The 57,158-nt window shown below is 73.1% G+C and carries 48 protein-coding genes and 1 tRNA gene (2 of these 49 cut by a window edge); 28 read left to right on the top strand and 21 right to left on the bottom strand.

The features are described from left to right. Both FHR36_RS28725 and FHR36_RS28730 read left to right on the top strand, forming a co-directional pair. Positions 1-1,231, top strand: partial view of an APC family permease gene (locus FHR36_RS28725; protein ID WP_253801748.1) — the 3' portion only. 233 nt of this gene lie to the left of the window's left edge; the window shows 1,231 of its 1,464 coding nt (coding positions 234-1,464); the start codon falls outside the window, past its left edge; the stop codon is at positions 1,229-1,231. After that, positions 1,228-2,862, top strand: coding sequence for an amidohydrolase (locus tag FHR36_RS28730; protein WP_253801749.1), 1,635 nt, complete (start codon positions 1,228-1,230; stop codon positions 2,860-2,862). Before FHR36_RS28725 ends, FHR36_RS28730 begins: the two co-directional genes overlap by 4 nt. A 46-nt stretch (positions 2,863-2,908) precedes the next feature. On the opposite strand, the gene FHR36_RS28735 is transcribed toward FHR36_RS28730, so the two are convergent. The 4 genes from FHR36_RS28735 to FHR36_RS28750 form a co-directional block, all read right to left on the bottom strand. After that, on the bottom strand, positions 2,909-3,703 hold the full coding sequence (locus FHR36_RS28735; RefSeq protein ID WP_253801750.1) for an 8-oxoguanine DNA glycosylase OGG fold protein: 795 nt from the start codon (positions 3,701-3,703) through the stop codon (positions 2,909-2,911). A 73-nt stretch (positions 3,704-3,776) separates the two neighbouring features. Further along, positions 3,777-4,475, bottom strand: a complete 699-nt coding sequence (locus FHR36_RS28740; protein ID WP_253801752.1) for an exonuclease domain-containing protein — start codon at positions 4,473-4,475, stop codon at positions 3,777-3,779. Positions 4,476-4,565: 90 nt separating this feature from the next. Beyond that, a complete protein-coding gene (locus tag FHR36_RS28745; protein WP_253801754.1) occupies positions 4,566-5,834 on the bottom strand; it encodes a Dyp-type peroxidase in 1,269 nt (422 codons plus the stop codon). Between the two features lie 301 nt (positions 5,835-6,135). Beyond that, a complete protein-coding gene (locus FHR36_RS28750) occupies positions 6,136-7,479 on the bottom strand; it encodes a DUF5919 domain-containing protein (protein WP_253801756.1) in 1,344 nt (447 codons plus the stop codon). 424 nt (positions 7,480-7,903) lie between these two features. Here FHR36_RS28750 and glgX point away from each other — a divergent pair, with 424 nt between their 5' ends. From glgX to FHR36_RS28770, 4 genes are all read left to right on the top strand, one after another. Next, positions 7,904-10,021 (top strand): glycogen debranching protein GlgX, encoded by a 2,118-nt coding sequence (gene glgX, locus FHR36_RS28755; RefSeq protein ID WP_253801757.1) that lies wholly within the window; start codon positions 7,904-7,906, stop codon positions 10,019-10,021. Positions 10,022-10,100: 79 nt separating this feature from the next. Then, entirely contained in the window at positions 10,101-12,476 is a 2,376-nt protein-coding gene (gene treY / locus FHR36_RS28760) for a malto-oligosyltrehalose synthase (protein WP_253801758.1), read from the top strand. Next, on the top strand, positions 12,473-14,212 hold the full coding sequence (gene treZ / locus FHR36_RS28765) for a malto-oligosyltrehalose trehalohydrolase (RefSeq protein WP_308199665.1): 1,740 nt from the start codon (positions 12,473-12,475) through the stop codon (positions 14,210-14,212). The genes treY and treZ overlap by 4 nt, the downstream gene beginning before the upstream one ends. Before the next feature lie 179 nt (positions 14,213-14,391). Beyond that, positions 14,392-14,664, top strand: a complete 273-nt coding sequence (locus tag FHR36_RS28770; protein ID WP_253801759.1) for a hypothetical protein — start codon at positions 14,392-14,394, stop codon at positions 14,662-14,664. 113 nt (positions 14,665-14,777) lie between these two features. On the opposite strand, the gene FHR36_RS28775 is transcribed toward FHR36_RS28770, so the two are convergent. Both FHR36_RS28775 and FHR36_RS28780 read right to left on the bottom strand, forming a co-directional pair. Then, the gene (locus FHR36_RS28775) at positions 14,778-15,671 is read right to left on the bottom strand and encodes a transketolase family protein (protein WP_253801760.1); all 894 of its coding nucleotides are present in this window, start codon (positions 15,669-15,671) and stop codon (positions 14,778-14,780) included. A 40-nt stretch (positions 15,672-15,711) separates the two neighbouring features. Continuing rightward, positions 15,712-16,419, bottom strand: coding sequence for a thiamine pyrophosphate-binding protein (locus tag FHR36_RS28780; protein WP_253801761.1), 708 nt, complete (start codon positions 16,417-16,419; stop codon positions 15,712-15,714). 56 nt (positions 16,420-16,475) lie between these two features. On the opposite strand from FHR36_RS28780, the gene soxR reads away from it, so the two are divergent. The 3 genes from soxR (at position 16,476) to FHR36_RS28795 (ending at position 18,330) form a co-directional block, all read left to right on the top strand. Beyond that, the gene (soxR, locus tag FHR36_RS28785; protein ID WP_253801762.1) at positions 16,476-16,964 is read left to right on the top strand and encodes a redox-sensitive transcriptional activator SoxR; all 489 of its coding nucleotides are present in this window, start codon (positions 16,476-16,478) and stop codon (positions 16,962-16,964) included. Positions 16,965-17,027: 63 nt separating this feature from the next. After that, complete coding sequence (locus tag FHR36_RS28790; RefSeq protein WP_253801763.1) at positions 17,028-17,876, top strand: SAM-dependent methyltransferase; 849 nt, start codon at positions 17,028-17,030, stop codon at positions 17,874-17,876. 64 nt (positions 17,877-17,940) lie between these two features. After that, positions 17,941-18,330, top strand: a complete 390-nt coding sequence (locus tag FHR36_RS28795) for a VOC family protein (protein WP_253801765.1) — start codon at positions 17,941-17,943, stop codon at positions 18,328-18,330. Here FHR36_RS28795 and FHR36_RS28800 read toward each other — a convergent pair. Further along, positions 18,311-19,261 carry a LysR family transcriptional regulator gene (locus FHR36_RS28800; RefSeq protein ID WP_253801767.1) on the bottom strand — a complete coding sequence of 317 codons (951 nt, stop codon included), beginning with the start codon at positions 19,259-19,261 and terminating at the stop codon, positions 18,311-18,313. The two genes, FHR36_RS28795 and FHR36_RS28800, sit on opposite strands and share 20 nt — an antisense overlap. Positions 19,262-19,348: 87 nt before the next feature. Here FHR36_RS28800 and FHR36_RS28805 point away from each other — a divergent pair, with 87 nt between their 5' ends. Then, entirely contained in the window at positions 19,349-20,068 is a 720-nt protein-coding gene (locus FHR36_RS28805; protein ID WP_253801769.1) for a CTP synthase C-terminal region-related (seleno)protein, read from the top strand. A gap of 35 nt (positions 20,069-20,103) precedes the next feature. Here FHR36_RS28805 and coaE read toward each other — a convergent pair whose 3' ends face one another. Further along, positions 20,104-20,703, bottom strand: coding sequence for a dephospho-CoA kinase (coaE, locus tag FHR36_RS28810; protein WP_253801771.1), 600 nt, complete (start codon positions 20,701-20,703; stop codon positions 20,104-20,106). Positions 20,704-20,971: 268 nt separating this feature from the next. Here coaE and FHR36_RS28815 point away from each other — a divergent pair, with 268 nt between their 5' ends. Continuing rightward, positions 20,972-21,862 carry an alkaline phosphatase family protein gene (locus FHR36_RS28815; protein WP_308199666.1) on the top strand — a complete coding sequence of 297 codons (891 nt, stop codon included), beginning with the start codon at positions 20,972-20,974 and terminating at the stop codon, positions 21,860-21,862. Positions 21,863-21,914: 52 nt separating this feature from the next. Here FHR36_RS28815 and FHR36_RS28820 read toward each other — a convergent pair whose 3' ends face one another. After that, positions 21,915-22,556, bottom strand: a complete 642-nt coding sequence (locus FHR36_RS28820) for an MBL fold metallo-hydrolase (RefSeq protein ID WP_253801773.1) — start codon at positions 22,554-22,556, stop codon at positions 21,915-21,917. A gap of 61 nt (positions 22,557-22,617) precedes the next feature. On the opposite strand from FHR36_RS28820, the gene FHR36_RS28825 reads away from it, so the two are divergent. Further along, the gene (locus tag FHR36_RS28825; protein ID WP_253801775.1) at positions 22,618-23,046 is read left to right on the top strand and encodes a MarR family winged helix-turn-helix transcriptional regulator; all 429 of its coding nucleotides are present in this window, start codon (positions 22,618-22,620) and stop codon (positions 23,044-23,046) included. A gap of 111 nt (positions 23,047-23,157) precedes the next feature. Here the strand turns inward: FHR36_RS28825 and FHR36_RS28830 are convergent, their stop codons facing one another. After that, positions 23,158-25,368 (bottom strand): MMPL family transporter, encoded by a 2,211-nt coding sequence (locus FHR36_RS28830; protein WP_253801777.1) that lies wholly within the window; start codon positions 25,366-25,368, stop codon positions 23,158-23,160. A 190-nt stretch (positions 25,369-25,558) separates the two neighbouring features. Further along, entirely contained in the window at positions 25,559-27,049 is a 1,491-nt protein-coding gene (gene rpsA / locus FHR36_RS28835; protein ID WP_253801779.1) for a 30S ribosomal protein S1, read from the bottom strand. Positions 27,050-27,392: 343 nt separating this feature from the next. Here rpsA and FHR36_RS28840 point away from each other — a divergent pair, with 343 nt between their 5' ends. The 3 genes from FHR36_RS28840 to FHR36_RS28850 all read left to right on the top strand — a co-directional run bounded on the left by FHR36_RS28840 (position 27,393) and on the right by FHR36_RS28850 (position 32,300). Beyond that, the gene (locus FHR36_RS28840) at positions 27,393-28,310 is read left to right on the top strand and encodes a class I SAM-dependent methyltransferase (protein WP_253801781.1); all 918 of its coding nucleotides are present in this window, start codon (positions 27,393-27,395) and stop codon (positions 28,308-28,310) included. A gap of 6 nt (positions 28,311-28,316) precedes the next feature. Next, on the top strand, positions 28,317-30,854 hold the full coding sequence (gene hrpB / locus FHR36_RS28845) for an ATP-dependent helicase HrpB (RefSeq protein ID WP_253801783.1): 2,538 nt from the start codon (positions 28,317-28,319) through the stop codon (positions 30,852-30,854). Between the two features lie 195 nt (positions 30,855-31,049). Further along, positions 31,050-32,300 carry an MFS transporter gene (locus FHR36_RS28850; RefSeq protein WP_253801785.1) on the top strand — a complete coding sequence of 417 codons (1,251 nt, stop codon included), beginning with the start codon at positions 31,050-31,052 and terminating at the stop codon, positions 32,298-32,300. A gap of 38 nt (positions 32,301-32,338) precedes the next feature. Here the strand turns inward: FHR36_RS28850 and FHR36_RS28855 are convergent, their stop codons facing one another. Beyond that, positions 32,339-32,533, bottom strand: a complete 195-nt coding sequence (locus FHR36_RS28855; RefSeq protein WP_253801788.1) for a hypothetical protein — start codon at positions 32,531-32,533, stop codon at positions 32,339-32,341. 171 nt (positions 32,534-32,704) lie between these two features. Further along, positions 32,705-35,383, bottom strand: a complete 2,679-nt coding sequence (polA, locus tag FHR36_RS28860; protein ID WP_253802007.1) for a DNA polymerase I — start codon at positions 35,381-35,383, stop codon at positions 32,705-32,707. 205 nt (positions 35,384-35,588) lie between these two features. On the opposite strand from polA, the gene FHR36_RS28865 reads away from it, so the two are divergent. The 7 genes from FHR36_RS28865 (at position 35,589) to FHR36_RS28895 (ending at position 42,829) form a co-directional block, all read left to right on the top strand. After that, positions 35,589-36,041 (top strand): PaaI family thioesterase, encoded by a 453-nt coding sequence (locus FHR36_RS28865; protein WP_253801790.1) that lies wholly within the window; start codon positions 35,589-35,591, stop codon positions 36,039-36,041. 75 nt (positions 36,042-36,116) lie between these two features. Continuing rightward, complete coding sequence (locus FHR36_RS28870; protein ID WP_253801792.1) at positions 36,117-36,719, top strand: hypothetical protein; 603 nt, start codon at positions 36,117-36,119, stop codon at positions 36,717-36,719. Between the two features lie 366 nt (positions 36,720-37,085). Then, the gene (locus FHR36_RS28875) at positions 37,086-38,291 is read left to right on the top strand and encodes a branched-chain amino acid ABC transporter substrate-binding protein (protein ID WP_380230703.1); all 1,206 of its coding nucleotides are present in this window, start codon (positions 37,086-37,088) and stop codon (positions 38,289-38,291) included. Positions 38,292-38,383: 92 nt separating this feature from the next. Then, positions 38,384-39,313, top strand: a complete 930-nt coding sequence (locus FHR36_RS28880; RefSeq protein ID WP_253801796.1) for a branched-chain amino acid ABC transporter permease — start codon at positions 38,384-38,386, stop codon at positions 39,311-39,313. 5 nt (positions 39,314-39,318) lie between these two features. After that, positions 39,319-41,265 carry a branched-chain amino acid ABC transporter permease gene (locus FHR36_RS28885; protein ID WP_253801797.1) on the top strand — a complete coding sequence of 649 codons (1,947 nt, stop codon included), beginning with the start codon at positions 39,319-39,321 and terminating at the stop codon, positions 41,263-41,265. Positions 41,266-41,273: 8 nt separating this feature from the next. Then, positions 41,274-42,116 (top strand): ABC transporter ATP-binding protein, encoded by an 843-nt coding sequence (locus FHR36_RS28890; protein WP_253802009.1) that lies wholly within the window; start codon positions 41,274-41,276, stop codon positions 42,114-42,116. Continuing rightward, positions 42,113-42,829 carry an ABC transporter ATP-binding protein gene (locus FHR36_RS28895; protein ID WP_253801798.1) on the top strand — a complete coding sequence of 239 codons (717 nt, stop codon included), beginning with the start codon at positions 42,113-42,115 and terminating at the stop codon, positions 42,827-42,829. The genes FHR36_RS28890 and FHR36_RS28895 overlap by 4 nt, the downstream gene beginning before the upstream one ends. Before the next feature lie 98 nt (positions 42,830-42,927). Here FHR36_RS28895 and FHR36_RS28900 read toward each other — a convergent pair whose 3' ends face one another. Together FHR36_RS28900 and FHR36_RS28905 are read right to left on the bottom strand one after the other, a co-directional pair. Then, positions 42,928-43,968: a hypothetical protein gene (locus FHR36_RS28900; protein WP_253801799.1), complete on the bottom strand. Its 1,041-nt coding sequence runs from the start codon at positions 43,966-43,968 to the stop codon at positions 42,928-42,930. Positions 43,969-44,091: 123 nt separating this feature from the next. Then, the gene (locus FHR36_RS28905) at positions 44,092-44,772 is read right to left on the bottom strand and encodes an ANTAR domain-containing response regulator (protein WP_301330744.1); all 681 of its coding nucleotides are present in this window, start codon (positions 44,770-44,772) and stop codon (positions 44,092-44,094) included. A 62-nt stretch (positions 44,773-44,834) separates the two neighbouring features. Here FHR36_RS28905 and FHR36_RS28910 point away from each other — a divergent pair. Then, positions 44,835-44,917: transfer RNA gene (locus FHR36_RS28910), tRNA-Leu, on the top strand. Between the two features lie 113 nt (positions 44,918-45,030). Continuing rightward, positions 45,031-45,810: a helix-turn-helix domain-containing protein gene (locus FHR36_RS28915; protein ID WP_253801801.1), complete on the top strand. Its 780-nt coding sequence runs from the start codon at positions 45,031-45,033 to the stop codon at positions 45,808-45,810. A 9-nt stretch (positions 45,811-45,819) separates the two neighbouring features. Here the strand turns inward: FHR36_RS28915 and FHR36_RS28920 are convergent, their stop codons facing one another. Both FHR36_RS28920 and pyk read right to left on the bottom strand, forming a co-directional pair. Beyond that, positions 45,820-46,815: a hypothetical protein gene (locus FHR36_RS28920; RefSeq protein WP_253801802.1), complete on the bottom strand. Its 996-nt coding sequence runs from the start codon at positions 46,813-46,815 to the stop codon at positions 45,820-45,822. Between the two features lie 169 nt (positions 46,816-46,984). Continuing rightward, positions 46,985-48,412 (bottom strand): pyruvate kinase, encoded by a 1,428-nt coding sequence (pyk, locus tag FHR36_RS28925; RefSeq protein WP_253801804.1) that lies wholly within the window; start codon positions 48,410-48,412, stop codon positions 46,985-46,987. A gap of 405 nt (positions 48,413-48,817) precedes the next feature. Between pyk and FHR36_RS28930 the strand changes: the two genes are divergently transcribed. Continuing rightward, on the top strand, positions 48,818-50,653 hold the full coding sequence (locus FHR36_RS28930) for a bifunctional metallophosphatase/5'-nucleotidase (RefSeq protein ID WP_253801806.1): 1,836 nt from the start codon (positions 48,818-48,820) through the stop codon (positions 50,651-50,653). A gap of 54 nt (positions 50,654-50,707) precedes the next feature. On the opposite strand, the gene FHR36_RS28935 is transcribed toward FHR36_RS28930, so the two are convergent. Together FHR36_RS28935 and FHR36_RS28940 are read right to left on the bottom strand one after the other, a co-directional pair. After that, on the bottom strand, positions 50,708-52,702 hold the full coding sequence (locus tag FHR36_RS28935) for a hypothetical protein (protein ID WP_253801808.1): 1,995 nt from the start codon (positions 52,700-52,702) through the stop codon (positions 50,708-50,710). 187 nt (positions 52,703-52,889) lie between these two features. Next, entirely contained in the window at positions 52,890-53,258 is a 369-nt protein-coding gene (locus FHR36_RS28940) for a DoxX family protein (protein ID WP_253801810.1), read from the bottom strand. 110 nt (positions 53,259-53,368) lie between these two features. Here FHR36_RS28940 and FHR36_RS28945 point away from each other — a divergent pair, with 110 nt between their 5' ends. Continuing rightward, positions 53,369-53,734, top strand: a complete 366-nt coding sequence (locus tag FHR36_RS28945; protein WP_253801811.1) for a winged helix-turn-helix transcriptional regulator — start codon at positions 53,369-53,371, stop codon at positions 53,732-53,734. 14 nt (positions 53,735-53,748) lie between these two features. Next, positions 53,749-54,273 (top strand): GNAT family N-acetyltransferase, encoded by a 525-nt coding sequence (locus tag FHR36_RS28950; RefSeq protein ID WP_253801812.1) that lies wholly within the window; start codon positions 53,749-53,751, stop codon positions 54,271-54,273. Positions 54,274-54,337: 64 nt separating this feature from the next. On the opposite strand, the gene FHR36_RS28955 is transcribed toward FHR36_RS28950, so the two are convergent. Next, positions 54,338-55,561 carry an MFS transporter gene (locus tag FHR36_RS28955; protein WP_253801814.1) on the bottom strand — a complete coding sequence of 408 codons (1,224 nt, stop codon included), beginning with the start codon at positions 55,559-55,561 and terminating at the stop codon, positions 54,338-54,340. Positions 55,562-55,661: 100 nt separating this feature from the next. Here FHR36_RS28955 and FHR36_RS28960 point away from each other — a divergent pair, with 100 nt between their 5' ends. Beyond that, a complete protein-coding gene (locus FHR36_RS28960) occupies positions 55,662-56,651 on the top strand; it encodes an ArsR/SmtB family transcription factor (protein ID WP_253801816.1) in 990 nt (329 codons plus the stop codon). Positions 56,652-56,735: 84 nt separating this feature from the next. Here FHR36_RS28960 and FHR36_RS28965 read toward each other — a convergent pair whose 3' ends face one another. Next, positions 56,736-57,158 carry the final stretch of a helix-turn-helix domain-containing protein gene (locus tag FHR36_RS28965; protein ID WP_253801818.1) on the bottom strand. Its footprint extends 447 nt past the window's final position, so only the last 423 of its 870 coding nucleotides appear in the window; its start codon lies beyond the right edge, outside the window — the gene reads right to left on this strand; it ends in the stop codon at positions 56,736-56,738.

Consider the following 57,158-nt stretch of genomic DNA (forward strand, 5'->3'; position numbering starts at 1 on the left):
CAATCCCTGGCTGGGCTTCCTGACCGGCTGGGTGAACACCGTCGGCACGATCGTCTTCATGGCGTACACCACCGCGGTGACCGGTTCGGCGCTGCTCCAACTGGTCGGCCAGACCGGCCTGCACAGCCTCGCCGGGCTCACCCTGGACCCGGACTCGACCGTCCAGTCCACCGCGATCGGCCTGGTGGTGCTGGTGGCGGCCGCGCTGGTCGCGGTCCGCGGCCTGGACCTGGCGGCCCGGCTGCAGAAGTACCTGCTGGTGTTCGAGTACGTGGTGCTGCTGGGCTTCTGCGGCTACGGCCTGTTCGCCGGCGACCAGCCGTTCTCGCTGGACTGGTTCGACCCGTTCGCGATCCCGTCCCCGCAGGCGCTCGCCGAGGGCATGGTGCAGGCGGTGTTCTGCTACTGGGGCTTCGAGTCGGTGTTCAGCATCGGCGAGGAGGTCCGCGACCCGCGCGACGCCTCGCGCAGCGGCTTCGTCGCTCTGACCGTGATGCTGCTGATCTTCTTGCTGGCCGGCACCGCCTTCCAGCGGGTCCTGCCGCTGGACGACCTGGCCGACAACGGCGCCCAGGGGCTCGCCTTCTTCGGTGAGCGCCTGGCCCACCAGCCGCTGGCCGCCCTCCCGTTGGTGGCTCTGTTGTTCTCCGCCGCCGCCTCGTTGCAGGCCTCGGTCATCCCGACCGCGCGCGGCATGTACGCCATGGGCCGCGACCGCACCCTCGGCCCGATCTGGACCCGCCTGCACCCGCGGCACGCCACCCCGGCGGTCGGCACCCTGCTGGTCACCGCGATCGCCGGCGTCCCGGCGCTGCTGTCGGTGGCCATCCCCACGGTGAGCGACCTGATCCTCGCCGCCGTCGACGCGATCGGCATCGTGGTCGCCCTCTACTACGCGCTGACCGCCTTCGCCGCGGCGGTGAGCTTCCGGCACCTGCTGCGCACCGCACCGCTGGAGGGTCTGCGCGCGGTGGTCGCGCCGGTACTCGGCGCGCTGGTCCTGCTGACGGTCGGCGGCTACCTCGCCTGGACCTTCTACGACTCCGCCGACCACTTCGAACTCTCCGCCGACAACGGCTGGTTCGATCTGCTGGTGCCGGCCCTGATGATCGGTTCGGGCCTGCCGGCCGCCGCCTGGGCCCGCTGGGTCCGCAAGTCCCCCTACTTCCTCCCCGAACGCGGCGACGCGCCCGTCGCCGGCAGCACCAACGCCCTGGAGCCCCAGCCATGACCCACGCCGACCTGGTGTTCACCAACGGCCCCGTCCACACCGGCGACCCCGCCCGCACCCGGGCGAGCAGCCTGGCCGTCACCGGTGAGCGGATCACCGCCGTCGGCCACGACGAGGTCCGCGAGCTGATCGGACCGCGCACCGAGGTGGTCGACCTCGCCGGGCGCCTGCTGCTGGCCGGGTTCCAGGACGCGCACGTCCACGCGGTGTACGGCGGCATGGAGCTCGCCGAGTGCGACCTCACCGGCACCGTGGGCGTGGACGACTACCTCGCCCGGATCCGCGACTTCGCCGCCGCCCACCCCGGGCGGACCTGGATCACCGGCAGCGGCTGGTCCCTGGAGAGCTTCGAAGGCGGCCTGCCCACCCGGCAGTTGCTCGACACGGTGGTCCCCGACCGGCCGGTCTACCTGGTCAACCGGGACCACCACGGCGCCTGGGCCAACACCCGGGCGCTGGAACTGGCCGGCCTCAACCGCACCACCCCCGACCCCGCCGACGGCCGGATCGAACGCGAAGGCGACGGCACCCCCAGCGGCGTCCTCCAGGAGGGCGCCACCGCCCTGGTCGCCCGCCTGGTCCCGGAGAGCACCGCCGCCGACCGGCTGGCCGGCCTGCTGCGCGCGCAGACGCTGCTGCACTCGCTCGGCATCACCGGCTGGCAGGACGCCCTGCTCGGCGTCTTCAACGGCCAGCCGGACCCCTCGGACGCCTACCGGGCCGCCGCCCTCGACGGCACCCTGACCGCCCGGGTCACCGGCGCCCTCTGGTGGGACCGCGACCGCGGCGCCGACCAGATCCCCGAACTGGTCAGCCGACGGGCCGAGTTGAGCCACGGCCGGTTCCGGGCCGGCTCGGTCAAGATCATGCAGGACGGTATCGCCGAGAACTTCACCGCCGCCCTGACCAGCCCCTACCTGGACGGCTGCGGCTGCGCCACCGGCAACACCGGCCTCAGCTTCGTCGACCCGGTCGCCCTGCGCGAGCACGTCACCGCGCTGGACGCGCTCGACTTCCAGGTCCACTTCCACGCCCTCGGCGACCGCGCCGTCCGCGAGGCCCTGGACGCGATCGAGGCCGCCCGCACCGCCAACGGCCGCCGCGCCACCCGGCACCACCTCGCCCACCTGCAGATCGTCCACCCCGACGACATCACCCGGTTCGCCCGGCTCGGCGCCATCGCCAACATCCAGCCGCTCTGGGCCGCCCACGAACCGCAGATGGACGAACTCACCATCCCCTTCCTCGGCCCCGAACGGGCCGCCTGGCAGTACCCCTTCGGCTCCCTGCTGCGGGCCGGCGCCACCCTCGCCGCCGGCAGCGACTGGCCGGTCAGCAGCCCCGACCCGCTCGCCGGCATCCACGTCGCCGTCAACCGCGCCGAACCCGGCGCGACCGACGGCCGGATCTTCCTGCCCGAACAGCGCCTCGACCCCGCCACCGCGATCGCCGCCTACACGGCCGGATCCGCCCACGTCAACGGCCACGACGACGCCGGCGTCCTGCGCCCCGGAGCCCTCGCCGACCTGGTGGTCCTCGACCGCGACATCCTCACCGCCCCCGCCGAGGCCATCGCCGACACCGGCGTCGAAGGCACCTGGGTCGGAGGCCGCCTGGTCCACCACCGCTGACCCCCGGCGCCCCCTCGGGCCGACCGGCGCACGCCCTCCCCGCCGATCAGCCCGCCGGGTCCCACCCGCCCTGGAACAGCGCCAGCTCCCACAGGTCCGGCTCCCCCGCCGGCCACCCCGGAACGGCGCGGGCCAATTGCTCGGCCGCGGCGTGCATCCACCGCAGGTAGACCTCGTACCGGTGCGCCGTCCACCCGGTGTCGGACCACGTCCAGCGCGCGACCTCGCCGGCCGACGGCAGCGCGGCCTCGGTACCGACCCGGGTGGCCCGGGCCCGCAGCACCCGGGCCACCCGCTGATCGAGAATCAGCGCCGAGAACCCGGGAGCCGGCCCGAGCGCCCGGTCGACGAAGTACAGGTACTTGGTGAAGAACGCCGGACCGAGCCCCTTCACCGCCCGGTCCACCTCCCGGTACGCCGCCACCGCCCCGCGGTCGAGCAGCGTCCCGGCGGCCCGGGCCAGCCGGTCCTCCGTCCGCGGTTCGGCGAGGATCCGCCCGAGCCGGTGCGGGCCGTACCCCGTCCGCCCCTGCCCCCACACGTACGACGCCACCAGCGCCTCGGCCCACGCGCCGCGGCCCGCCGCCGCCCCGACGGCCGCCACCACCTGCGCCCGGCTCACCACGGCCGTCCCGCTCCCGGTCCGCGCCGCGAAGCCGCCCGGCCACGGGCCGATCGCCGCCCACCGCGCGGGCAGGTACCGCACCCCGTGCCCGTCGGCGCCGCCGGTCCCCGCGCCGGACCGGGCCAGCCAGTCCGCGGCGGCCTGCACGGCCTGCGGCGGCAGCATCCGGCGCGCCATCTCCGCGTCCAGCGCGTCCGCGACGTCCTGTCTCCCCATCAGCGGCCCCTCCCCGCCGAAGCATCCCACCGCACCGCCGCCACCGTCCCCGGAACCACCCGCAAACGCGCGGCTACCGCAGGGGCCAGCGCGGGTCGATGGTGGCGGCCGGGTCCTTGCGGCGGAGCCACGCCTGGAGGCTCTCGGCCCAGTCGCGGTGCCAGCCGACCTGCCGGTCGTGCAGGTCGTCGGGGCCGAGGTTGCCCGCCTGGTGCGGGTAGCGCTCGCCGAGGGCGACGGCGACCCGGACGGCGGCGAGGGCGTCACTGCCGGCGTGGTGGGCGTCGGTGAGTTCGACGCCGTACACCTCGCAGACCCGCTGCAGGGTGCGCGAGCCCTTGCGGTACTTGTCGACGGCGCGGTCGATGACCATCGCGTCGAGGACCGGCCCGACCCGCCCGCCGAGCCGATCGGCGAGGGTCGGACGGCCGTGACGGCGGAGTTCGGCGTCGAGCAGCGACAGGTCGAACGCCGCGTTGAAGGCGACCACCGGTCGGCCGAGGGCGAGCTGCCCGCACAGCGTCCGGGCTATCTCCTCCACCGCCTCGGCGGCCGGCCGGCCGCGCTCACGGGCGTAGGCGTCGCCGATGCCGTGGATGGCGGTGGCCTCCGCGGGTATCGGCACGCCGGGGTCGAGCAGCCAGTTGGCGGTGGACTCGAGCCGGCCGCCGACGGTCTCCACCAGGGCGGCGGTGACGATCCGGGACTCCTCCGGGTCGGTGCCGGTGGTCTCCAGGTCGAATCCGACCAGTGGCCCCTTCCACCAGGTCATTGGGCGTGTCCTTCCGTCAGTCCGCCGCGATGGGGACCATCATCGCGTGCGGCAGTGACAACCCCGACGGCGGGCGTTCCGGCTGCGGGCTCAGCCGCCGGTCCCGCCGGCGGCGAGCAGCGTCCGGCCGTACCAGTCGGCGGCGTCGGCGATGCCCGGCAGGACGAAGAAGTAGCCGCCGCCGGTGACGGTCAGGTAGTCGGCCAGCGGCTCGCCGACCAGCCGCCGCTGCATGGTCTCGAACTGCCGGGCGAGGTCCTGGTTGTAGCAGCAGAACAGCAGGCCCATGTCGAGGGTCCCGTCACGGTCGACGCCCCGGTCGTAGTTGTACGCGCGGCGCAGCAGCAGGGAGTCGTCGGTGTCGGCGGTGCGCGGGTTGGCCAGCCGGATGTGGGCCCGGCGCGGGGTGACCAGGCCGTCCGGGTCCTTGGTGTAGTCGGGCAGGTCGGTTTCGAGCAGGCCGTCGAGGGGCGCGCCGGTGTCGCGGCGGCGGCCGATGATCCGTTCCTGGGTCTCGACCGGGAGGTTCTCCCACGCCTCCACCCGCATCCGGATGGTCCGCAGCACCTGGTACGTCCCGCCGCCCGCCCACGCGGGCTCGCCGCCGCCGTCGGCGACCCACACCACCCGGTCCATCCGGCGCTCGTCGGCGGTGTCGGGGTTGACGATCCCGTCCTTGAAGCCCATCAGGTTGCGCTGGGCGCCGTCCGGGCGGGCCTCGTTGCGGAAGCCGTCCAGCCGCCAGCGGGGGCGCAGCGCCCCGTTCGCCGCCCGGACGACGTCGAGCAGGGCATGCAGCACGGTGTCGCGGCTGTCGGCGCAGATCTGCAGCGAGAGGTCGCCGCCGGTCTCGGCCGGGCGCAGCCGGTCGCCGCGGAACGCTGGCATCGGGCCCAGCCGGACGGGCTTCGCCGCGCCGAGGCCGTACCGGTCGTCGAACAGGGACGCGCCGACCCCGACCGTGAGGGTGAGGTTGTCGGCGGGCACGCTCGGCCCGACCACGCCGTTGTCGGCGGGTCCGTCGGCGGGCGGGGTGCCGCCCGCGGTGAGGAAGCGGGCGCGGTCGGTGACAGTGCGCAGCAGCGTCTCCAACCCGGCCCGGCCCCTGGCCCGGACGTCGAACGCGGCGAACGCGGCGAACCCGGCGGCGGGGGTGGTGATACCCGCCTGCCGCGCGCCGTGGAAGGGGACGGTACGGCGGGGCCCGGGGTGCTCGGCCGTTGCCGCGACCGCGACCGCGACCGCCGGTGTCGCGGCGCCGACCGTCAGGGCCGCGCCCGCGCCGACCGCCGCTCTGACGAATCCGCGCCGCCCGAAGGCGAACGGGCAGGAGCCGGCAGCGGCGGTCTGTGCAGTCATCGGGCGGCCTTCCGGTTCGGGAGCGGTACGACGATCACATCCGCTTCCTACCAGCCGCCCCGCCACCGCGCCGCGCGCCACATCCCTCCGCACACGACCAACCGCCCGGTATGCCTAACCGCCGGGCCACCGCTTGTCTTCAGGGGCGCGGGGAACTGCGCGACAAACCACCCACCACCCGCAGTCGCCTTGCGTCCCGAGCCCACTCCCAGGGTCGGCGCACCAACGCCAGGCACCCATTCCCGTGGTCGGCCTCGCTGTTCCCCGAGCCCCTGGTGGTGCGCCGACGTCGCAGAGTGGCCTAGGACACCGCGCGGGAGTCCGCCCAGACGCCCTCGAACTCCTCGCGGTAGACCTCCAGGAGTCCCGGTTCCTGGTCGGTGGAGGCGCCGCGCAGGACGAGGGCCGGGGATTCGATGCCGCGGGCGCGGCGGAGGTAGGGCTGGACGACGCCGAGGTCCGAGGAGCGGCGGCGGCCGCCGCCGGGGCCGGCGACGCGGGGGCCCTCGACCAGGTAGGCGGTGAAGCGGGGCATCTCGTCGAAGACCCGGATCTCGAAGCCGCCGGGGTCGCGGAGCCGGGCCCGCACCCGCCGGACGTGCATGATGTTCATCTCGATCGAGCGGCCCAGTTCGCCGCGCCCGAGGCCGAGTTCGCGTTCGCGCCGGCGCACCGCGCTGCTCGCCGGGTTGAGGAAGAGCAGCCGGACCCGGCACCCTTCGCTGGCGAGCCGGACGAGTCGCTTGCCGGTGTAGTTCTGGCACAGCATGCCGAGTCCGATCCCGACGGCGTCGAGTCGGCGGGCGCCGTCGAGCAGGTCCTCGACGGGCAGGTCGCGCTGGAGGCGGACCCGGTCGGCGTGGACGGCGACGACGTCGGCGTAGCGTCCGGCGACGAGTTCCTCGACGACGTCGGCGGGCAGGCCGCCGTGGCTGCCGTCGAGCAGGGCGAGGAGTCGGGCGGCGGCCCGCTCGGTCTGGTCGAGGACGGTCTGGGAGAGGCTGCGGTTGCGGGAGACGACGTGGCGGGCGACCTCGAGTTCGTCGAGGGCCATCTCGACCTCGCGGCGGTCGACCAGGTAGGGCTCGAAGCAGGGCCAGTGCTGGACCATGAGTTCGCGCAGCTGGGGCAGGGTGAGGAAGACGAGCGGGTCGTCGTCGGCGGGGTCGAGGAGGTAGCCCTTGCGGCGGCTGACCTCGCGGACGGCGCCGGCCCGGTGGACCCATTCCTCGCCGGCGGGGCCGGCGGCGGCGATGACCCAGTCCTCGCCGTGGGCGGGGGCGTAGACGGGGCGGAGGATCTCGTCGACGAGGGCGCGCAGGCGCTGTTCGACCAGGTTGAGCCAGACGTAGGCGCGGCCGGCGAGGCGGACCCGGCGGTAGGCGCCTTCCCACTCGCCGGGGGCCCAGGCGAGGGCGGGTCCGTCGACCGGGCCGCCCTGGCCGGGCAGCGGGCCGCGGCCGGGGCTGCCAGGCCGGATCACCAGGGTGGGCGCCTCGCTGCGCGGGCCGAGGGGACCGTGGGGACCGAGCACGCCGTGCGGGCCGAGCGGACCGTGGGGGCCCTGCGGGCCGATCGGGCCGAGGGGACCGAGCGGATCGGGGCCGTCGGGACCGCCGCCCCTGCCGCCGGCGGGGAACCCCATGCGCTACCTCACCTCTCGCCCGCCCGCCCCCGTCGGGGGTGACGGCACGTCCACTGACACAGTCTCAACCATGGCGGGCCTGGCAGAGCCTGTATCCGCATGGGCTCCGGGTACGGCGCCCCGGACGATCAAGGGTATCGCCCGGCGCGCGCGGGCGGCAGTCGTTGGCGGCAGCGACCCGGCGCGGTTCGACCGGTGCGCCCCCGGCCCGTCGACACGCCGTCACCGGGCGGTCACCGGGACGCCACGGACACCCGTTCGGGCGAACAAGTGGCAAATGGGCGCAGTCTTCGGCCGGGCGCCGGGGAGTATGCGACATGTGCCGTACGTCACGCCGCGCACGGGGCGCACATGTTCGGGCGCTGCGCCGGGAAGTCCCGGGTGGAGTGCCGGTTCCCGTCTGCCACAGGGAAGTTGAGGTCACATGCAGGTCTGGCCAGGGCAGCCGTACCCGCTCGGTGCCACGTACGACGGGGCCGGTACCAACTTCGCCGTGTTCTCCGAGAGCGCGGACCGGATCGAGCTCTGCCTGATCGGCGAGGACGGTTCGGAGACCGCCGTCGAGCTGCGGGAGACCGACGCCTTCGTCCGGCACGCCTACCTGCCGGGGGTGCAGCCGGGCCAGCGGTACGGATTCCGGGTGCACGGACCGTTCAACCCCGGCCTGGGGCAGCGGCACAACAGCGCCAAGCTGCTGCTGGACCCGTACGCGAAGGCGATGAGCGGCCACATCGACTGGGACGAGTCGGTGTACGGCTACCACTTCGGCGCGCCGGAGCGCCGCAACGACCTGGACTCGGCGCCGCACACCATGCACTCGGTGGTGATCAACCCGTACTTCGACTGGGGCACCGACCGGCCGCCGCGCACCGACTACCACCGCACGGTGCTGTACGAGGCCCATGTGAAGGGCCTGACCCGGCTGCACCCGGGCATCCCGGAGGAGATCCGGGGCACCTACGCGGGTCTGGCGCACCCGGCGGTGATCGAGCACCTGGCCAAGCTGGGGGTGACCGCGATCGAGCTGATGCCGGTGCACCAGTTCGTCCGCGACCACCGGCTGCGGGACCTGGGCCTGTCCAACTACTGGGGCTACAACACCATCGGCTTCTTCGCCCCGCACTCCTCGTACTCCTCCCACGGCGACCGCGGCCAGCAGGTGCAGGAGTTCAAGTCGATGGTGAAGGCGCTGCACGCGGCCGGGATCGAGGTGATCCTGGACGTGGTCTACAACCACACCGCCGAGGGCAACCACCTGGGCCCGACGCTCTCCTTCCGCGGTCTGGACAACGTCTCGTACTACCGGCTGGCCAAGGACCAGCGGTTCTACGAGGACACCACCGGCACCGGCAACAGCCTGCTGATGCGCAGCCCGCACGTGCTTCAGATGATCATGGATTCGCTGCGCTACTGGGTCACCGAGATGCATGTGGACGGCTTCCGCTTCGACCTGGCGGCCACCCTGGCCCGGCAGTTCCACGAGGTGGACCGGCTGTCCTCGTTCTTCGACCTGGTGCAGCAGGACCCGGTGGTCTCCCAGGCCAAGCTGATCGCCGAGCCGTGGGACCTCGGCGAGGGCGGCTACCAGGTCGGCAACTTCCCACCGCTGTGGACCGAGTGGAACGGCATGTACCGGGACACCGTCCGCGACCTGTGGCGGGGCGAGACCGCGATGCTGGCCGAGTTCGGCTCGCGCCTGACCGGCTCCTCCGACCTCTACCAGGACGACGGCCGCCGCCCGATCGCCTCGATCAACTTCGTCACCTGCCACGACGGCTTCACCCTGCGCGACCTGGTCTCCTACAACGAGAAGCACAACGAGGCCAACCGCGAGGACAGCCGGGACGGCGAGTCCTTCAACCGGTCCTGGAACTGCGGGGCGGAGGGCGAGACCGACGACCCCGGGGTCACCGAGCTGCGCGCCCGCCAGCAGCGCAACTTCATCGCCACCCTGATGCTCTCCCAGGGCGTGCCGATGCTCTCCCACGGCGACGAGCTGAGCCGCACCCAGCAGGGCAACAACAACGCCTACTGCCAGGACGGCGAGCTGACCTGGGTGCACTGGCCCGAGGGCCCGGGGCCGGAGGCCGAGCTGCTGGAGTTCACCCAGGGGATGATCTGGCTGCGCCGCGACCACCCGGTGTTCCGGCGCCGGCGCTTCTTCCACGGCCGCCCGGTGTCCGGGACGCACGACGACCTCACCGACATCGCCTGGTTCACCCCGTCCGGCGAGGAGATGACCAAGCAGGACTGGCTCACCAGCTACGCCAAGTCGCTGACCGTCTTCCTCAACGGCAACGCCATCTCCGAGCCGGACCGGCGCGGCGGGAAGATCGTCGACGACTCCTTCCTGCTGATGTTCAACGCCCACTCCGAGCCGCTGGAGTTCACCGTCCCGGCCGGCCACGGCGAGGCCTGGGTGGTGGTGGTCGACACCACGCTGGCGACGCTGCCCGCACCGGGCACCGGCAGCCGGGTGAAGGCGGGCGACAGCCTGTGGCTCCCGGACCGCTCGCTGATGGTGCTCCAACGTCCCGCCTGACCGGGCCGAGCCCGGGTGCTCCTCCGATCGGCCCAGTCCAAGGCCATACCGGACGGGTCCGCCGGGTAGGCATGAGGGCATGACCCCCGCCGCCGCCCGACCTCCGACGGCCAGCTACCGGCTGCAGCTCCAGCCGGGCTTCAGCCTGCACGACGCCGAGCGCGCGGTGCCCTACCTGGCCGCCCTCGGCGTCTCCCACCTGCACCTGTCCCCGCTGCTGGAGGCCGCGCCCGGCTCCACCCACGGGTACGACACCGTCGACCACACCCGGATCAGCGAGCAGCTCGGCGGCGAGGCGGCCCTGCGCTCGCTGGCCGCCGAGGCGCACCGGCACGAGCTGCGCCTGATCGCCGACGTGGTGCCCAACCACATGGCGCTGCCCGTCCCCGAGCGGCTGAACCAGCCGCTCTGGCAGGTGCTGAAGGACGGCCCCGACTCGCCCTACGCCGCCTGGTTCGACATCGACTGGACGGCGCAGCCCGGCCCGGTCGACGCCCCCGAGCGCGGCCGGCTGCTGCTGCCGCTGCTCGGCGACCGGCTCGGCGCCGTGCTCGACCAGCTCACCGTGGAGGGCGACACCCTCCGCTACCACGAGCACGCCTTCCCGCTGCGGCCCGGCACCGAGGCCTTCCCGCTGCCCGAGCTGCTGGAGCGGCAGTGGTACCGGCTGTCCTGGTGGAAGCTGGCCGACGGGGAGCTGAACTACCGGCGCTTCTTCACCGTCAACGAGCTGATCGCGGTCCGGATGGAGGTGCCGGAGGTCTTCGAGGCCACCCACGCCGTCCTGCTGCGGCTGCACGCCGACGGCGTGCTGGACGGCTTCCGGATCGACCACCCGGACGGCCTCGCCGACCCGCGCGGCTACCTGCGCCGGCTCGCCGAGGCCACCGGCGGCGCGTACACGGTGGTGGAGAAGATCCTCACCGGCGAGGAGCGACTGCCCGCCGACTGGCCGTGCGCGGGCACCACCGGCTACGACGCGCTGCGCCGGATCGACGGGGTGCTGACCGACCACGCCGGCGCCGAGCGGCTGGTCGCCGCCTACCAGCGCGACGTCGCCGACCGGACCGACGCCGCCGGGGCCGCCCGCCAGGGCCGGGCCGAGCTGACCGCGCCCGGCGGGGAACTGGCCGCCGAGACCGACCGGCTGGTCCGGCTCGCCACCCGGATCTGCGCCGCCGAACCCGCGCTGGCCGACCACCCGGCGCTGGACCTGCGCCGGGCGCTGACCGAGCTGCTCACCGACCACCCGGTGTACCGGCCGTACGTGGTGCCCGGCGAGAGCGCCCCGGCGGAGGCCGTCGCCCACCTGGGCGAGGCCGCGCCCGGGGACGCCACCGGGCGGCTGCTGCGCGACCTGGCGCTCGGGCGCCTCGGCCGCGGCGACGCCAAGGACGAGTTCTGCGTCCGCTTCGCCCAGACCGCGTCGGCGGTGGCCGCCAAGGGCGTCGAGGACACCGCCTTCTACCGCTGGAACGCCCTGCTCAGCCTGAACGAGGTCGGCGGGCAGCCCGGCCACCCCGGGGTGACCCCGGCCGACTTCCACCGCTGGTGCGCCGAGCGCGAGGAGCACTGGCCGGGCGCGATGACCGCACTGTCCACCCACGACACCAAGCGCAGCGCCGACGCCCGGGCCCGGCTCGCCGTCCTCGCCGAGTTGCCCGAGGCGTGGGCGGCCGAGTGCGCCGCCTGGACGACTGCCGCCGGACCCTGCCCGGACCGGCCGACCGCCTGGCTGCTGTGGCAGACCATGGTCGCCTCGTGGCCGGCCTCGGCCGAGCGGCTGGTCGGGGTGGCCCTCAAGTCGGCCCGCGAGGCCAAGCGCCGCACCTCCTGGGCCGAACCCGACGAGCGCTACGAGCACTGGCTGACCGAGTACGTCCGCGGCGCCCTGGCCAACCCCGGGCTCTCCCCGCGGATCGCCGGATTCGTCCAGCTGCTGGCGCCGTTCGCCCGCAGCAACACCCTGGCCGCGGCCCTGCTCCAGCTCACCGTGCCCGGCGTGCCCGACCTCTACCAGGGCAGCGAGGAGCCGCTGTACACCCTGGTCGACCCCGACAACCGGGCTCCGGTCGACCTCGGCGCGCTCGCCGTCCGGCTCACCGACTCCCCCGCCGACCGCTCGGACGACCTGGCCCGGGAGAAGCTCCACCTGACCACCACCGCCCTGCACCTGCGCCGCACCCACCCGTTCGGTCCGTACCGGCCGATCACCGCGACCGGGCCCTCGGCCGACCACCTGCTCGCCCTCGGCCGCGGCGAGAAGCTGATCGCCGCCGCCACCCGGCTCCCGTACGGGCTGCACCGGGCCGGCGGCTGGCGCGACACGGTGCTGGAACTGCCGCCCGGCCGCTGGACCGACCAGCTCACCGAACGCCACTTCCTGGCCGGCCCGGTGGAGGTCTCGTACCTGCTCGGCCGCTACCCGGTCGCCCTGCTGACGGAGGTCTCGTGACGAGCTACCAGGTCTGGGCCCCGGACGCGGTGGTGGTGGAGGTGGAGGTCGGCGCCATTCCCTACCCAATGGCCCGGGTGCCGGACCGGCCCGGCTGGTGGCAGGGCGAGGCCCCCGACGGCGACTACGGCTTCCGCCTCGGCGGCGGCCGCGCCCTGCCCGACCCGCGCTCCGCCCACCAGCCCGACGGCCCCGACGGGCTGAGCCGACCGGTCGACCACGCCGCCTTCCGCTGGTCCGACACCCCCTGGCACGGCCGTCCGCTGCCCGGCGCCGTCGTGTACGAGCTGCACATCGGCACCTTCACCCCCGACGGCACCTTCGACGGCGCCGCCGACCGCCTCGACCACCTGGTCGACCTCGGCGTCGACTTCGTCGAGCTGATGCCGGTCTGCCCCTTCCCCGGCCGCTACGGCTGGGGCTACGACGGCGTCTCGCTCTGGGCCGTCCACGAGCCGTACGGCGGGCCGGACGGCCTCAAGCGCTTCGTCGACGCCTGCCACCGCCGGGGCCTCGGCGTGATCCTCGACGTCGTCCACAACCACCTCGGCCCCTCCGGCAACTACCTCCCCGCCTTCGGCCCGTACTTCACCGACCGGCACCACACCCCCTGGGGCTCCGCCGTCAACCTCGACGCCCCCGGTTCCGACGAGGTCCGCGCCTACCTGATCGGCAGCGCCCTCGCCTGGCTGCGCGACTACCGGATCGACGGCCTGCGGCTCGACGCCGTGCACGCCCTGGTCGACCACCGGGCGCTGCCCTTCCTCGAGGAACTCGCCACCGCCGTCGACGACCTGGCCGCCGCCACCGGCCGCCCGCTGTTCCTGATCGCCGAGTCCGACCTCAACGACCCGCGCACCACCACCCCCCGCCAGGCCGGCGGCACCGGCCTGACCGCCCAGTGGAGCGACGACTTCCACCACGCCCTGCACGCCCTGCTCACCGGCGAATCCCAGGGCTACTACGGCGACTTCGCCACCGACCCGTACGCCGCCGTCGCCCGCACCCTGACCCGCGGCTTCTTCCACGACGGCACCCGGTCCTCCTTCCGCGACCGCCACCACGGCCGACCCTTCCCCCCGGCGTACGGGCACCGGCTGCTCGGCTACGCCCAGACCCACGACCAGGTCGGCAACCGGGCCACCGGCGACCGCCTCTCCGCCACCCTCTCCCCCGGCCGGCTCGCCGCCGCCGCGGCCCTGGTGCTCACCTCGCCCTTCACGCCGATGCTGTTCATGGGCGAGGAATGGGGCGCCACCACCCCCTGGCAGTACTTCACCGACCACACCGACCCCCGGCTCGCCGACGCCGTCCGCCAGGGCCGGCGGCGGGAGTTCGCCGAGCACGGCTGGCGCGCGGAGGACGTCCCCGACCCGCAGGCCAGGGCCACCGTCCTCGGCTCCGTCCTCGACTGGACCGAACCCGCCCGCGAGCCCCACGCCGCACTCCTCGACTGGTACCGGCGCTTGATCCGCCTCCGCCGCGACCACCCCGAACTGATGGCCGGCGACCTCGGCTCGGTGACGGTCGACCACGACGCGGAGCACGGCCGCCTCACCGTCCACCGCGGCCCCTACCGCCTCATCGTCCGCCTCGGCGGCACCGAACCCCTCGCCGTCCCCCTCGACGCCACCTACACCGGCACAATGGCCCTCTTCGGCGACTGCTGGCCCGGCACCGACGACACCCTCTACCTCGCCCCCGACTCCACCGCCCTGATCCGCGTGGACCGTTAGCCGTATCAGAGAACCTTTGCCCCGTTGATGGGTGGACTGCCGAGGTGAGCGCGCGTCCGCCGGCCAGGACGACATCGTGACCTGGCCGCTTCCTCGGGATCGATCTCAGGGGGCGCCGAAGGCGCGCTCCAGGGCCGTCCGGCGCCGATGCCGCGGAAGTCACCGGTGTGAGGCGCCGCTTGCGCGAACTCGCCACCGTCGAGCAGCAGGCCGAACGTCTGACACTCGCTTCGGCCGCCTTCCTCACGCCACCCGGAATCCCCGCGGCCGCTCCGACTCCAGGACAGCCGCTCGGCGGCGATTCACCCACCGCGGCGAGTGTCGCCGAAGCCCTCGTAGACCTCGCTGAGGCCGGGCTCACGGTCTCCACCGTGTGGATGCCCGTTGCAGCCGAACACTTGGAGAAGGCGATGGATTGGATCGCGTCCGAGGTCATGCCACGGCTCGCCTGATACAGGGTCTCGCCCGGTTCGATCAGACTGCCGCGCCGAGAGGACGTCCCCCGGCGGATGCCGCTGGGCGTGACCGGAACGAGTCGAGTGCGAGTCCCGAGCCCCCGAAAGCATCACCACACGTACTCGGAAATCCGCGCCCGGAGGGCGGTTGCGTCGAGCCCGTACGCCGCGAGGTGCTCCGGGATGGAGCCGAAGTGGCGGTGCTCCTCCTTGGGGACGCCGAGTGCGAGCACGCGGTGCGGCAGGTCGGCGAGCGCGTCGTGGGCGGCGGTGGCGGAGGTGCCGGCGAGGTACGGCTCGACCAGGACGACGTCGGCGCGCTCGCCGATCGCGGCGCGCAGCCCGGCGGCGTCGAACGGTCGCACGGTGGCGGCGTACAGCACCGTCACGTCCATGGTCTCGGTCGCGGCGAGGACGGCGTCCAGCATCGGCCCCACCGCGAGCACCACGCCGCGGCTGCCTTCCCGCACTCGGGTGAAGCGGCCGGGGACGACCGGTACGGGGTGCTCGTTGCGGTGGGCGGAGAGTCGCACGTAGGCGAGGCTGTCGCCGTCGGCGGCGGCGTGCCGCAGCAGGGTTTCGGCCTCGTCGGGGTGGCCGGGGACGTGGACGGTCCAGCCGGGCAGGGTGTCGAGCAGGGCGACGTCGCCGGGCGCCATGTGGGTGCGGCCGCCGGCGGGCCAGTCGTAGGAGCCCGCGGCGCTCACCAGGACCGCGCCGACGCCCTGGTGGACCAGGTCCAACTTGACCTGTTCCCAGGGGCGTTCGATGAGGAAGCTGGCGAAGGTGTGGGCGATCGGGCGCATGCCGGTGAGGGCGAGTCCGCCGGCGGTGCCGATCAGCAGCTGTTCGCGGATGCCGACATTGACGACCCGGTCGGGGTGGCGGGCGGCGGCGGGGGCGAAGGCGTCCACCCCGATGTCGGCGAGGACGAGCGCGAGGCGGGGGTCGTGGTCGAGCAGGTCGGTGGTGACGGCGGCGAAGCGCTCGCGCATGGTGTCCATCAGGCGTTCCTCATCCAGAAGTCAGAAGGGGCGAGCGGGTTCAGGCAGCGGTCTTGGGTTCGACCCGCGCGACCACGGCGTGCGGGCGGCCCGGGTGGGGTGCGGTGAAGGCGCGGTGGAGGGCGTCGTGGTCGCGGCCGTCGACCGTCTCGGTGGACCAGCCCTCGGCGGCGAAGCGGGCGGCCATGCCGCCGCGCCAGCCGTGCGTGGCGGAGGAGTTGTCGATGGCGACCACGTGCAGCCGGTCGAGGCCGTAGGCGCCGGCGAAGGCGACGGCCTCGTGGTTGCTGCCCTCGTCGAACTCGGCGTCGCCGATGAGCACCCACACAGCGGGGTCGGTGAGCCCCTGGGCGCGCAGGCCGAGCGCCGTGCCGACGGCGAGTGGCAGGCCGTGGCCGAGGGAGCCGGAGGAGATCTCGGCGCCGGGCACCAGCAGCCGGTCCGGGTGGTGGCCGAGCGGGGAGTCGTAGGAGCCGAAACTGGGGAGCAGTTCGGCCGGGAGGAAGCCCTTGGCGGCGAGGACGGCGTAGTAGGCCATCGGGCCGTGGCCCTTGGAGAGCAGGAAGCGGTCGCGGTCCTGCCGGTCGGCGGTCTCGGGGGTGACCCGCAGCACCCGGTCGTAGAGCACCCACAGGGCGTCGAGGGTGGAGGTGGCGGCCGGTCCGTGCTTCTCGTCGCCGGTCATCAGCGCCATCAGTCGGGGCAGGTCCAAGAAGCCGTACGGGACGGCCGGGGTCTCGGTGGTCATGTCCAAGAGCGTGCAACTTGAAGTCGACTTCAAGTCAAGCGCTATCCTGGCGTGCCATGGGAATCGGCCGGCACGACCTGCTCACCATCGGACAGCTCGCGGAGCGCAGCGGACTGGCCACCTCGGCGCTGCGCTACTACGAGAAGCTGGGGCTGATCCACGCCGACCGCACCACCGGCAACCAGCGCCGGTTCGCCCGCTCGACGCTGCGCCGGGTCGCGTTCGTCCGGGCCGCGCAGCAGGTCGGGCTGTCCCTGGAGGAGGTCCGCACCGCGCTGGACCGACTGCCGCACGACCGGGCGCCGAGCCACCAGGAGTGGAACGCGGTGGCCATCGCGTGGCAGCGCAGGATCGACCGTCAGATCGCCGAACTGGAACTGATGAAGCGGAAGTTGACGGGTTGCATCGGCTGCGGCTGCCTGTCGCTGACCCGCTGTGCGCTGTACAACGCCGAGGACCGGGCGGCCCAGGCCGGTCCGGGCGCCCGGTACCTGCTGACCCGCGATCCGGCGAGCGGTCCGGAGCCCCTGCCGTCCGCAGAGTGACCTCGCACACCTCCCCTCCCGTCTATGCTGCCCGGAGAGCGTCCGCGGCCCACGGGGGATCAGATGACCGACCATCAGAATGTCTCGCTCGACTGGATGACGGCGGAGGGGGAGCCGCAGCCGTCCGCCGACCTGAAGCCGGAGATACCCCACCCCGCCCGGATGTACGACTACTACCTGGGCGGCAAGGACAACTTCCCCGCCGACCGGGAGGCGGCCGAGCAGGTCATGGCGCTCAGCCCGCTGGTGCGGATCAGCGCCCTGGCCAACCGCTCGTTCCTGCAGCGGGCGGTCCGGCACCTCGCCGAGGCGGGCGTGCGGCAGTTCCTGGACGTCGGCACCGGCATCCCGACCGCGGGCAACACCCACGAGATCGCCCGGCAGGTGGCGCCCGGCGCCCGGGTCGCCTATCTGGACAACGACCCGATCGTGCTGGTCCACGGCCGCGCCCTGCTGGCCGGTGCGGGCGAAGGCGGGGTGTCGGTGATCCACGCCGACCTGCGCGAGCCCAAGGCGATCCTCGCCACCCCCGAGGTGCGCGAACTCATCGAGCTGGACCAGCCGGTGGCGCTGCTGCTGTTCGCCATCCTGCACTTCATCGACGAGGCCGACGACCCGTACGAGATCGTCCGCACCCTGGTCGACGCGCTGCCCTCGGGCAGCTACCTGGCCCTGTCGCACGGCACCGCCGACTTCTCCACGCCGGAGCAGGCGGCCAAGGGCCCGGCCATCTACCGCAACGCGACCGCGCAGCTCACCATGCGCACCCGCGAGCAGGTGCTGCGCTTCTTCGAGGGCCTGGAGCTGGTGGAGCCCGGTCTGGTCACCGCCCCGCTCTGGCGGCCCGACGAGGCGCCGCAGGACAGCGACGCCCAGGTCGGCATCTGGGCGGGCATCGGCCGCAAGCCCTGACCGGGCCCGCTCCGACCCGGCCCGCCACGCTCTGCGGCCCGCACCCGGCTGCGATCATGGCGGCATGGCACACATCTCGCTGACCGCCCTGCTCGTCGCCGACTACGACGAGGCGATCGCCTTCTACGTGGACGCGCTCGGCTTCGAACTGCGCGAGGACTCCCCGCGTCCCGGCGGCGGACGCTGGGTGGTGGTCGCCCCGCGCGGCTCCACCGAGACGGGTCTGCTGCTGGCCCGTCCGTCCCAGCCCGAGCAGGTGGCCAGGATCGGCGACCAGACCGGCGGCCGGGTCGGCCTGTTCCTCACCACCGAGGACTTCGCCGCCGACCACCGCCGGATGGTCGCGGCCGGGGTGGAGTTCGCGGAGGAGCCGCGGCACGAGCCGTACGGCACGGTCGCGGTCTTCGCCGACCTGTACGGCAACCGCTGGGACCTCATCCAGCCAGCGGGCTGAACCCGGCGGACCGGCCCGCGGACGGACCTACGGACAAGCCATCCGGCCGGCCGCCGTCCAGGAGTCGCACCAGCAGGGCGGCCGGCCCGTCCGGCAGGCTGCCGTGGACCAGTTCGGTCCGGTGCACCAGCCGCGGGCTGCGCAGCGGTACGGCGGCGACGTCCGCGGCGCCGGCGGCGGCCGTGGCGGGCAGCAGGGCGAGGCCGTGGCCGGCCGCCACCAGAGCCAGCAGGCCGCGCACCTCGCCGCCCCGGTAGCGGGCGGCGGCCCGGAAGCCGTCTGTGCCGGCCACCGTCCGCAGCCGGTCCAGGTCCATGGCGACGTCCGGCGCGTCCAGCCAGCGCGCGTCCGCCAGGTCGGCGAGGGCGAGTCCGGGGCGACGGGCCAGCGGGTGGGCGGCCGGGAGGGCGACGGCGAGCGGCTCCTCGGCGACCGCGACGGTGACCAGCGGTCCGGCGTCCGGCAGGGCCAGCGGGTCGCTCGGCGCGGCCACGCCGTCCACCAGGCCGAGATCCAGCGCGCCGGTGGCGACCTGCGCTGTGATGTCGGCCCGCGCCACCTGGTCGATCGTCAGGTCGAGCCGCGGGTAGGCGGATCGGACCTCGGCCAGGGCGTGGGCCAGCCGAGGCGTGACGGAGGCTCCGGCCGCGCCGATCAGCAGCCGGGCGGTGGGCGCTGCGGCCAGCCGCCGGACGTCCGCCCGGGCCGCGTCGAGGCGCAGCAGCAGCGGCCCGGCGTGCTCCAGCAGGCGCTCCCCCGCCTCGGTGGTCCGCACCGGCCGCCGCTCCAGCAGGACGGTGCCGAGGTCGGCCTCCAGTGCGGCGACCTGCTGCGAGACCGCGGACTGGGTGTAGCCGAGTTCGCGGGCCGCCTCGGAGAACGAGCCGAGCCGGACGACGGCGGTGAGGGTGCGCAGCTGCTGGGGGTCCATGTCTCCAGCATGGCGATCAGCAGTGCTGATGGACAAGTCAGAAATCATCGTTGGACCTGATTCGGGGATGCGGGCCAGGATGGCGGCATGACCTCCTTCACCGCACGGCTCGCCCTGGTCGGCGACCGCTCCCCGAGCGTCCGCTCGCACGCCCGCATCCCCGGCCTGCTCGACGCGCTGGCCCGCCGCGACCAGCTGGTCCTGGACGCGTACTGGATCCCCACCGAGGACGCCGCCGAGCCCGGCGCGCTGGCGGGCTTCGACGCGGTCTGGCTGCTGCCCGGCAGCCCGTACCGCAGCGAGGCGGGGGCCCTGGCCGCCATCCGCACCGCCCGCGAGCAGGGCGTCCCGTTCCTCGGCACCTGTGCAGGCTTCCAGCACGCGCTGCTGGAGTACGCCCGGGCGGTCTGCGGGCTGGCCGCCGCGAGCCATGCCGAGAACGACCCCGCGGGCGCCGACCCGCTGATCGTGCCGCTGGCCTGCTCGCTGGTCGGGCACGAGGGCGCGGTGCTGGTCGATCCGGGTTCGCTGGCCGCCGAGGTGCTCGGCGCCGAGCGGACCGTCGAGCGCTACCACTGCTCGTACGGGCTGGGCGACGCGCACCTGGAGGTGCTGCGGGCGCACGGGGTCCGGTTCAGCGGCGCCGACGAGAGCGGCGCGATCCGGATCGCCGAGCTGCCGGGGCACCCGTTCTTCCTGGCCACCCTCTTCCAGCCGGAGCTGGCCGGCGACGGCAGCCGCCCGCACCCGATCGTCCGGGCCCTGGCGGCCGCGGCCGTCCGGCACGCGAGCCTCGCCACGGCCTGACCTGCGCCGGCACAGGCCGGTACCTCCCGAGCGGGTCAGCCCGCCAGGTGCTCGGTGAGCTTCGCCCAGACCTGGCGGACCCGCGGGGCGAGTTCGTCGAGCGTGCCGCCGTTGTCGATGACGAGGTCGGCGACGGCGAGCCGGTCCTCGCGGGTGGCCTGGGCGGCCATCCGGGCGCGGGCCTCCTCCGCGGCCATGCCGCGCAGCCGGACCAGGCGTTCGAGGCGCACCTCGTCCGGCGCGTCCACCACGATCACCAGCTCGTACAGCGGTGCGAGCCCGTTCTCGGCGAGCAGCGGCACGTCGTGCACGACGATCGCGTCCGGCCCGGCGGAGGACTCGAGTTCGGCGGAGCGGGCCCGGACCAGCGGGTGGACGATGGCGTTGAGGGCGGCCAGCCGCTGCTGGTCGCCGAAGACGATCCGGCCGAGCGCCGGGCGGTCGAGCGCGCCGTCCGCCTGCAGCACCCCGGGGCCGAACTCGGCGACCACGGCCTTCAGCCCCGCGGTCCCGGGGGCCACCACCTCACGGGCGATCAGGTCGGAGTCGACGATCACCGCGCCCAGCTCGGCGAGCTGCCGCGACACCTCGCTCTTGCCCGCGCCGATCCCGCCCGTCAGTCCGATCCTCAGCATGCGGCACAGGCTACCGGTCGGCCCGCGCCGCCCGGCGCCCAGGCCCGGAAGGCCAACGCCGTCCGAACATCGGACGAACTCTCGGCCCACCGCGCCAACTCCCGCCTGCCCGCGTCGCACCTCCGCCCTCGTCGGGCGCGGGCGCGGCGGCTAGGGTCTGTCTGACCGTCCGGCCGACCGGCGGGAACGGTCACGCAGACCCGCGGGTCCGGATCACGGTCCACCACCCGATCGGGTCGGCCCCCGCACCCCGCAGAACAGGAGTCCCATGTCCAGCCTCTGGCCCGCCGGCTCGCGCCGCGTCCTGGTCGTCGGCATCGACGGCGTCCGCCTCGACCTGCTGGACGAGCTGCACACCCCGCACCTGGACTCGGTCGCGGCGGCCGGCTTCCTGGCCCGGGTCGAGGTGGACGACGCCACCCCCACCATGTCCGGCCCCTGCTGGGCGACGATCGTCACCGGCGTCGGCGTGGCCAAGCACGGCGTGTTCGGCAACCACCTCGGCGGCAACCGTCTCGACGTCTTCCCGGACTTCACCACCCGGCTGGCCGCGGTCCACCGCCGCCGTACCTTCGCGGCGGGCGGCTGGGAGCCGCTGTTCCTCGCCCGCAGCGGCGGGCCGCTGTTCGCCGCCCCCGGCCGGCTGTCCTACATCGCGCCGCTGGAGGACACTCCGGAGGCGTGGGAGGTCTGCGACGAGCGGGTCACCGCGGAGGCTGCGTTCGTGCTCGGCCGCAGCGACGACGACCCGCAGGCGTCCTTCGTCTACCTCGGCGCGGTCGACGAGACCGCGCACTTCCTCGGCTGCGGCGAGGAGTACCGGCGCTCGATCGAGGCCGCCGACGTCCGGCTCGGCCGCCTGCTGGACGCCGTCCGGAGCAGGCCCTCGTACGCCGACGAGGAGTGGACGGTCATCGTGGTCACCGACCACGGCCACGTCGACGCGGGCGGTCACGGCGGGCGCTCCGACCTGGAGCGGACCGCGTGGATCGCCGCCCAGGGCCCCGGCATCCTCCCCGGCGCCCCGGTCCTCCCGCTGCACCACACCGATGTCGCCGCCCATGTGTACGCGGCGCTGGAGATCGCCCCCGACCCGCACTGGACGCTCGACGGCCGTCCGTTCACCCCCGCCGCCGACCCGGCTCTGCTGCCGGTCTGAGCACCGCGGGTCCGCCCGGCCCCGGCCGGCCGGGCGGACCCGGGGCTCCCGCTCAGCCGAGCTCGATCGACTCCCCGGCGGCCAGCTGCGAGAACGGCGCCCCGGTGCCGGGGCCGCCCTCGCCGAGCAGCCTCCCGTGCACCATCTGCCCGGCCTCGCTCAGCACCGCCTCGTGGATCGCCACCGCCCGGCCAGGACCGGCCTCCCGGGTGTAGTCGATCAGCTCGGCCACCTTGGTCCAGGGCGCGCCGATCGGCAGCAGCAGGGTCTCCACGGCGTGCGGCGGGAGGGTGAGCGCGTCGCCGGGGTGGAAGAGCGAACCGTCCAGCAGGAAGCCGATGTTCTTCACCCGGGGGATGTCCGGGTGGATCACCGCGTGCCACTCGCCGTGCACGCTGACGCCGAGGCCGTCGATGTCGAAGGCGTCCCCCTCCCCCACCACGGTGACCCGGGCGCCGATGCCGTCCAGCTGGGCGGCGACCGCGCTGTTGGTCCAGATCCGCAGGCCCGGGTTGGCCTCGACGGCGGCCCGCAGGTTGGCCTCGGTGAAGTGGTCCATGTGCTCGTGGGTGATCAGCACGGCATCGGCGCCCTGCACGGCCTCGGCCCCGGTGAACATTCCCGGGTCGATCACCACGACCGTGTCGTCCCGCTCGATCCGTACGCACGCATGTCCGAATTTGGTGAGTCGCATGGGAAAAACATACAGCAAGACTGTGCAGTTCTGCTGCACAACTCGGCGCTAGACTTCTCCCATGGACACCGACCCGCCGCCGCACGACGCCCTGGAACTGGCCGCCGACCTGCGGCTCGCGCTCGGGACACTGGTCCGCGCCCTGCGCGCCGACGACGAACTGCCGCAGAACCAGGCGGCCGTCCTCGGCTGGCTGATCCGCGAGGGCCCGCGCACCACCAGCGAACTCGCCGACCTCCAGCGGGTCCGCCACCAGTCGATGGCCCGCACCGTCTCCCTGCTCGCCGACGCCGGCCTGGCCACCCAGCAGCCGCACCCGTCCGACGGCCGCAAGCTCCTGGTCGCCGCCACCCCCGCCGGCACCGCCGCGCTGCACGCCCAGCGCGCCCGCCGCGAGGCCGCCATCGCCACCGCCCTCACCGAACGCCTCACCCCCGCCGAACAGCACCGGCTCCGCGACGCCATCCCGCTGCTGCGCCGCCTGAGCTGATCAACGCCCTGTGCCGCTGCCCCCCCACCTCGGAGGTGGGGAGCAGCGGCACAGGGCGCTGTGATGCGATCTTCTCCGCTGCGCCGACGCGCGGCAGGGCGTGGAGCGGGGCTACGCGCCGCCGACCGGGACCAGCTCCCGCTCGTCGGCGGGCCGCTGGGCCGGCAGGACGGCCGGGGCGAGCGGCGGCAGGTTGACGTGCTCACTGAGGCCGATGATCCGGTGCAGGCGGCGCAGCGGGGCCGGCGCCCACCAGTTGAGCTTGCCGAACAGCGACATGGTGGCCGGGACCAGCAGACAGCGGACCAGGGTGGCGTCGACCGCGACGGCGACCGCGAGGGCGATGCCCATCTGCTTGACCATGAGCATCTGCCCGGCCGCGAACCCGGCGAAGACGATCACCATCAGCAGGCCGGCCGAGGTGATGATCCGACCGCTGCGCTGCAGGCCCAGCTGGACGGCGCGCGAGCTCTCGTACCCCTGGTCGTGCAGCTCCTTGATCCGGGAGAGCAGGAAGACCTCGTAGTCCATCGACAACCCGAAGGCGAAGGCGAACACCAGCACCGGGACGAAGGTCTCCAGCCCGCCGGTCGGGGTGAAGCCGAGCAGCCCGCTGAAGTAGCCGTGCTGGAAGACCAGGGTCAGCGCACCGAGCGAGGCGGTGAGCGACAGGACGTTCATCAGCAGGGCCTTGATCGGCATCACCACCGATCCGGTCATCATGAACAGCAGTACCAGGGTGCCGACCGCGACCAGGCCGAGCGCCCACGGTCCGCGGGTGGCGATCTCGTGCTGGAAGTCCACCAGGGAGGCGGCGTCGCCGGTGACGTACGTCTTCAGGCCGTCGCGGTCGGCGCGCAGCTCCTTGACCACGGTCTTGGCCTCGGCGCCCTGCGGGTCGCCGTGGACCAGGACGTCGACGGTGGACAGCCGGTCGCCGACCGGGGTGACGGCGCGGACGCCGCTGACGCCCGGCAGCTTCGCGACCACCGAGTCGGCGTACGCCTGGGCGGCGGCCTTGTCGCCCTCGACCACCACGGTGACCGGGGCCGGGGCCTGGCCCGGGAAGCGCTGCTGGACGGTCTCGGCGACCTGGCGGGAGGCGAAGCTCTTGGGCAGCACGTCGGCGCCGGAGTTGCGGAAGTGCGAGCCGAGGAAGGGGGCGCCGGCGGCGATCAGCAGGGCGATGCAGGCGAGCATCACCGGCACGGCGCGCTTCTGCACCCGGCGTACGGTGCGGGAGAAGAAGCCCTCGTCCGGGACGGGCGAGGTGGGTGCCTTGATCCGCCGGCCGACGAAGCCGAGCAGGGCGGGCACCAGGGTCAGGGCGGCGGCGACCGCGATCACCACGACGCTGACGCCGGCCGCGGCGACGGCCCGGAAGACCGGGCTGGTGAAGACGAAGAGCCCGCTGAGGGCGACCGCGACGGTCAGGCCGGAGAAGGCGACGGTCCGGCCGGCGGTGGCGGAGGTCCGCTCGACGGCCTGGGCGATGGTGGCGCCGTGGCCGCGTTCCTCGCGGAAGCGGTTGACCATCAGCAGCGCGTAGTCGATCGACAGGCCGAGGCCGAGCACGGTGGCGATCGGCAGCACGCTGGTGTCGATGTCCATGATCTTGCTGAAGCCGAACATGGCCAGCAGCGCGCCGCCCACCGAGGCGATGGCGCCGATGCCCGGCAGGCCGGCGGCGGCCAGGCCGCCGAAGACCAGCACCATGACGATCAGGGTCAGCGGCAGGGTGACGATCTCGCCGAAGCGGGTGTCGGCCTCGGTCTGCTTCTTGACCTCGTCCTGCAGCACCAGGTCACCGCCGACGGTGACGTGGGCGTTGCCCGCGTGGATCTGCTCCAGGCGGTCGGTGACGGCGGTCAGCTGCTGGGGCGTGGAGGTGTCGCCCATCCGGACCGAGACCAGCGAGGCGTTGCCGTCGGTGGCCGTGAGCTGCCCGCCGGTGGAGTAGGTGTCCGCGACCGAGGCGACACCGGGAAGCTTCGCGAGGTCGGCGGTGGCGGCCTGGACGGCGGCCTGCACGGACCGGTCGGTGGTCGGCGCCCCGTCCACCACGGCGGTCACACTGCCCTTGACGGGGTCGGCGGCCTCGACCACCGCGGTGCCCTTGGCGGACTCCGAGCCGCCCGAGCCGGTACCGGCGACCGAACCCTCGAAGACCCGACCCCCGATCAGAACGCCTGCGGCCAGGACGACCGCCCAGAAGGCGAGGACAAGGCGGCGGTGGCGGAAACACACTCGACCGAGGGCGGCGAGCCGTCCACCGACCTGGAGATCGGCCTGGTGCTCGACGGTGGTGCGGGGGTTGCGCATACGGGAGCCTTTCGGACAACTCCATTCAATGTAGGCGGATCAGCCCGTTCGTCCTATAGAAGGACGATGAGCCCCACATCACAATTTCCTACACATAAACGACACATAAGGAATTCCGAAAAGCAAAACCCCCGCTCGGCGAACCGAGCGGGGGTTTCGTCAGCTACTGCTGGAGCTGCTCAGAGAGCGATCAGCTCTGGCCACCGGCCAGCTTCTCGCGCAGAGCGGCGAGCGCCTCGTCCGAAGCGAGAGCGCCGGAGCCCTCGTCGCTGCTGGAGGAGTACGAACCGCCACCGGAGACCGGGGCCTCCTCGCCGGCCTCGGCGGCAGCCGCGGCGTCGGCCTCACGGCTCTTGATGACCTGAGCCTGGTGCTGCTCGAAGCGGGCCTGCGCCTCGGCGTACTGGCGCTCCCACTCCTCACGCTGCTTCTCGTAGCCGGGCAGCCAGTCGTTCGCCTCGGGGTCGAAGCCCTCCGGGTAGATGTAGTTGCCCTGGTCGTCGTACGAGGCGGCCATGCCGTACAGGGTCGGGTCGAACTCGACCGACGCCGGGTCGGCACCGAGGGACTCGTTGGCCTGCTTCAGCGAGAGGCTGATGCGACGACGCTCGAGGTCGATGTCGATGACCTTGACGAAGATCTCGTCGCCGACCTGGACGACCTGCTCCGGGATCTCGACGTGGCGCTCGGCCAGCTCGGAGATGTGGACCAGGCCCTCGATGCCCTCGTCGACGCGGACGAACGCACCGAACGGAACCAGCTTGGTGACCTTGCCGGGGACGACCTGGCCGATCTGGTGGGTCCGGGCGAACTGCTGCCACGGGTCCTCCTGGGTCGCCTTCAGCGACAGGGAGACACGCTCGCGGTCCATGTCGACGTCGAGAACCTCGACGGTGACCTCCTGGCCGACCTCGACAACCTCGGACGGGTGGTCGATGTGCTTCCAGGACAGCTCGGAGACGTGCACCAGGCCGTCGACGCCACCCAGGTCCACGAAGGCACCGAAGTTGACGATCGAGGAGACGACGCCGGAGCGCACCTGGCCCTTCTGCAGGGTGGTGAGGAAGGTCTGGCGGACCTCGCTCTGGGTCTGCTCCAGCCAGGCACGGCGGGACAGGACCACGTTGTTGCGGTTCTTGTCCAGCTCGATGATCTTGGCCTCGAGCTCCTTGCCCACGTAGGGCTGCAGGTCGCGGACGCGACGCATCTCGACCAGCGAGGCCGGGAGGAAGCCGCGGAGGCCGATGTCGAGGATGAGACCACCCTTGACGACCTCGATGACGGTACCGGTGACGATGCCGTCCTCTTCCTTGATCTTCTCGATCGTGCCCCAGGCACGCTCGTACTGAGCGCGCTTCTTGGACAGGATCAGGCGACCCTCCTTGTCCTCCTTCTGGAGGACCAGGGCCTCGATGTTGTCGCCGACGGCGACAACCTCGTGGGGGTCGACGTCGTGCTTGATCGAGAGCTCGCGAGACGGGATGACACCCTCGGTCTTGTAACCGATGTCGAGGAGCACCTCGTCACGGTCGACCTTCACGATGACGCCCTCAACGATGTCGCCATCGTTGAAGTACTTGATGGTCTCGTCAATGGCGGCGAGGAACGCCTCGGCGTCGCCAATGTCGTTGACCGCAACCTGCGGGGTGGTGCTGACAGAGGTGTCGGTGGGGCTCGTCATTAGGAAAAGGGCTCCGGTACGGACATGAAGTCGTAGGTAATGCCACGCGGAGGGCCCGTATCGCTCCCACCGAAAGCCGGACAGCCCAGAACACGGCACACCGGGGATCCCGAGTTCCGGGTTCCGGTGTCCGCCTAGCGACCGTGGGGTCTTCGACAGATGCGAGCGCGACCTGCTCCGTCCGAGGCGCGCAGGCCCGCAGCGCAACTTGTAGCATACGGGGACACCCGGGCACGGTCAACGCCGAAGGCGCCGAGACCGGTAGAGGCCGGGACTTATCAGGCCATATCCTCCGAATGCGCCAGTGGCGCTTCCGCACCCCACACCCTACGCGACGGGCGTTATGATCTTGGCCACCACCCCCGACCCCGAGGACCTCGACCCGTTCCGCGAGGAGGGCGAGACCCCCTTCGAGGCCCCGGACGACTCCGTCTTCGACGCTCCCGCCGCCGACGGGGACGAGGACGACGACGAGGCCCTGCGCCGGGACGCCGGGGTCGTCGAGTCCAGCCGGGCCAGCCGGCACTGGTGGGACCGCAACGCCGACGAGTACCAGGACGAGCACGGGGAGTTCCTCGGCGACGCCCGCTTCACCTGGTGCCCCGAGGGCCTGGACGAGGCCGACGCCCGGCTGCTCGGCGAGGTGGCCGGCCGCGACGTGCTGGAGATCGGTGCCGGAGCCGCCCAGTGCTCGCGCTGGCTGGCCGCCCGCGGCGCCCGACCGGTCGCCCTCGACATCTCCCACCGCCAGCTCCAGCACTCGCTGCGGATCGACCAGGCCCGCGGCGCCGACCCGGTCGCCGTGGTCCAGGCCGACGCCGCCGTGCTGCCCTTCGCCGACGGCTCCTTCGACCTGGCCTGCTCGGCGTACGGCGCGGTGCCGTTCAGCGCCGACACCGCGGCGCTGATGCGCGAGGTGCACCGGGTGCTGCGCCCCGGCGGGCGGTGGGTCTTCTCGGTGACCCACCCGATCCGCTGGGCCTTCCCCGACGAGCCGGGCGTCGAGGGACTGACCGCCACCGCGTCGTACTTCGACCGCACCCCCTACGTCGAGCAGGACGATGAGGGGCGGGCCACCTACGTGGAGCACCACCGCACCGTGGGCGACCGGGTCCGCGAACTGGTCGGCGCCGGCTTCCGGCTGCTGGACCTGATCGAGCCCGAGTGGCCCGCCGGGCTCGACCAGGAGTGGGGCGGCTGGAGCCCGCTGCGCGGCCGGCTGTTCCCGGGGACCGCGATCTTCGTCGCCGAGCGGGGCTGACCGCCGGTGCGTCCGTCGGGCCTGGAACTGCCCGTGCGCACCGCCGTCCCGGCGCTCGCCCGGGCCCTGGACGCGGACGGCACGGCGGTGCTCTCCGCGCCGCCCGGCACCGGCAAGACCACGCTGGTGCCGCTCGCCCTCGCCGGGCTGGTCGACGGCCTGCCGGGTCCGCCGCGCCGGGTGCTGGTCGCCGAGCCGCGCCGCCTCGCCGTCCGTGCCGCGGCCCGCCGGATGGCCTGGCTGCTGGGCTCGCCGGTCGGCGCCACGGTGGGCTTCACTGTGCGCGGCGAACGCCGGGTCGGCCCGGAGACCCGGGTCGAGGTGGTCACCACCGGCGTACTGCTGCAGCGTCTGCAGCGCGACCCCGAACTGCCCGGCGTCGACGTGGTGGTGCTCGACGAGTGCCACGAGCGGCACCTGGACGCCGACACCGCGCTCGCCTTCCTGCTGGACGTCCGCGCCGCCCTGCGCCCCGAGCTGCGCCTGGTCTGCGCGTCGGCCACCTCCGACACCGCGGCCTGGGCCGAGCTGCTCGGCGGCGCCGCGGTGGTCGAGGCGCACGGCACCGCCCACCCGGTCGAGGTGGTGTGGGCGCCGCCGCCGCGCACCGTCCGCCCGCCGCAGGGCACCCGCACCGACCCCGTGCTGCTGGAGCACGTCGCCGCGACCGTCCGCCGGGCGGTCGCCGAACGCACCGGCGACGTCCTGTGCTTCCTCCCCGGCGTCGGCGAGATCGCCCGGGTCGCCGGGCAGCTCGGCCTGCCCGCCGAGGTCGAGGTGCTGCAGCTGCACGGGCAGGCGCCGGCGGCGGTGCAGGACGCGGCACTGGCCGTCGGCGAGCGGCGGCGGGTGATCCTCTCCACCTCGGTGGCGGAGTCCTCGCTGACCGTGCCCGGGGTGCGGGTGGTGGTCGACTCCGGCCTGGCCCGCGAACCGCGCACCGACCACGCCCGCGGCCTGGCCGGCCTGGTCACCGTCCGGGCCTCGCTGGCCGCCGGCCGGCAGCGCGCCGGACGGGCCGGCCGCGAGGCCCCCGGCGCCGTCTACCGCTGCTGGGCCGAGGTCGAGGACGCCCGGGCCGCCCGCTTCCCCACCCCGGAGATCGCGCTCGCCGACCTGACCTCCTTCGCCCTCCAGGCCGCTTGCTGGGGCGACCCCGACGCGGCCTCGCTCGCCCTTCCCGACCCGCCGCCCGCCGGGGCGATGGCCGCCGCCCGGGGCGTGCTCACCGCCCTCGACGCGGTCGACGCCGACGGCCGGGCCACCGACCGCGGCCACCGGATCGCCCGCACCGGCCTCCACCCCCGGCTCGCCCGTGCCCTGCTGGACGGCGCCGAGGCGGTCGGCGCCCGGCGCGCCGCCGAACTGGTCGCCCTGCTCTCCGAGGAGCCGCCCCGGGCCCTCGGCGACGACCTGCTGGAGATCTGGCGCACCGTCCGCTCCGGCGACCGGGACCCGTACGCCCGCCGCTGGCGCGAGGAGGCCCGCCGGCTGGAGCGGGCCGCCGGCCGGACCGAGGCCACGGACGTGCCCGACCCGGTCGCGGCCGGTCTGGTGGTGGCGCTCGCCCACCCCGAGCGGATCGCCCGCGCCCGGACCGCCGCCGAGCCGGGCCCCGGCGACCGGGCGCCCCGGCCGTACCTGATGGCCTCCGGCACGGCCGCCGAACTCGCCGCCGGCTCGCGGCTGCCCGCCGCGCCGTGGCTGGCGATCGCCGTCGCCGACCGGCCCGCCGGTTCGCCCTCGGCCCGGGTCCAGCGCGCCGTGGTCCTCGACGAGGCCACCGCCCGGCAGGCCGCCGCTCCCCTGACGAGCGAGCGCGACGAGGTCGAATGGTCGACGCGGCAGGGCGAGTTGACCGCCCGTCGGGTCGTCTCGCTGGGCGCGATCGAACTGGCCGCCGTCCCGCTGGACAGCCCCGACCCGCAGCTGGTCCGGGCCGGACTGCTGGCCGGGCTGGCCCGGGAGGGCGTCTCCACCCTGCTGAGCTGGCCGCCCGCCGCGGCCGGACTGCGCGAACGGCTGGCCTTCCTGCACCGCACGCTCGGCGGGCCCTGGCCCGCGGTCGACGACGAGGCGCTGCTGGCCGCCGCCGACCGGTGGCTGGAGCCGGAACTCTCCCGCGCCCGCCGCCGCGCCGACCTGCGACGGATCGACACCGGGGACGCCCTGCAGCGCCTGCTGCCCTGGGCGAGCGGCGAGGCCGGACGGCTGGACGAGCTGGCGCCCGAGCGGATCACCGTGCCCAGCGGCTCCCGGATCCGGGTCGACTACTCCGACGAGCGCCCGGTGCTGGCGGTCAAGCTGCAGGAACTGTTCGGCTGGCAGGCCGCACCGGCGCTCGCCGGCGGGCGGGTGCCGCTCACCGTCCACCTGCTCTCGCCGGCCGGCCGGCCCGCCGCCGTCACCGGCGACCTGGCCGGCTTCTGGCGCGAGGGCTACAAGGCCGTCCGCGCCGAACTGCGCGGCCGCTACCCCCGCCACCCCTGGCCGGAGAACCCCGCCACGGCCGAGCCCACCCGCCGTACCAACCCGCGCAGATGACACCCCGACAGGCCGTCTCCCCGCGTCGTCCGTACCCAGTCCAACGGCGCGCGGGGGGCGAGTCGTTCCCGTCCGGAGTGTGAGTTTTCCCCGGTCGGCCGGGCCTTCTGCGGGCCCTGATCCGGGCCCCATACTCCGAGGTCTGCGTCGGGGGGCGGTCCTTCGCGCATGCGTGGAAGGACGGCGTCCAAGACTGTGGCACCCCTGGCATCGTGGCTGGTCTCCCGTGGCATCCTGCTCGAACCCGGCCCCCGGCGGACCCTGGCCGTGGCGAGCTTCGTCAACCAACTCGGCGGCAGCGCCTTCATGCTGAGCGCCGCGCTGTTCTACACCCGGATGGTCGGGCTGTCGGTGGCCCAGGTCGGCGGCGGGATGGCGGTCTCCGCGCTGGTCGGGCTGCTCGCCGGCGTCCCGGTCGGCCGGCTCGCCGACCGGCGCGGCCCCCGCGAGGTCTACCTCGCCACGCTCGCCGTCCAGGCGGTGGCGATGGCCTCGCTGGCCCTGGTCCGCTCCTTCTGGCTGTTCGTGGCGGTGCTGTGCGTGGTCGAGCTGGCCGCCTCCGCCACCCAGGCCTCCCGCGGACCGCTGGTGCGCCGCCTCGCCGGGGAACGCCCGGTCCGGTACCGGGCCTACCTGCGGGCGGTGGCCAACCTCGCCGGCAGCCTCGGCGCGCTGCCGGTCGCGCTCGCCGTCCAGCTGGACACCCGCGGCGCCTACCTCTGCCTGGTGCTCGGCAACGCCCTCAGCTACCTGGTCACCCTCGCGGTGGTCAGCCGGATCCCCACCCTGCCCCCGCTGCGGCAGCCGGCCGGCACCGGACGCTGGACCGCCCTGCGCGACCGCCCGTACCTGGCGGTCACCGTGCTGGACGGGCTGATGTCCCTCCAGGGCGACGTGCTGACCTTCGCCCTGCCGCTGTGGATCGTCGGGCACACCGGGGCGCCGCGCTGGATGGTCGGCACCTGCGTCCTGCTCAACACCGGCCTGGTGGTGGCCCTCCAGGTCCGAGCCTCGCGCGGGGTCGACTCCTCGACCACCGCGGCCCGGGTGTGGCGCCGCTCCGGCTGGGCGTTCCTGGCCGGTACGGCCGTGATCGCGCTGACCGGCGGCGCCCTGCCCGGGTGGGCCGCGGCCCTGCTGCTCCTGCTCGCCGTCGCCGTCCACACCGTCGGCGAACTCTGGCTCGCGGCGGGCTCGTTCGAACTGCGGTTCAGCCTGGCGCCGGCCCACGCCCAGGGCCAGTACTCGGGGGTGTTCCGGCTCGGCAGCGGGCTGGTGGGGGTCGCCTCCCCCTCCGTCCTCGGCCTGCTCTGCATCGGCTGGGGCGCGCCCGGCTGGCTGCTGCTGGGCGCCGGCTTCGTCCTCGCCGCGGCGGCCATGCCCCCAACCGTCCGCTGGGCCGAACGCAGTCGGTCCGGGCGGCCGCCACTCGCCACGGCGGCCTGACGGCTTCCCGCGGCCTCGAAGCCCCTCTGCAGCGAGGTTCAGAGGTGCCCGCCCGGCGGGACCGTCCCCGGGGTGAAGCGCGACGGGGAGGCCGCCGGGTTGGGCAGCGGGCTGAGGGTGAGCACCGGGTCGCAGGTCATCAGGCGCCCCGACGGGTCGTACGCGCAGGTGGGGTTGCGGCTGAAGGTGTGGTTGTCGCAGTTGCAGTCGTGGCCGGGGCTGATCTCGGTCACCGGCTTGTGGCTCGACCGACGGCTGACGCTCGGCGTCGGCGTCGGGGAGGGCGTGTCGGCGGCCGGCTCGACGCTCGGTTCCGGTGACGGCGACAGGGCCGGGGACAGCGTCGGGGACGCGGAGGGGGCGCGACCGGTGGGGCCGACCCGGGGCCGGCCCCACCGCAAGGATCAGTGGGCGGCGGCCTCCCAGTTGGCGCCGACGCCGACGGAGACGTCGAGCGGGGCGCGCAGCGGGTAGGCGTCGGCCATCTGCTCGCGGACCAGGGTCTCGACCTGCTCCCGCTCGCCGGGGGCGAGTTCGAGCACGATTTCGTCGTGGACCTGGAGCAGCATCCGGGAGGAGAGCTTCGCCTCGGTGAGCGCCCGGTCGACCTTCAGCATCGCGATCTTGACGATGTCGGCGGCCGAGCCCTGGATGGGGGCGTTGAGGGCCATCCGCTCGGCCATCTCGCGGCGCTGGCGGTTGTCGCTGGTGAGGTCGGGCAGGTAGCGGCGGCGGCCGAGCAGGGTCTCGGTGTAGCCGACCGCGCGGGCCTCCTCGACGACGTTCTGCAGGTAGTCGCGGACGCCGCCGAAGCGCTCGAAGTAGGTGTCCATCAGGCCCTGCGCCTCGGCGGGCTTGATGCCGAGCTGCTGGGAGAGGCCGTACGCGGAGAGGCCGTACGCGAGGCCGTAGGACATCGCCTTGATCTTGCGGCGCATCTCGGCGTCGACCCGGTCGCCGGGGACCTCGAAGACCTGGGAGGCGACGGTGGTGTGCAGGTCCTCGCCGCTGGCGAAGGCCTCGATCAGGGCCGCGTCCTCGGAGAGGTGGGCCATGATGCGCAGCTCGATCTGCGAGTAGTCGGCGGTGAGCAGCGACTCGTAGCCCTCGCCGACCACGAAGGCGCGGCGGATGGCGCGGCCCTCCTCGGTGCGGACGGGGATGTTCTGCAGGTTGGGGCCTTCGGAGGAGAGCCGGCCGGTGGCGGCGACCATCTGGTTGAAGGTGGTGTGGATCCGGCCCTGCGGGGAGACGGTCTTGAGCAGGCCCTCGACGGTGGTGCGCAGCTTGGCCTGGTCGCGGTGGCGCAGCAGGATGACCGGCAGTTCGTTGGTGGTCTGGGTGGCGAGCCAGGTGAGGGCGTCGGCGTCGGTGGTGTAGCCGGTCTTGATCTTCTTGGTCTTGGGCAGGCCGAGCTCGCCGAAGAGGATCTCCTGGAGCTGCTTGGGCGAGCCGAGGTTGAAGGGGTGGCCGGCGGCGGCGTGGGCCTCCTCGACGCAGCGCTGGATCTCGGCGGCGAACTGGGCCTCCAGGCCTTCCAGCCAGGCCCGGTCGGCGGCGATGCCGAAGCGCTCCATGCGGGCGAGGAGTTCGGCGATCGGCAGTTCCATGTCGTGGAAGAGGCCGACCGCGCCGACCTCGGCGAGCCGGGTCTCGAACAGCGCGGCGAGGTCGAGGATCGCGCGAGCCTGGGTCATCAGGGACCGGGCGCCGGCGGTGGTGTCCTCCTCCTCGGCGTCGAAGGAGAGCTGGCCGGTCTCGACCTCGGCGGCGGGCGCCAGCGAGCGGGCCAGGTACTCCTCGGCGAGCACGTCGAGGGTGAAGGTGCGGCGGCCGGGCTTCTCCAGGTAGGCGGCGAGGGCGGTGTCGGCGGCGACACCGGCGATCTGCCAGCCCTGCTCGGCGAAGGCCCGCATGACGTGCTTGGCGATGTGCAGCGCCTTGGGACGGGTGGGGTCGGCGAGCCAGTCGGTGAGGGCGCGGTCGTCCGCCTCCTCCAGGCCGGCCGGGTCGAACCAGGCGGCGGTGTCGGCGGTGGCGAGCGCGATCTCCTGGACGCGGCCGGCGCCGAGCGCCCACTCGTAGACGGCGGCGACGGCGACCAGGCCCTTGCCGTGCTCGTCGAGCCAGGCGGCGAGCGCGCCGGGGACGGTGAGCAGCTCGCCGTCGACCTCCGGGCCGGGGGCGGCCGAGGTTTCGGCGGCGGTCTCGGCGCCGGCCGGGTCGATGCCGTGGACCCGCTCGCGGAAGTTGGGGTTGCGGAACTCCAGCGCCTCCATGATCCGGCCGACGGCCTCCCGGTCGAACGCGCCGCGGGCCAGCTCGGGCACGCCGAGCGGCAGTTCGACGTCGCGGACCAGTTCGGTGAGGACGCGGTTGCGCTTGACCGAGTCGAGGTGCTCGCGGAGCTTCTCGCCGATCTTGCCCTTGACCTCGTCGGCGCGGGTGACCAGTTCGTCGAAGGAGCCGAACTGGTTGACCCACTTGGCGGCGGTCTTCTCGCCGACGCCGGGGATGCCGGGCAGGTTGTCGGACGGGTCGCCGCGCAGCGCGGCCAGGTCCGGGTACTGGCGCGGGGTGACGCCGTACTTCTCCTGGACCTTCTCCGGGGTGTAGCGGGTGAGCTCGGAGACGCCCTTGGTCGGGTAGAGCACGGTGGTGTGCTCGCTGACCAGCTGGAGCGAGTCCCGGTCGCCGGTGACGATCAGGACCTCGAAGCCGGCCGCCTCGGCGGCGGTGGCCAGCGTGGCGATGATGTCGTCGGCCTCGAAGCCCTCGACGGTCAGCCGGGGGATGCTCATCGCGTCGAGCAGTTCGCCGATCAGCGGGACCTGGCTGCGGAACTCGTCCGGCGTCTTGGCGCGGTTGGCCTTGTAGTCGGGGAACTCGGCGGAGCGGAAGGTCTGCCGGGAGAGGTCGAAGGCGACCGCGAGGTGGGTGGGCCGCTCGTCCCGCACGGTGTTGGCGAGCATCGAGGCGAATCCGTAGACCGCGTTGGTCGGCTGGCCGGTGGTGGTGTTGAAGTTCTCCACGGGCAGGGCGTAGAAGGCCCGGTAGGCCATCGAATGCCCGTCGAGCAGCATCAGCCGGGGCCGGTCGCCCGTACTCTTGCCTGCACTCTGCGTAGCCACGTCCACGTCCGTCCTGCCGGTTCCACTGCCAGCCCCGATCCTAGGGCCCGGCACGGACAACGGGCGCAAGGACGCAAACCGCCCGTCCTACCGGCGGGTACCCGGCCGTACGATCAAGGGGACACGACGACGTGATCCCTCAAGCGGCAGGAGCACCATGACCGACGCGGCCCCCGTTTTCAACGTGCCCCAGGACGTCCTCGACCACTTCGCCAAGCTCGGGGTGACCGCGGAGACCTTCTCCGGCGGCCACCTCGGCGACAAGCTCGGCATCCGGATCGTCGAGGCCTCGCCGGACCGGGTGGTCGCCACCATGCCGGTCGAGGGCAACCAGCAGCCGTACGGGCTGCTGCACGGCGGCGCCTCGGCGGCGCTGGCGGAGACCATCGGGTCGATCGGGGCGATGCTGCACGCCGGCCCGGGCCGGTACGCGGTCGGGGTGGACCTGAACGCCACCCACCACCGCTCGGCGATGTCCGGCCTGGTCACGGGCGTGGCGACGGCGGTGTTCAAGGGCCGCACCGCGGCCACCTACGAGATCGCGATCACCGACGACACCGGCAAGCGGATCACCAGCTGCCGGCTCACCTGCATGCTGCGGGACCTGTAACCGAAGCGCGCTCCGCCCCCTGGTTTGGCCGGTCCCGGACAGGGGCACTCCTCGGCTGGACGAGGGGGCGGTGGCGTGTCCGGAGAGGGTGAACGGCCGAGCGGGGCCCACGGGTTCCTCGGTCCGGTGGAGGCCGGTTCGGGGTCGTCCGCCCCGCTGCCGCCGCTGCGCCCGCACCCGTCGGTGCTGACCCACCGTCAGAAGTACCTGCTGACCGCGGTGCTGATCGCCCTGGGCGCCCTGTGGGCCGCGCACCACGCGGCCGGCCACCGGCCCGACGTCGCGGCCAACTCCCCTCCGCCGTACCCCTCGCAGGCGGCCCGGTTCGGTTACGCGGGCCCGGCTCCGCGCGGCGACGAGGCGTTCGCGCTGCGGCTGGAGGCGTACAACCTGTCGAAGGCGCCGCTGGAGGTGCTGGACGTCAGCCAGGGCTACCGCGGGATCTCCGTGCTGGTCACCGGGGGCCTGCCGCGGACTGTCGCGCCGGGGCAGAGCGTCGAGCTGCTGGTGGCCCTGCACGTGACCGACTGCTCGGCCGCGCCGGCCGACGCGGAACTGCCCTTCCTGGATGTAACGCTGCGTAACACGCGCGCCATGGAGACGGTCAGCCAGATCCTCGGCGACGCCTACGCGCACGACCTCTCCGCGAGCCTGCACCAGGCCTGTCCGAATTCCTGATTTTCGGACACGCGTGACCGCTCTGACCAGGTCGAACGCTCTCGTCCGATTATCGGATATCCCTTCGATGACCAGGAGTTTGCATCAGGCACTCTTCCACGCAGCGAGACGAGAGCCGGAATCCAGGCCTCCAAAGGGCCCGGATGACCACCATGTGAGATTTCTTCCGGGGGTGCTCATAACAAGAGAATCACAGCATGTCCGGACCCACTGCCCCCGCCGCCGAAGCCGGTTTAGAGTCACGGCCAGTCACCGCGCCAACGGATTGGGCCTGGCCCCAGCGCGCGACCCGGCACCGCCTTTTCCTGGCGCGGTGTCTTCCTGATCCAGAAGGGGACCCTCGTGCGTAAGAGTTCACTGCTTGTCGTGAGCATTGCAGTCACCGGAGCGCTCACCCTCTCCGCCTGCGGCTCGCGCGGTGAGAAGTCCGGATCCGAGAACGCCGGCGGCGGCACCAAGGTCGTCATCGGCGTCGACGCGCCGCTCACCGGCAAGCTCTCCGCCCTCGGCCTCGGCATCAAGAACTCGGTCGACCTGGCCGTGCAGAAGGCCAACAAGGAGAAGACCGTCCCCGGCGTCACCTTCGAGGTCCAGGGCCTCGACGACCAGGCCAACCCGACCTCCGGTCAGCAGAACGCCACCAAGCTGGTCGGCGACAAGACCGTCCTCGGCGTCGTCGGCCCGCTGAACTCCTCGGTGTCGCTGACCATGCAGAAGGTCTTCAACGACGCCAAGCTGGCCCAGGTCTCCCCGGCCAACACCAACCCGCAGCTGAGCCTCGGCCCGGACTGGGGCACCGGCAAGTTCGCCCGCCCGTACGCCTCGTACTTCCGCACCGCCACCACCGACGTGGTCCAGGGCAAGTTCGCCGCCCAGTACCTCTACAACGACGCCAAGAAGACCAAGGTCTTCGTCATCGACGACAAGAAGACCTACGGCGCGGGCCTCGCGAACATCTTCCAGGAGGAGTTCAAGAAGCTCGGCGGCACCGTCGTCGGCGCCGACCACATCAACCCGGACGACAAGGACTTCTCCGCCGTCGCCACCAAGGTCAAGGCCTCCGGCGCCGACTCCGTCTACTACGGCGGCGAGTACCCCGAGGGCGGCCCGCTGACCGACCAGATCAAGAAGGCCGGCGCCCAGATCCCGCTGTTCGGCGGCGACGGCCTGTACGACGACGAGTTCATCAAGCTGTCGAACAACAACAGCAACGGCGACCTCGCCACCTCCGTCGGCGCCCCGGTCGAGGAGCTCGACTCCGCCAAGGCCTTCATCGCCGACTACAAGGCGGCCGGCTACAAGGACCCGTACGCGGCCTACGGCGGCTACTCCTACGACGCCGCCTGGTCGATCATCGAGGCCGTCAAGGCCACCGTCGCCGCCAACGGCGGCAAGGTCCCGGACGACGCCCGCGCCAAGGTCATCGACGCCCTGAGCAAGGTCTCCTTCGACGGCGTGACCGGCAAGGTCTCCTTCGACCAGTACGGCGACACCAGCAACAAGCAGCTGACCGTCTACACGGTCAAGGACAACAAGTGGGTCTCCGTGAAGAGCGGCACCTACACCGGCTGACCTCGCACCGCCGGTAACCAGCGCTAGACCCGGGCGGGGGGTGCCAAGAGCGCCCCCCGCCTTTCCATTCCCCCATCCCACGGAGGCTTGCGGTGCACGAACTGCCGCAAAACCTGGCCAACGGCCTGATGCTCGGGCTGATGTACGGCCTGATCGCCGTCGGCTACACGATGGTCTACGGCATCGTCCAGCTCATCAACTTCGCCCATGGCGAGATCTTCATGATCGGCGGGTTCGGCGCCCTCACCGCCTACCTCGCCCTCCCCTCCGGCACCTCGCTGTGGCTGGCCCTGCCCGTCATGCTCGTCGGCGGCGTCATCGCCTCCGTCCTGGTCGCCACCGGAGCCGAGCGCTTCGCGTACCGCCCGCTGCGCACCGCACCGCGCCTCGCCCCGCTGATCACCGCGATCGGCCTGTCGATCGCCCTGCAGCAGGTCGTCTGGGCGTTCTACCCGGGTGCCAAGAAGGCCCGCACCTTCCCGCAGTTCCACGGCAACCCGATCGACCTCGGCGCCTTCCAGCTGCAGCGCAACGACATCTTCCTGCTGATCGCCGCGCCGCTGTGCATGCTCATCCTGGCCTCGTTCGTCCGCCTGACCCGCACCGGCCGCGCCATGCAGGCCACCGCGCAGGACCCGGACACCGCCAAGCTGATGGGCATCAACACCGACCGCATCATCGTGGTCGCGTTCGCCCTCGGCGCGGCCTTCGCCGCCGTCGCCGCCGTCGCCCACGGTCTCCGCTACGGCCAGGTCGACTTCATGATGGGCTTCATCGCGGGTCTCAAGGCCTTCACCGCCGCGGTCCTCGGCGGCATCGGCAACATCTACGGCGCCATGCTCGGCGGGCTGGTCCTCGGGATCGCCGAGTCGCTGGCCACCGCGTACATCCAGAACGTTCCCGGCATGCACCAGCTCGGCGGCGCCGGCTGGGCCAACGTCTGGGCGTTCGTCCTTCTCATCGTCGTCCTGCTCGTCAGACCACAGGGTCTGTTGGGCGAGCGCGTCGCAGACCGGGCGTGAGGCCAATGACCACCAAGACCCACGAGACCACCCCCGTCCTCCCGCTGCCCGAGGGCGTGGCCCGCGCCGTCGCGCTCGTCGGCGGTGTCATAGCGGCCGCCTCCGCCATGATGTCCTGGACCTGGACCAGCGACTTCCCCGGCGACCTCACCTACTACGGCTCCCCGGCCGGCCTGCAGTGGCTCGCCCTGGTCGGCGGCGCGCTCACCGCGCTGCTCGTCCTCGGCTCCTACGGCACCCCCGGCATCCGCTGGATCAGCCCCTCCGGCGGCAAGAACGGCATCCTGTTCGCCGCGCTCGGCACCATGGCGGTCTGCTGGTACACCGTCGCCGCCATCTCCATCCAGCTCGGCGGCCTCGCCAACCTGGAGCCCGGCGGCTGGGTCGCCGCGATCGGCTCGCTGATCGCCGTCCTCGGCGCCCTCGGCCTGCCGCTCGACCGCCGCCTCACCGTCAAGCAGCCCACCGTGCAGTGGTGGTGGTACGCCGTCGCGGCCGCCTCCGTCCTGTTCTGGTTCGGCCTCGACCAGGGCTGGGTCCTCGTCGCCATCCCCGACGGCATCGAGGACATCTTCACCACCAACACCTGGTTCTTCCTGACCCTCCCGGCCGCCATCCTGCTGTTCAAGGGCTGGCTGCTGCTGGACAAGGCGCTGCGGATCGGCCGCATCGAGCGCCCGCTCCCGGCAGTGCGCGAGCTGTCGTCCTGGATCGAGATCCTGCTGATCGCCGGGATCTTCGCGGTCGGCCTGGCCGCCGTCACCTTCGGCGTCTCCGCCGAGTACGGCGAGCTGTTCGTCGGCTACCTGCTGCTGATCGGCTTCGCCACCGCCGCGCTCAACTCCTCCGGCCTGCTGGCCCGGATCCGCGACCTGACCGCCAAGCACCGCGCGGTCACCACCGGCGGCGCGTTCGCCGCCGCGGGCGCCTTCCCCTTCACCCAGAGCAGCGACACCTACACGCTGATCGCGGTCAACATCCTGATCTTCGCCACCGTCGCCCTCGGCCTCAACGTCGTGGTCGGCCTGGCCGGTCTGCTCGACCTCGGCTACGTCGCCTTCCTCGGCGTCGGCGCCTACGCCGCCGCCCTGGTCTCCGGCTCGCCGTTCTCGGTCTTCCGCGGCGTGCACCTGCCCTTCCCGATCGCCGTCCTGATCGGCGCCCTCGCGGCCCTGGTCTTCGGCGTGGTCATCGGCGCGCCGACCCTCCGACTGCGCGGCGACTACCTCGCCATCGTCACCCTCGGCTTCGGTGAGATCTTCCGGATCACCATGAACAACATGGACGGCAACTCCGGCCCCAGCCTCACCAACGGCCCCAACGGCATCGCCGCGATCCCGGACGTCACCATGTTCGGCTTCGACTTCGGCAAGAGCCACAACATCCTCGGCATCGAGCTCGGCAAGTTCGGCAACTACCTGCTGCTGATGCTGGTCGCCACCGCCATCGTGGTCACCGTCTTCAGCCGGGTCTCCGACTCCCGGATCGGCCGCGCCTGGGTCGCCATCCGCGAGGACGAGACCGCCGCCGAGGCCATGGGCATCAACGGCTTCCGGGTCAAGCTGATCGCCTTCGCGCTCGGCGCCACCCTGGCCGGCCTCGCCGGCGCCGTCCAGGCCCACGTGGCCAGCGCCGTCTCCCCCGACCAGTACCTGTTCGCCGGCGCGGTGCCGCCCAACTCGGCCTTCCTGCTCGCCGCGGTCATCCTCGGCGGCATGGGCACCATCAGCGGCCCGCTGGTCGGCGCGGCGATGCTCTTCCTGATCCCCGCCAAGCTGCAGTTCCTGCAGTCGTACCAGCTGCTCGCCTTCGGCGTCGCGCTCATCCTGCTGATGCGCTTCCGCCCCGAGGGCCTGATCGCCAGCCGGCGGCAGAAGCTCGAGTACCACGAGGCGGACATCCCCGCCCAGGCCTCGCCGACCGACGACGCACTCTCCAAGGCAGGGGCGTGAACACCCAGATGACCACCGACACCGCCCCCACCACCACCGCCAAGCCGGTCCTCCAGGCCTCCGGCGTCGTGATGCGCTTCGGCGGCCTCACCGCCGTCAACAACGTCGACCTCACCGTCGGCGAAGGCGAGATCGTCGGCCTGATCGGCCCCAACGGCGCCGGCAAGACCACCTTCTTCAACTGCCTCACCGGCCTGTACGTCCCCACCGAGGGCACGGTGACGTACAAGGGCACGGTCCTGCCGCCCAAGCCGCACCTGGTCACCCAGGCCGGCATCGCCCGCACCTTCCAGAACATCCGGCTGTTCGCCAACATGACCGTCCTGGAGAACGTCCTGGTCGGCCGGCACACCCGGACCAACGAAGGCCTGTTCTCCGCCATCCTGCGCGGCCCCGGCTACAAGCGCGCCGAGGCCGAGAGCCGCGAGAAGGCCATGGAACTCCTGGAGTTCTGCGGACTGGCCAACAAGGCCCAGCACCTCGCCCGCAACCTCCCCTACGGCGAGCAGCGCAAGCTCGAGATCGCCCGCGCCCTCGCCAGCGAGCCCGGCGTGCTGCTGCTCGACGAGCCCACCGCCGGCATGAACCCCCAGGAGACCCGCGCCGCCGAGGAGCTGGTCTTCGCGATCCGCGACAAGGGGATCGCCATCCTGGTCATCGAGCACGACATGAAGTTCATCTTCAACCTGTGCGACCGCACCGCCGTGCTCGTCCAGGGCCAGAAGATCGTCGAGGGCGACAAGGAGACCGTCCAGAACGACGAGCGCGTCATCACCGCCTACCTCGGCGCCCCGCTCGAAGGCGCCGCCGAAGGCACCAGCACCACCGCCGGTACGGAGGACGACCAGTGACCGCTCTGCTCGAGGTCGAGGACCTCCGCGTCGCCTACGGCAAGATCGAGGCCGTCAAGGGCATCAGCTTCAAGGTCAACCAGGGCGAGGTCACCACCCTGATCGGCACCAACGGCGCCGGCAAGACCACCACCCTGCGGACCCTGTCCGGCCTGCTGAAGCCCACCTCCGGGAAGATCCTCTTCGACGGGGCGGCGCTCGACACCGTCCCCGCCCACAAGATCGTCTCCCTGGGCCTCGCCCACTCCCCCGAGGGCCGGCACATCTTCCCGCGGATGACCATCGAGGAGAACCTCCTCCTCGGCGCCTTCCTCCGCAAGGACTCCGCCGGCATCACCGAGGACATCGAGCGCGCCTACACGCTCTTCCCCATCCTCGGCGAACGCCGCAAGCAGGCCGCCGGCACCCTCTCCGGCGGCGAGCAGCAGATGCTCGCCATGGGCCGCGCCCTGATGTCCCGGCCCAAGCTGCTCATGCTGGACGAGCCCTCCATGGGCCTGTCCCCGCTGATGATGCAGAAGATCATGGCCACCATCGTCGAGCTCAAGGCCTCCGGCATGACCATCCTGCTCGTCGAGCAGAACGCCCAGGCGGCGCTCTCGCTCTCCGACCAGGGCTACGTCATGCAGACCGGCCACATCGTGCTCAACGGCACCGGTGCCGACCTGCTGCGCGACGAGTCCGTGCGCAAGTCCTACCTCGGCGAGGACTGACCGCCCGCACCCGCACACGACGGAGCCCGTCGGACCCCCCGGTCCGACGGGCTCCGCCGTTCCCCCGTCCCCGCTCCCCCGGTCTCTGTGGGCCCCCGTCAGTCGATCACGCAGTCGGCCGGCTTCGCGCCCTGCGGACACGGGAACCGCTTCACCGACTTCGCGTACGCGACCGCGTCCACCGCCGTCCGCTCCGGGATCCGCGCCTGCCACTGCGGGCTGCGCACCACCGCCTCCCACGCCGACAGGCCCAGCGGCGGCCGGTCCCGGGTCACCGTGATCGGGATCCCGCCCTTGCCCGACTCCTGGTCCAACGTCGCATTGGCCGCCGTCACCGACACATAGTCGCCGTCCGCCCGGCGAAGCTTCACCACCTGGTCGTACAGCCCGACCACGTCGGTCCCGGTGATGTAACTCATCATCAGCGAACCGTCCGGCAGCGTGGTCGTCCGGCACATCGGCTTCTCGTTGCCCGGCTTGCGCGGCCCCTCGTCCGAACCCCCCGGCCAGCCCTCGCAGCTCATCGTCCCCGCCGTACCCGGCGAACCGTGACTGAACTCCACCATCACCGTCGACAGCCCGAACCCGTCGTCGTACTGCACCTCGATGTAGTGCTCACCCCCGCGGTTGTTGTAGTTCACCGCGAACGGATCGAGATTGGTCAACCGGGCACCCGGCGGCAACTGGTCGGCGAAGATCTTCAGCATCCCCTGCCAGGTCATGTCCACCATCGGCCCGGTCGGCGACGGACTCGGCAACGGACTCAGCGACGGCGACGAACCCGCCGGCGCACCCGACGCCCCCGACGCACCCGCACTCACCACCGACGACGGCGCCCCGTCCGCCGCCTGCACATCCGCCGACCCGCCGAACCGGGGCACCAGCAGCACCCCCGCCGCCACCACCCCGCACGCCACCAGCGTCGACCCCGCCGCCTGCACGGCCCGCCGGACCCTGCGGCGGCGCTTCCCCAGCCGCACCCCCTCCGCGACCATGGCCCGGACAGGCGGCATCAGCTCCTCGACGCTCCCCTCGAGCAGCCTGGTCAGATCGTCTTCAAGCCCCATGCCGGGATCCCTCGTCGTGTCCGTCGTTTCCCCACACCGGTACACACGCGACGCCGCGCCCGAAGGTCTCACCCCAGTTCACGCGCGACCACCACCCCCGACCACCGCCCCCGACCACCGCCCCCGGACACGCCGAGGCCCCGCCGCACGACTGCACGCGACGGGGCCCGACGGATCGCACCGGTGGGAACGGGCTCAGCCCTCGGCCTCGGCCTTCTTCCGGTCCTGGGCCGCACCCTCCTCGATCACGGCCTCCGCCACCGCGGCCATCGTCATCCGGCGGTCCATCGACGTCTTCTGGATCCACCGGAACGCCGCCGGCTCGGTCAGCCCGAACTTCGTCTGCAGCACGCTCTTCGCCCGGTCCACCAGCTTGCGGGTCTCCAGCCGCTGCGAGAGATCCGCGATCTCCTGCTCCAGCGTCCGCATCTCGGTGTACCGCGACACCGCCATCTCGATCGCCGGCACCAGGTCGCTCTTGCTGAACGGCTTCACGATGTACGCCATCGCACCCGCGTCCCGGGCCCGGTCGACCAGCTCCCGCTGCGAGAACGCGGTCAGCATCAGCACCGGCGCCAGGTGCTGCTCGTGGATCCGCTCCGCCGCCGACAGTCCGTCCAGCACCGGCATCTTCACGTCGAGGATCGCCAGGTCCGGCCGCAAGTCCTCGACCAGCTTCACCGCCGTCTCGCCGTCCCCGGCCTCACCGACGACGGTGTACCCCTCCTCCTCCAGCATCTCCTTCAGGTCGAGACGGATCAGCGCCTCGTCCTCGGCAATCACAATTCGGGTGATCTGGGGCGACTCGGTCTCAAGCGGCTGGGGCTGCTCGTCGGCGGTGCTCACGGGGCTCCTCGTTCCGGCGGGGTACTGCATGCACGAGCCTACCTAGCTGCGCCTGTCCGTGCGCACAGGGTATCCTTCACGGGCACCGCCTCGCCGGGTTGGTGGAACGGCATACACGATCGCCTCAAAAGCGATTGCCTGAAAGGGCTTGCGGGTTCGAATCCCGCACCCGGCACCCTCGATTACCTTCATTTTGCAGATCTCGCGGCCATACGTGGAATTCATCACCCCGGGTGAAAACCGCAGCGAGCGTCCACCGGACGGCCCAGGCGTCCACATGCTGATCGCATGACCGACCCGTCCCTTCGCGAACAGGCCGTCCACCTGCTCCGCAGCGGCGAAGCCAACGCCGCCGTCGCCCGCCGCCTCGGCGTCCCGCCCGGCACCGTCGGGTACTGGAAACACCTGGACCGCGCCCGCCGGGGCGAGACCTCCACCCGGCAGCGGCCGCTGTGCCACCGGTGCCACGACGACCAGCTGGACCGCACCGCCTACGTCTACCTGCTCGGCCTCTACCTGGGGGACGGACACCTGCCCGACCCGCGGGGTCGCACACCGCATCTCGTCATCAGCTGCGACAACAAGTGGCCGGGCGTGATGGATTCCGTCGAACAGGCCATGCGGGCGGTCTTCCCCCGGAACCGGACGTGCCGCGTGGCGCGCGTCGGCTGCCACGACGTCAAGGTCTACTCGACCCACCTGCCCTGCCACTTCCCCCAGCACGGCCCCGGGAGGAAGCACGAGCGGACCATCGCACTGGAGGTCTGGCAGGAGGAGTTGGTGGGCGCCCACCCGTGGGACCTGATCCGGGGCCTGATCCACTCCGACGGCTGCCGGATCACCAACTGGGCCACCCGGACCGTCCGCGGCGAGGTCCGCCGGCACGAGTATCCGCGCTACTTCTTCACCAACACGTCCGGCGACATCGTGCGCCTGTTCACCACCACCCTGGACGCGGTCGGGGTGGAGTGGAAGGAGACCCGGCGGGCGTCGGGAGCCGTGAACGTCTCCGTCGCCCGGCGGGACTCCGTGGCCCTGCTGGACCACCACGTCGGCCCGAAGTGCTGAGGCGTCCGGTCAGCCGAGGGGGCCGCTGGACTTGAGGTCGGTGGCGTGGAAGGCGGCGGTGGCGGGGGCCGCGTCGGGGGCGTCGGTGACGGAGAGGGTGTAGTCGCCGTCGGTGGCGCCGTCGAAGACGAACCAGGCGGCCTCGTTCTGGAACAGCGGGTGGTCGGGGTAGATGGCCTCGATGGGGGCGCGGGTGGGGCCGACCTCCTGGCCGCCGGGGAGCCTGAGGCGGAGCATGGAGCCGTCGACGGCCATCCCGGCGGGGCCGACGTTGCCCTTCATGTCGAAGACGACGAGCAGCGAGCGCTGTCCGCGCTTGAGGGCGGTGACGCCGCCGCCGTCGCCGTAGTCGGCGCGCAGCTGGGCGTACTTGAGGGTGAGGGTGAGGCGTCCGGAGGTGAGGGCGGGGGTGGGGAGGGTGAGGTCGACGGGCTTGAGGTCGACGGCTTCGCGGCCGCCCTTGCCGAGGGGGACGACGGCTTGGGCTTCGGCGGCGTCGCCGAGGACGAGGGAGGCGCCGTCGAAGCTGAAGGGGTGGCCGGCACTGGTGTAGGCGCTGAAGGTGAGGGGCAGCGGGTTGGTGGCGCCGGGGGTGGGGGGTACGGCGGTGCCGGGGTCGCCGGTGATGGGGGTGCCGGCGATGTCGATGGCGATGTCGGGCCAGTCGCGGATGGCGCCGGTTTTGAAGGTGTTGGTGACGGCGGTGTCGATGACGAGCTTGTAGGAGCCGCTGGTGGCGTCGCCGGGGGTGTAGGTGGCGGACTTGACCTCGAACTTGAGGCCGCCCTTGTAGACGGTCCGGCCGATCTGGACGGTCTTGGCGGCGGTGGCGCCGGTGCCGGTGCCGCCGCCCGAGCCGCCCTGGCCCGCGGGGCTGACCGTGGTGGTGGCCGGCGGTGCGCCGTTGGCGGGTGCCTTGTCGCCGGAGGGGTCGCAGGCGGTGGCGAGGGCGGCGGTGAGGATGGCGGCCGCGAGGGCGGCCGCGGGTCTGGTGAGGCTGCTCATGGTGGTGGGGTCTCCCTCCCTGCGGCGCCGCCTTGTGGTGTGGTGAGGTGCGGGGCGCCGTCGGCAGGAAGGTACCCGGGCGCGGTGGGCCCGCACCGGTCCGTGACGGTACCGGGACGGACCCGCCGCGCTTTGGTGAAGACGTGTGCGAACTCGCCTTCCGGTCGGGTCAGTTGTTGAGTTCTCCGACGTGGTGGACGCGGACCAGGTTGGTGGAGCCGGCGAGGCCGGGCGGGGAGCCGGCGGTGATGACGACGATGTCGCCGCGTTGGCAGCGGCCGAGGCTGAGCAGGGCGGCGTCGACCTGGGCGACCATCTCGTCGGTGGTGGGGACGAAGGGGCCGAGGAAGGTCTCGACGCCCCAGGTGAGGGCGAGTTGGCTGCGGACGGCGGGTTCGTAGGTGAAGGCGAGGACGGGGATGGGCGAGCGGTAGCGGGTGAGGCGGCGGGCGGTGTCGCCGCTCTGGGTGAAGGCGATGAGGTACTTGGCGTCGAGGAAGTCGCCGATCTCGGCGGCGGCGCGGGCGACGGCGCCGCCCTGGGTGCGGGGCTTGTTGTTCTCGGTGAGCGGGGGGAGTCCGGCGGCGAGGATGTCCTCCTCGGCGGCTTCGATGATCCGGCTCATGGTGCGGACGGTCTCGACGGGGTACTTGCCGACGGCGGTCTCGCCGGAGAGCATCACGGCGTCGGTGCCGTCGAGGACGGCGTTGGCGACGTCGGAGGCCTCGGCGCGGGTGGGCCGGGAGGCGTGGATCATCGAGTCGAGCATCTGGGTGGCGACGATGACCGGCTTGGCGTTGCGCTTGGCCAGTTTGATGGCGCGCTTCTGGACGAGCGGCACCTGTTCCAGGGGGAGTTCGACGCCGAGGTCGCCGCGGGCGATCATGATGCCGTCGAAGGCGTCGATCACGGCTTCGAGGTTCTCGACGGCCTGCGGCTTCTCGAGTTTGGCGATGACGGGGACCCGGCGGCCTTCCTCGGCCATGATGCGGTGGACCTCGTCGGCGTCGCGTCCGCTGCGGACGAAGGAGAGGGCGACGAGGTCGGCTCCGGTCCGCAGGGCCCAGCGCAGGTCGGCGACGTCCTTGTCGCTGAGCGCGGGTACGGAGACGCGGACGCCGGGGAGGTTGAGTCCCTTGTGGTCGGAGACCAGGCCGCCTTCGAGGACGGTGCAGCGGATGCGGGGTCCGTCGATGCGGGTGACCTCGAGGGCGACCCGGCCGTCGTCGACGAGGATCCGCTCGCCCGGGCCGACGTCGTCGGCGAGGCCGGGGTAGGTGGTGCCGCACATCTCGCGGTCGCCGCGGACGTCCTCGACGGTGATGGTGAACTCGTCGCCGCGTTCAAGGAGTACGGGCCCGTCGGCGAAGGTGCCCAGTCGAATCTTCGGGCCTTGGAGATCGACGAGGACGCCGACCGAGCGGCCGGCCTCGTCGGAGGCCTTGCGGACCCGGCGGTAGCGCTCCTCGTGTTCGAGCTGGGAGCCGTGGGTGAGGTTGAGTCGGGCGATGTCCATGCCGGCGGTGACCAAGGCCTTGATCTGGTCGTACGAGTCCGCGGCGGGCCCGAGGGTACAGACGATTTTTGCTCGGCGCATGGCTCTGAGCGTAGGCATTACCGGTGCGTAACAGCGGGGTTCCGGCGGCCTCCCCCATGGCTGTTCACGAAAGATTTGATTAACAACCTGACACAACGGGCCCGGTCGGCCGCCGAGTTGTCGGGCCGTCCGAAGATGGGGGCTCGTCGTTGGTCTCGCACGCCCGCTCGGAGGGCGCGCACCACCGCTCGGGGTGGGAGCGGTGCGCACCGTTGACGGACGTGCGTACGGACGTGCGTACGCATGGGCGTCGCCAAGATCTCATCTGCCGGAAACGTCCGGGGGCTGGTCCCGGGCGCGGTTCACGGGCAGACTTCTACGCGCGTTTCTCTACGCGCGTCACCAGGCCCGCGCCGCTGTGGCGCGCCCGTCTGACGGTCCGTCCGCCCCACGTTGGAGTCGTCCATGCCCCTGAACCGCCGTGACTTCGTCACCCGCTCGGCCGCGACCGCGGCCGGTGCCGCCCTGGTCGGCGGCGCGTCGGTCGCCGCCGCGAGCCCCGCCGCGGCGGCCGACGCCGACTCCGCCGAGTCCCGCGGGCACGGCCCGGCGAAGGCGAAGCAGACCTTCACCGTGATGGGCACCACCGACCTGCACGGCCGGGTGCTCAACTGGGACTACTTCACCGACGCCGAGTACGACGACAAGGCGCACAACGACGTCGGCCTGGCCAAGATCTCCACCCTGGTCAAGCAGATCCGCGCCGAGAAGGGCTGCGAGCGCACCCTGCTGATCGACGCCGGCGACATCATCCAGGGCACCCAGCTCACCTACTACTTCGCCCGGGTCGAGCCGATCACGGCCAAGAAGAACCCGCCCCGGCACCCGATGGCCGAGGCGATGAACGCGATCGGCTACGACGCGGCCGCCCTCGGCAACCACGAGTTCAACTACGGCATCCCGGTCGTGCGGGCCTTCGAGGAGCAGTTGGACTTCCCCCTGCTGGGCGCCAACGCGCTGCACGCCAAGAACGAGAAGCCGGCCTTCCCCCCGTACGTGATCAAGGAGCTGCACCTGGGCCACGGCCGGCCGCTGCGGGTGGGCATCCTGGGTCTGACCAACCCGGGCATCGCGATCTGGGACAAGGCCAACGTGCAGGGCCAGATGGTCTTCCCGGGCATCGTGGAGATGGCGAAGAAGTACGTGCCGCGGATGAAGGCGGCCGGTGCCGACGTGGTGATCGTCTCGGCGCACTCGGGCATCGACGAGCCGTCCTCGTACGGCGACCAGCTGCCCTGGCCGGAGGACGCGTCCGGGGAGATGGCCGCCACGGTGCCGGGCATCGACGCGGTGCTGGTCGGCCACACCCACAAGGAGGTGGCGCAGCGCCTGGTCGCCAACAAGGAGACCGGGAAGAACGTCGTGCTGTCCGAGCCGCTGTGCTGGGCGCAGCGGCTGTCCTGCTTCGACTTCGAGGTGGAGTTCGCGAAGGGCCACTGGACGGTGACCTCGGTGTCCTCGCGGGTGCTGAACACCAACACGGTGCCCGAGGACCAGGCGATCGTGCGGCTGATCGCGGACCAGCACAAGAAGGTGGTGACGTACGTCAACCAGGTGATCGGCACCTGCAAGGCCGAACTGTCCATCGCCGAGGCGCGGTTCAAGGACGTGGCGATCATCGACCTGATCGGCCGGGTGCAGGCGGACGCGGTGAAGGCGGCGCTGGCCGGCGGCCAGTACGCGAACCTGCCGGTGCTGGCGCAGGCGGCGCCGTTCAACCGCACGGCGGTGATCCCGGCGGGTGAGGTGAAGCTGCGGGACGCGGCGGGCCTGTACATCTACGAGAACACGCTGGAGGCCCGGCTGCTGACGGGTGCCCAGATCAAGGACTACCTGGAGTACTCGGCGAAGTACTACGCCCAGCTGGCCCCGGGCGCCCCGATCAACCTGGACACGCTGACCAACCAGGCGGACACGCCGGACTACAACTACGACTCGGTGTACGGCGTCTCGTACGACATCGACATCTCGCAGCCGGTCGGTTCGCGGATCGTCAACCTGTCGTACGAGGGCAAGCCGGTGGACGCGGCGCAGCAGTTCGTGCTGGCGGTGAACAACTACCGGGCCAACGGCGGCGGCAACTTCCCGCACGTGGCGACGGCGACCAAGGTGTGGTCGAACTCGGACGAGATCCGCAACACGATGATCGCCTGGGTGAAGGCCAAGGGTGTCATCGACCCGGCGGACTTCGGCGGCGTGACCTGGCGGCTGGTGCGGGCGGGCGTCCCGCTGTTCCAGTAGGCACTGCGCGCCGGAGGCCGGTCCCCGCTCGGGCGGGGGCCGGCCTTCGGCGTGTCAGCGGCGGCGGAAGAGGCGCTTCAGCAGCGAGGGTCGGTCGTCGGCCCGGACGCGGTCGGCGGGCTCGACGGTCCCGGGCTCGACGGTCCCGGGAGCGTCGGCGTCCGCCACCGCCTCGGCCTCCTCGCCGGTCCCGGCGGTGTCGCCGCTCTCGGCGTCCTCGGCGGTGAGGCGGTCGAGCAGCTCGCGGGCGGCGGCGAGCCGGTCGGGTTCGGCCCACGGGCAGGCCAGCAGCAGTCGGCAGACCGAGGGCAGGATGGTGACCGCGCGCTGCCGGTGGGCGCGGCTGTCGGCGGCCAGCCGGTGGGCCAGGAGGCGGCCGACGTCGGCGCGGGTCTCCGGGTGGACCCAGGCGACGGTGACCAGGGCGAAGCCGGCGGCCTCGGCGACCCAGTCCTCGGGGCCCAGCAGCAGGTCGGCGAGGATCCGGTGCCGGTCGGCGTCGGCCCAGGGCTGGTCGGTGCGGTGGTGGGCGATGCCGAGGCAGGCGAAGGCCTGCACGGCGCGGATCCACAGTTCGGGGTGGTGGGCGCGCAGGGCGGCGCCGATCTCGTCCTCGCGGGGCGCGGGCGGGTGGGCGAGGACGCCGAGCAGGTCGGCGGGCGGGAGGCCGGCCAGCCGTACCGCGTGGTCGTAGGCGGCGGGCAGGGTGGACCAGACGACCTCGGCGGTGTCGCGGACCAGGGCGGCCGCGTGGTCGGAGGGGGCGGGGACGGCGGGTCTGGGCACGGTGCCGTCCCAGTCCCAGATCCGGGTGGTCGAGGGGCGGACGGGCGTCCGGGGGTCGGGCTCCAGGACGGCCCGGTAGGTGACCCGGGCGTCGGGGGCGGCGAGGCGGACGGCCAGCAGGCTGCTGGGGGGTTCCAGGGCGGAGACGGTGAGGTCGATCCGGGCCGGCCCGCGGGTGTCGGAGCCGGTTTCAGGGCCGGTCCCGGGGTCCGTACCGGAGGCGGTGTCGACCGCGGCGAGGAAGCGGTGCAGGGCGTTGACGGTGGCCTCGCCGGTCCCGTGGACGGCCCCGAGCCAGGGCTGCTCGCGGCTGTGGCGGGCGAGCAGCTCGGCGGCGTACTCGTGGTCGGGGTGGTCGCGCAGGTGGTCGGCGAGGGCGAGCAGGTGGACGGTGCCGCCGTCGCGCCCGTGGCGTACGCCGTGCCGGGCGGGGCCGGCCTTGGGGTGGTCGGGTTCGGTGGCGAGCACCCGGTCGAGCCAGGGCAGGCCCTCGGCGGGACGGCCGGTGGCGGCGTACAGCTCGGCGATGTCGACGGCCAGGTAGCTGTCGGGCCGGGCGGCGTGGGCGGCCTGCCAGACGGTGAGGGCCCGGTCGGGCTGTCCGTCGGCGCGCAGGGCGTTGCCCAGCAGCACGGCGGTGAGGTGCTGGGGGGCGAGGCGGTGGGCGCGTTCGGCGAGGTCGACGGCGTACGGGGTGTCGCCGAGGCGGCGGATCAGGCCGGAGGCGAAGGCGAGCAGGACGGGGTGGTCGCGGTGGTGGACGACCACCCGGCGGACCAGGTCCTCGAAGGGGCGCAGCGCGGGGCGGAGCTCCTCGGGGGCCGGGTCGGGCAGGACGCCGGCGATCCGGGCGGCGCTCTGGGCGACGCCGTCGGGGGCGAGCAGAGCGGGCAGGTCGGCGCGGGCCAGCCAGGTGGTGTCGGCCCAGGGCCGGTCGGGGGCGTGGCGGATGGCGGAGGCGAGCAGGGAGACCGCGCTGTCCCAGTCGCCGGCGGCGGCCTGGACGTGGGCGCGGCAGACCACGGTGCCGAGGTAGACCTGGCCGTCGAGCGGGAAGTGCTCGAGAGCGGCGGCGGGGCCGCCGGCGCGGGCGCAGAACTCGGCGAGGGCTTCGTGGAGTTCGGGCAGTTGCGGGTCGGCGACCATGGCGTCGGCGAGGTGCTCGGCGGCGTGCGCGAGGTTCCCGGAGTCGATGGCGAGCCGGGCGACGGCCACCTCGCCCTGGGCCTCGAGCCGCTCGTCTCCGCGGTCCGCGTGCTGCATGTGCCCCGCTCCCCTGGGTCCCGGTCCGGCGTGCCGGTTCGAACACGCCGTCGGGTCGAGCCTAGGCCGTCGGTTCGCCCACCACCCGGCCGGGGCGGGCACCCGTGCGGCAGCCGGGTGCCACCGCCCGGGCCGACGCGGGGTGCCCGCGGGCGCCGGCCGGGGTGCCCACGGGCGCCGGGGCGGGTCAGCCGCCGATGCGGCCGACCGCGACCAGGGCGGCGAGCAGGAACAGCACGGCGTTCATCGGCAGCGAGGAGGTCTCGCCGCGCTTGAGGTGGAGCCGCGCGGCGGCCAGCTGGACGACGGCCAGGCCGGCGGCGGCGAGCGGGGTGAGGACCTGGGCGATGCCGGTGGCCTGGGGCAGCACCAGGCCGAGGGCGCCGAGGATCTCGACCAGGCCGATGGCGCGCACTCCGCCGTCGGTGTAGTCGGCGGCCCAGCCCATCCGGGGGTCGGTGAGGAGCTGCTCGCGGGGCCGGCCGGCCTTGGTCAGGCCGGCGGCGAGATAGAGGGCGGCGAGCAGGCCGGCGGTGATCCAGAGTGCGATGTTCAACGGGGGCTCCTGGGCCGATGGTTACCATTGGTGCGTTACCGCATGATGGGTTACTCGGACGGGCGGTACAAAAGGCACACCGGTGTGCCTCAGGAACACGGAGGTGACCGATGGCCGGGCGCGACTGCCAGGACGGGAACGAGGGCCGGGCGGTCCGGGAGCTGCTCGACCGGATCGGCGACAAGTGGAGCCTGCTGGTGATCGGCACGCTGCGGCAGGGCCCGCTGCGCTTCGGGGAGCTGCAGCAGCAGGTCGGGGGCATCTCGCAGCGGATGCTCACCCTCACCCTTCGGCACCTGGAGCGGGACGGGCTGGCCACCCGCACGGTGTTCGCCGAGGTTCCGCCCCGGGTCGAGTACGAGCTGACCGCGCTCGGCCGTACGCTGATCCCCTTGGTGGGGGCGCTGGCCGAGTGGGCCGCGAGCAACCACCTGCTGATCGACGCCAACCGGGCCCGGTTCGACGCGGCCCGCTGACCTGGGGAGCGAGCGTGACGGGTGCCGAGGTGTTCTCCACCGAGCGGTTGACCGTCCGGCAGTGGGAGCCGGCCGACCGGGACCGGGCGTTCGACCTGTACTCCCGCTGGGAGGTGGCGCGCTGGTTGGGCCGCGAGCCGCGGGCACTGGAGTCGCCGGCCGAGGCGGACGCCCTGGTGCAGCGCTTCCGCGACCGCTCGGCGGACCCGCGGTTCGGGGTCTGGGCGGTCGAGGTGCGCGCAACCGGTACGGTCGCGGGCTCGGTGCTGCTGGTGCCGATCCCGGACGGGGACGGCGAGGTGGAGATCGGCTGGCACTTCCACCCGGACTCCTGGGGCCGGGGCTACGCCACCGAGGCCGCCCGGGCCGGGCTGGCCAAGGGCTTCGCCGACGGCCTGGCCGAGATCCACGCGGTGGTCCGCCCGGACAACGAGCCGTCCCTGGCGGTCTGCCGCCGGCTCGGGATGACGCCGCTCGGCCGGACCGACCGCTGGTACGGCACCGAGCTGGAGGCGTTCCGGATCACCCGCCCGGCCTGAGCACAGCCTGAGCACGACCTGAGCCCGGCCCGTCCACGCCCCGCCGCGGACCCGCGGGTGCGTCTCAGCGGGCGGGCGCGGACATCCGCTCCAGGTGCAGCAGCGCGGGGACGGCGGCGAGGCTGAGCGCGCCGAGGAACACCCAGGGCCAGCCCGGCCCGGCGCCCAGCAGCAGGGTGAACAGGCCGGGTGCGAGGGTCTGCCCGACCGTCCAGGAGAGCTGGTTGACCGCCAGGTAGCGGCCGCGCAGGTCGGGGTGGGCAAGGCCGACGCTCAGCTCCTCCGCGTACGGGCCGGCCACCGTCTCCGCGGTGTTGTACACCACCATCGCCACCACCACGCCGGCCGGGACGGCCCAACCGGGCGCCGCGGCGAGCCCGCCGAACAGGGCGAAGGCGACGGCGTTGAGCAGGGCGCCGGCCGCGACCACCCGGGTGGCCCGGTGGCGCCGCAGGCGCCGGGCGACGGCGGTCTGGGTCAGCACCACCTGGGCACTGTTGAGCACCAGCAGCGCGCCGGCCAGCCACGCCTGCTGGTGCAAACCCTCGGTGAGGTAGAGCGCCAGCAGCAGGCCGAGCACCAGCGAGGAGAACACGGCCGCCAGGTTGGTCACCACCAGCAGCAGGTAACGGCGGTCGCGCAGCACGGTGCGGTACGAGCCCGCCATCGCCTCCCGGACGGCCGGCGCCCCGGCCGGGCGCCAGGCCGCCAGCAGCGCGGCGGCGAGCGCGAAGCTGGCCGCGTTCAGGACGACGACCACCCGCAGACCGCCGGTGCCGCCGGCGGCCAGCAGCAGGGCGCCGAGCGCGCCGCCGACCGCCAGTCCGCCGTTGCGCAGCGACCCGATCAGCGCGAACCAGCGCGGCCGCTCCGCCGGCTCCGCCGCCAGCACCACCAGCCCGGTCGAGGCCGTCCAGTACGCGGCGGTGCCGATCTGCGCCAGCCAGACCACCGTGACGATCTGCCACACCTGTTCGGCGCCGAGGAAGCCCGCGTACGCGACGGCGGAGAGCAGGTTGGCGGCGGCGGCGACCCGGCGGGCGTCGAAGCGGTCGATCACCGGCCCGGTCAGCAGCGCGGTGGGCAGGGCGAGCAGCCGGGCGAGGCTGATCGCGGCGCCGATGGAGGTCAGCGCAAGGGTGGTGGTACGGGCGAACCAGACGACGGTGAAGGCGAGCAGCAGGCCGGTGCCGAGGCTGTCGACCAGGTGGGCGCCGATCAGCTTGCGCTGCCCCCGGGTTGACGCGGGGTCGGCGGCCTGGGCGGGAGCGGTGGTGACGGTGGTCATGGCACCGATCCTCGGAGCGCTCGGCTAGAGTGCCCATCGATTTCGTCCTGATCGAATCCTGCGGGCCCTCGATCCCGCTCGACTCCCCGGGGGCCGCCGCATGCTGACGCTGGAGTTCTCGGCCGCGGACGTGGCGCTGACCCGGTTCGCCCACTCGCCGCTGGAGGAACTCGCCAACAGCGTGCAGGTGCTCAAGGAGCCGGGCGAGCACGCCGTCCACCTGCCGTGGGTGCGGGAGGTCGCCCCGCGAATCGACTGGGCGCGCCACGGCCTGCTCTCCGCGCTGATCCGGATCCCCAACATCTACGTGCCGGACTTCCTCACCCCTATGCCGCTCGGCTCCGCGCCCACCCCGGAGGAGGAGCTGGCGCGGCTGACGGCCACCGACCCGCGCCAGGTCCGGGCCGACCTGGACCGGATCACCGGCCCGCTGCCGCCGCCGGTCGCCGAGCTGTACGCCGACCCGGCGGCCGGGCTGGCCCGCCTGGCCGACGAGCTGCGGACCTACTGGGCGCTCGCCCTGGCCCCGTACTGGGAGCGGATCCGGCGACTGGTGGACGGCGAGATCCTGCGCCGGGCGCGGCAGATGTCGACCGGCGGGCCGGCCGCGCTCTTCGCCGACCTGCACCCGAGCGTCACCTGGGAGTCCGGGACGCTACGGGTCGCGCACCGCTGGTACTCGGCGGAGCGGGGGCTGGACGGCGGGCGCGGGCTGGTGCTGGTGCCCTCGGTGTTCGCCTGGCCGGGCGTGTGGTCGCAGACCGATCCGCCGCACCAGCCGGGGCTGGTCTACCCGCCGCGCGGGGTGGCCACCCTGTGGGAGCGCCCCGCGCCCGCCCCGGACGGCCTGGCCGGCGTCCTCGGCCGCACCCGCGCCCAATTGCTCGCCGAACTCGACTCCCCCGCGTCCACCACCGAACTCGCCGCCCGCCTCGGCATCTCCGCGCCCAACGTCTCGCACCACCTGAGCGCCCTCACCGCCGCCGGCCTCCTGGCCCGCCACCGCACCGGCCGCACCGTCCTCTACCTGCGCACCCCCGTCGCAGAGGCCTGGCTGGCCCAGGAACGGACGGTGGTGAAGAACAGCTGAACAACTCCGTTGCCCGGTACGGGAAGCGGCGTCGGGTGCTCAGGTGTCGGGTGCTCAGGTCTCGGGTGCTCAGGTCTCGGGTGCTCAGGTCTCGGCGAGGATCCGGCGGACCAGGGCCAGGGCCTCGTCGCCCGCCAGGGCGGCCTCGCCGAGGCGTCGCAGTGCCTCGGTGTACTCGGCCACCTCGGCCGGCCGGTCGAGGTAGAGGGCGGTGGTGAACTGCTCCAGGTAGACCACGTCCGGCAGGTCGGCCTCCGGGAAGCCGAGCACCGTGAACGCGCCGCTGTCGGCGGCCGCCGCCCCCATGCCGAGCGGCAGCACCCGCAGGGTCAGCCACGGCGCGGCGGCCAGCTCGATCAGGCGGGCCAGCTGCTCGCGCATCACCTCGGGCCCGCCGCAGGCGCGGCGCAGGGCGGTCTCGTCGACGATGACCTCCACCCGGGCGGTGGCGTCCTCGGCCAGGAAGCGTTCCTGGCGGCGCAGTCGGACCGCCGCGCGGCGCTCGAT

This window comes from Kitasatospora cinereorecta, assembly GCF_024172095.1.
GTDB lineage: Bacteria > Actinomycetota > Actinomycetes > Streptomycetales > Streptomycetaceae > Kitasatospora > Kitasatospora cinereorecta.

Excerpts from the sequence above, each read along its gene's own strand:
- pyk (WP_253801804.1), bottom strand. The coding sequence starts at position 48,412 with ATGCGCCGAGCAAAAATCGTCTGTACCCTCGGGCCCGCCGCGGACTCG.
- FHR36_RS28820 (WP_253801773.1), bottom strand. The coding sequence starts at position 22,556 with ATGCGACTCACCAAATTCGGACATGCGTGCGTACGGATCGAGCGGGAC.
- FHR36_RS28840 (WP_253801781.1), top strand. The coding sequence starts at position 27,393 with ATGATCTTGGCCACCACCCCCGACCCCGAGGACCTCGACCCGTTCCGC.
- FHR36_RS28920 (WP_253801802.1), bottom strand. The coding sequence starts at position 46,815 with ATGAGCAGCCTCACCAGACCCGCGGCCGCCCTCGCGGCCGCCATCCTC.
- coaE (WP_253801771.1), bottom strand. The coding sequence starts at position 20,703 with ATGCTGAGGATCGGACTGACGGGCGGGATCGGCGCGGGCAAGAGCGAG.
- FHR36_RS28805 (WP_253801769.1), top strand. The coding sequence starts at position 19,349 with ATGACCTCCTTCACCGCACGGCTCGCCCTGGTCGGCGACCGCTCCCCG.
- FHR36_RS28815 (WP_308199666.1), top strand. The coding sequence starts at position 20,972 with ATGTCCAGCCTCTGGCCCGCCGGCTCGCGCCGCGTCCTGGTCGTCGGC.
- FHR36_RS28730 (WP_253801749.1), top strand. The coding sequence starts at position 1,228 with ATGACCCACGCCGACCTGGTGTTCACCAACGGCCCCGTCCACACCGGC.
- treY (WP_253801758.1), top strand. The coding sequence starts at position 10,101 with ATGACCCCCGCCGCCGCCCGACCTCCGACGGCCAGCTACCGGCTGCAG.
- FHR36_RS28905 (WP_301330744.1), bottom strand. The coding sequence starts at position 44,772 with ATGCAGTACCCCGCCGGAACGAGGAGCCCCGTGAGCACCGCCGACGAG.
- glgX (WP_253801757.1), top strand. The coding sequence starts at position 7,904 with ATGCAGGTCTGGCCAGGGCAGCCGTACCCGCTCGGTGCCACGTACGAC.
- FHR36_RS28780 (WP_253801761.1), bottom strand. The coding sequence starts at position 16,419 with ATGACCACCGAGACCCCGGCCGTCCCGTACGGCTTCTTGGACCTGCCC.
- FHR36_RS28865 (WP_253801790.1), top strand. The coding sequence starts at position 35,589 with ATGACCGACGCGGCCCCCGTTTTCAACGTGCCCCAGGACGTCCTCGAC.
- FHR36_RS28790 (WP_253801763.1), top strand. The coding sequence starts at position 17,028 with ATGACCGACCATCAGAATGTCTCGCTCGACTGGATGACGGCGGAGGGG.
- FHR36_RS28735 (WP_253801750.1), bottom strand. The coding sequence starts at position 3,703 with ATGGGGAGACAGGACGTCGCGGACGCGCTGGACGCGGAGATGGCGCGC.
- FHR36_RS28745 (WP_253801754.1), bottom strand. The coding sequence starts at position 5,834 with ATGACTGCACAGACCGCCGCTGCCGGCTCCTGCCCGTTCGCCTTCGGG.
- FHR36_RS28795 (WP_253801765.1), top strand. The coding sequence starts at position 17,941 with ATGGCACACATCTCGCTGACCGCCCTGCTCGTCGCCGACTACGACGAG.
- FHR36_RS28830 (WP_253801777.1), bottom strand. The coding sequence starts at position 25,368 with ATGCGCAACCCCCGCACCACCGTCGAGCACCAGGCCGATCTCCAGGTC.
- soxR (WP_253801762.1), top strand. The coding sequence starts at position 16,476 with ATGGGAATCGGCCGGCACGACCTGCTCACCATCGGACAGCTCGCGGAG.
- FHR36_RS28945 (WP_253801811.1), top strand. The coding sequence starts at position 53,369 with ATGGCCGGGCGCGACTGCCAGGACGGGAACGAGGGCCGGGCGGTCCGG.
- FHR36_RS28890 (WP_253802009.1), top strand. The coding sequence starts at position 41,274 with ATGACCACCGACACCGCCCCCACCACCACCGCCAAGCCGGTCCTCCAG.
- FHR36_RS28825 (WP_253801775.1), top strand. The coding sequence starts at position 22,618 with ATGGACACCGACCCGCCGCCGCACGACGCCCTGGAACTGGCCGCCGAC.
- polA (WP_253802007.1), bottom strand. The coding sequence starts at position 35,383 with ATGCTGCTCGACGGGCATTCGATGGCCTACCGGGCCTTCTACGCCCTG.
- FHR36_RS28955 (WP_253801814.1), bottom strand. The coding sequence starts at position 55,561 with ATGACCACCGTCACCACCGCTCCCGCCCAGGCCGCCGACCCCGCGTCA.
- FHR36_RS28885 (WP_253801797.1), top strand. The coding sequence starts at position 39,319 with ATGACCACCAAGACCCACGAGACCACCCCCGTCCTCCCGCTGCCCGAG.
- FHR36_RS28740 (WP_253801752.1), bottom strand. The coding sequence starts at position 4,475 with ATGACCTGGTGGAAGGGGCCACTGGTCGGATTCGACCTGGAGACCACC.
- rpsA (WP_253801779.1), bottom strand. The coding sequence starts at position 27,049 with ATGACGAGCCCCACCGACACCTCTGTCAGCACCACCCCGCAGGTTGCG.
- FHR36_RS28750 (WP_253801756.1), bottom strand. The coding sequence starts at position 7,479 with ATGGGGTTCCCCGCCGGCGGCAGGGGCGGCGGTCCCGACGGCCCCGAT.
- FHR36_RS28915 (WP_253801801.1), top strand. The coding sequence starts at position 45,031 with ATGACCGACCCGTCCCTTCGCGAACAGGCCGTCCACCTGCTCCGCAGC.
- FHR36_RS28800 (WP_253801767.1), bottom strand. The coding sequence starts at position 19,261 with ATGGACCCCCAGCAGCTGCGCACCCTCACCGCCGTCGTCCGGCTCGGC.
- FHR36_RS28935 (WP_253801808.1), bottom strand. The coding sequence starts at position 52,702 with ATGCAGCACGCGGACCGCGGAGACGAGCGGCTCGAGGCCCAGGGCGAG.
- FHR36_RS28775 (WP_253801760.1), bottom strand. The coding sequence starts at position 15,671 with ATGGACACCATGCGCGAGCGCTTCGCCGCCGTCACCACCGACCTGCTC.
- FHR36_RS28930 (WP_253801806.1), top strand. The coding sequence starts at position 48,818 with ATGCCCCTGAACCGCCGTGACTTCGTCACCCGCTCGGCCGCGACCGCG.
- FHR36_RS28960 (WP_253801816.1), top strand. The coding sequence starts at position 55,662 with ATGCTGACGCTGGAGTTCTCGGCCGCGGACGTGGCGCTGACCCGGTTC.